We start from the raw sequence: 57,320 nt of genomic DNA on the forward strand, positions 1-57,320 counted from the left end.
ACATCAATCCCGGAAATCTGGTCCGTCGCGGTCGCAATCGTGCCGGAACCCGTCACCGAGCCGCCCCCGCCCGAGGAGGTGATCGCATAGTCGTAATCCACGCCGACCTCCGCACCCGCAAAGGTGAAGGAGACAGCATTGTCATTGGCCGCCGTCACCGGGTCCTGGTCCAGGGAGACCGAATAACCCGACGGCACCACCACGTCCTTGGAGACAGTGTCCGTCGCAGCCACGCCGGTATTGCCGCCGCTATCGGTCAGCGTCACAGACAGGGTCAGCGTACCGTCGACGAGGCTGAGCACGTCAATGCCGCCGATCTGGTCGGTTGCCGTCGCAATCGTGCCGGACCCGGTGACCGAGCCGCCACCATGCGACGAGGTGATCGTGTAATCGTAATCCGTCCCGACTTCAGCACCGGCGAAGGTGAAGGAAACACCATCGGCATTGCCGGCATTGACCGCAGCCTGGTCGAAAGAGGCACTGTAACCCGCCGGCGCGAGCGCATCCTTGGACGCCGTATCGGTTGCAGCGGCGCCGGTATTGCCCGCCGGATCGGTCAGCGTCACCGACAGGGTCAGCGTCCCGTCATTCAGACCGGACACATCGATCCCGGATATCTGATCGGTCGCGGTTGCAATCGTGCCGGAACCCGTCACCGATCCGCCACCGCCCGAGGAGGTGATCGCATAGTCGTAATCCGCGCCGACCTCCGCACCCGCAAAGGTGAAGGAGACGGCATTGGCATTGGCGGCCGTTACCGGGTCCTGGTCCAGCGCAACGCTGTAGCCCGCAGGCGCCACGGTTTCCTTGGTCGCCGTGTCCGTCGCCGCACCGCCGGTATTGCCGCCACCGTCCGTAAGGGTCACCGACAGGGTCAGCGTCCCGTCCGGCAGGCCCGAGACATCGATACCGGTGATCTGGTCGGTCGCCGTCGCAATCGTCCCGGACCCGGTCACTGAACCGGCCCCACCCGAAGAGCTGATCGTGTAATCGTAGTCCGCACCCACCTCGGCGCCCGCAAAGGTGAAGGACGCCGCCCCCGCATTGCCGCTATTCACCGGATCCTGGTCCAGCGTCACGGAATAGCCAGCGGGTGCGGCCGTGTCCTTGGCCGCGGTATCGGTCGCCGCACCGCCGGCATTGCCGGCTGTGTCTGTCAGCGTGGCCGACAGGGTGAGCGTCCCGTCCGGCAGGCCGGAAACATCGATGCCGGAGATCTGGTCGGTCGCTGTCGCAATCGTGCCGGAGCTGGTTACAGACCCGCCACCACCCGAGGACGTGATCGTATAATCGTAATCCGCGCCCACTTCCGCGCCGGCAAAGGTGAAGGACACCGCGCCCTGATTGCCCGTCGTGACCGGGTCCTGGTCCAGAGTTACGGTATAGCCCGCTGGCGCCGTCGCGTCCTTGGCGACCGTGTCGGTCGCAGCCCCGCCCGTATTGCCGGCAGCGTCTGTCAGGGTGACCGAGAATGTCAGCGTGCCATCCGGCAGGCCGGACACATCAAGTCCGGTAATCTGGTCCGTTGCCGTCGCAATCGTGCCCGATCCGGTGACGGACCCGCCCCCGCCTGAGGAGGTAATCGTATAATCGTAGTCCGCGCCCACCTCTGCCGACGCAAAGGTGAACGAGGCAGCGTTGTCATTGGCCGCATTCAGAGCGCCCTGGTCGATACCGATCGTGTAGCCGGAGGGCGCATCGCGATCGACTGTATGGGCGGAGCCCGAGGAATAGGCCGCCGGACCGGAATTGGCACTGTCATCGGCGATATTGGTACCGCCGTCCAGATCGAGCCGGATCGTACCGGTACCCGTGATGCTGTTCACCGTCACCGTGATCGGATCGCCGCTGGCTGCAGAAACACTGGCGATCGTGCCGCCGGCGGACCCGGTCGTCGTCAGGGAAAAATCGTCGGTCGAGACATTGTTGGCGTTCTCGTCGAAGTCGACGACGAAATCGATGCTGGCCGCATTCGCGCCCGGAGTGCCGGAAACCGTGATGCTTTGAACAGCCGGCGCGGTGGAATCGGCAGGCGGCGGATCGAACACGAAGCTGTCGATCTGCATCTCGATGCCGGCGGCGTCGGAGGTGAGAACAACCTCGTCGACATTGTCGAAGGCCGCGCCCATGGTCGCCGTCCCGGTGCCGGTCAGCGCCCCGCCGCTATAGGTGCCCTGGGATACACCGCCCAGGAAACCTTCCACCGTCACGATCTGGCGGCCCGGAATGATATCGTGCCAGAAGGACACGAAGTCGAACCGGGTGCCCGGCGTGGTGTGGGTGATGCGGATGGAACCCGCGCTGGGCGAAGCATCATTGTGCCGCGCCACGGCAACACCGGTATTTCCCTCGCCACCATTGGCGAAGCCGATCCATTCGGCGGGCGTGTTGGGCGTGTCGTATTCGAAGCTGTAATTGCCGTCCGTTATTGTCAGACCAGGATAAAAGATCGTCCCGCCGATACCGTTGAAATTGGCCTCTTCGCGAGCCACGATGGCTTGCAGGACACCGGCATAGCCCGACGCCGCAAACCCGGCCTGAACCGGGCTCCGGTCCAGTTCGCCACGTGTCCATTCCAGCGCCCAGTCACCGCCCAGCGAGCCGGCGCCGGTCAGGTTGGTCGATGCGGCCATGTCGGCGCCCAGCGCGTCCGCGAAGGCGCTGGCGAAACTCGCGCCCTCAGCGCCGGAGGCGACGTCACAGGCGTAGAGACGCACATCGGCATTATCCGCCAGCGCAGCGCGGATACGGGCCAGATAGTCGATTTCCACGTCCAGCGCGGCGCGATCGATGCGGCCGCCGGAGAATTGCAGCGCGCCTGGCGCGCCGTGGGAAATCAGGTGGACACTGCGGATGCCGTGCCGACCGTCCATATAACCGGCGATTTGTTCAAGCGGCGGTCGCCCGGCATCCAGGCGGACATACTCCGCGTCACCGGCTGCATGTTCGAACACGTCAGCGCCCGTGACCCCGGGATCGACGAACACCACCTCGTTCTGCGCCTGGGCCGGAGCCAGACAGGCCGCAGCCAGGATGGCGAAACCGGCCACGCAGTTGCGCGCAGCCTCGATCGAACCGAACAACGACTTGAACATCTTTCCCCCCGGGGCGCGTCGCCCCCGCACGAAACCGCGCACAATTTATGGTCATGATTTTACATGACACATCGCCTAGTCATACAGTTGCGCCCGGGACGGCTCAACGAAAATCTCTGAAGTGCCACCAGATCTGACTGATCGCGTTTTACGCGAATTTTCGATTTTGCAATCATACGAGGACCGAATGGCGGCATATTCCCCGATTTTTCAGGGATTTTATCAACCTTCAGAGATTATTTTCCATCACACACTTGTAAGTTATGCGTTTTCTGTCAGGCTCACCGCCGGCTTGCAGGGGAGAGACATATGGAAGCCTACATGAGCATGATTACGCCATATGGTTGTAATTTCGTCATTCGAAGCTGGGGGCAGTGCGCCGGCGGCCTTATCGCGATCAGCCAGAACGATGCCCTGTTCTCGCTGCTCGGAACCAATTTCGGCGGCGACGGCCGCACGACGTTCGGCCTGCCGGATCTGCGCGGCCGGGCGGCCATCAGCTGGGGCCAAGGTCCCGGCCTGAGCTTCCACAATATCGGCGCAAAAGGCGGCACCGAACAGGTGACCCTCACCCAGTCCCAGATGCCGGTGCACAATCATTCGGTCTTCATCACGGCGGCGACCCAGCCCGGTGCGACAAGCCTGCCGGTCACGACGGGCGGCGGGGACGCCTCCACGCCCGACGGCAATTACATGGCCGCAACCAGCAGCACCAACCGCATCTACGGCTCCACCCTGTCCAGCCCGCCGGGTGAGATGGGCCCGATCCCGCTGCCCTCGCAGCAGGTCAGTGTGCAAGGCACTACAATGAATTCCGGGGGCAGCCAGCCCGTCTACACAGAGTCGCCGTACCAGGCCGTGAACTACCAGATCTGCATGTACGGCATCTATCCGTCGCGCGCCTAACCGAGCCAGGAGCCTTGTCATGAAGAAAACAGATCAACTGACCGCACAGGACTTCCAGGCCCTGGTCGGCGCCACATTCCAGCTCGCCCACAAGCCGGTCTCGCTCGAAAGTGTCGAAGTCCGCGAAGCGCCCACGCCGGAACACCGTGCCCCGGCCAGCATCACCTTCATCGCCGACGAGGAGATCGATGTGGATCACGGCACCCACCTGCTCTCCCACCCGGAACTGGGGGATCACCTGCTGCACATTCACCGCGTGAATGGCGGCGAGAAGCCGACCTACGAACTCATCATCGGCTGATCGTCCGGACTGCCGCGGCGCCGCACTGCTCAAGGGAGATGGGCATGGAAGCCTATATCAGCATGATCTCAGCCTTCGGCTGCAATTTTGTAATCAGGAACTGGGGCGCCTGCTCGGGCGGCCTTCTGGCGATCAACCAGAACACGACCCTGTATTCGCTCATCCAGAATTTCTACGGTGGCGACGGCCGCACCTCGTTCGCGCTGCCGGACCTGCGCAGCCGGGTACCGATAAGCTATGGGCATGGCCCGGGCCTGAGCAGCAAGGCCCTCGGCCAGATCGGCGGCCGTGAAACCACCACGCTGACCATCATCGATCTGCCGATGCACCATCACGACATGTCGATCACCGGCCAGACCCAGCCTGGCGAGGCAAACCTGCCCGTGACAACGGGCGGTGGCGACGCCTCCACGCCGGACGGTAACTTCATGGCGGCAACCAGCAGCACCAACCGCATCTATGGCTCGACCCTGTCCAACCCGCCGGGGGAGATGGGCCCGATCACCATTCCGGCGCAACAGGTGACGGTGAACGGGATGACCGGTGCGTCCGGCAGCAGCCAGCCCGTCCACACACAGTCGCCCTACCAGGCGGTGAACTTCCAGATGTGCATGTTCGGCATCTACCCGTCACGCAGCTGATCAGGGGAGGAGCCCCATCGTGAAATCGCTTGAAGATCTCAAACCGGAAGACTTCGAAACTCTGGTCGGCAAGGCGTTCGAGCTGGACGGTCACACTGTCACGCTGAAGAAAGTCGAGACGCGCGAAGCGCCGGGCAAGAAATTCCGTGCGCCGATGAGCCTGGTTTTCTCCGGGCCGGAAGATACCGGCGTGATTGCCGGAACCCACACACTCTCGCATCCGGACATCGGCGAACATGCCCTGCTCGTTCACCGGGTCACCGATCCGGACGAACCGACCTACGAGATCGTCCTGGGTTGACCGGCTTCGGCCGTCCCGGTCTCACCCCCGGGGCGGCCTGACCGCCTTGCGTCGCAACCGAACCGCCCCGACATTTCCGGTAAGACCATGTATCAGCCGTCCCAGACATCCAGTGCCGCAGTCAATCCGCTCGACCTCAACCTGCGCCCCGCCCAGGCGAAGGACGAGGCTTTCCTGCGCGCCGTGCATGACGCCGGGCGCGCCTGGGAATTCGAGCCGCTCAAGGCGGCCGGCAAGGATGATTTGCTGGCGAAGATCTACAAGCAGCAATACGCCGCCCAGCACGACGTCTATTTCAACGCCTTCACCCTGGCCAAATATGCCGTGGTGGAATGGTGCGGCCAGCCCATCGGCCGGCTGTATGCCGACTTCCGCGATCACGAGATCCGTATTCTCGACCTCAACATCCTGCCCGCCTATCGCGGCCGGCGGATCGGCGAGATCATCGTGCGCAGCCTGTGCGCCCAGGCCGCGACCGAGCACAAGCCGGTGACGCTGCAGGTCCACCCGCTCAACAGGGCGCGGACCTTTTACCAGCGCCTCGGCTTTGTGATTGCCGGACAGCCCGCACCGCACTCGCCGGGTGCCGGCGCTTTTGTCGAGATGGCCTGGCACGATCCGGCCACCGCCGCCGCCCAGGCCTGAGCCCGAACCCGGGCCTGAACCTGCGACATTCCGGCCGTGCGCCCGTATGCCGCGGGGGCTCGCCGCCTGACTTCGACTACCCCTGAAGACCGGACAAAGACCGGACCGAGGGGGCTCCATGCATTCCACCACCACATCCGCACCGGCATCCTGGCGCCGTCCCGCCCGCCTGTTCGAAGGCGCGCCCTTCCCGCTGCCCGCAGCGCCGCCCTGGCCGTCGCCGCAGGCCGCGAGGATCGCCCTGGCACCGCTCGGCGCCATGCTGACCCTCAGCCTGCACCGGGTGCTGCGCCGCCATCCCGACCTCCACGACCGGCTCGACGCGGCCCGCAACACGGTGATCCGGATTGCGCCCGCCGAATACCCCGTCGCCTTCGAGATCGCGCTGAGCGATACCGGCGGCACCGTCACGGCCCTGCCGAAATCCGCATCCGGGCCCGCCAATGTGCGGGTGGAAGCACCGCTGGAGTGTCTTCTCACCATCTTCCAGGGCGAGGATGACGGTGACGCCGCTTTCTTCTCCTCCGAACTGGCGATCGAGGGCGAGATGGCGCCACTCGTCGCCCTGCGCAATGCGATCGAGGCCGCCGGTCTGGACTGGCGCGACCTTCTGCCCCTGCCGCTTCCACCCGGCCTCGATGCGCTGATCCGGAGGCTGGCCTGATGCTGGAACTCGTCTGCCCGGCCGGCACACCGGCCAGCCTGCGTGCGGCGGTGGAGAGCGGGGCCGACGCCGTCTATTGCGGCCTGCGCGACGCCACAAACGCCCGCAATTTCCCCGGCCTGAACTTCTCGCCCGACGAGCTGGCAGCCTCGGTCGAGTTCGCCCACGCCCGCGGCGCGAAAGTCCTGCTCGCCGTGAACACGTTCGCCACGGCCGGCGACACAGCGCCCTGGACCGGGGCCGTCGACACGGCCGCCGCCTGCGGCGCGGATGCGATTGTCGTCGCGGACCTGGCCGTGCTCGATCATGCGGCAAACCGGCATCCGCAATTGCGCCTGCACCTCTCCGTCCAGGCCGCCGCCGGAACGCCGGAGGCCATCGCTTTCTACGCCGAGCGCTTCGGTGTGAAACGGGTCGTCCTGCCGCGCATCCTGTCCATTCCCGAGATTGCCGCCCTGGCCAGGGAAATCCCCGTCGAGATCGAAGCCTTCGCCTTCGGCGGGCTGTGCGTGATGACCGAAGGCCGGTGCGACCTCTCCTCCTATGTCACCGGCCGCTCGCCCAACCTGTCCGGCGTCTGCTCGCCATCCGAATGCGTCAGCTATTCCAGCGAGAGTGGCCAGCGCTCGGCGAAGCTGTCCGGCCTCACCATCGACCGCAGCGCTGCCGGCCAGCCGGTCGGTTACCCGACAATCTGCAAGGGACGTTTCGTCGACAGGGGCGAGGCCAGCCACATCTTCGAGGACCCGGTGAGCCTCAACACGATCGACGTCCTGCCCGACCTCATCCGCGCCGGCGTCAGTGCGCTCAAGATCGAGGGGCGCCAGCGCGGCAAGGCCTATGTCCAGCAGGTCACGCGCGAATTCCGCACGGCCATCGATGCCGTACTCGCCGGTCAGGGCACCGGCACCGCAAACACACTGGCCGCTCTCACCGAGGGGCATCGCAGCACGACGGGGGCATACCGCAAGACATGGCGCTGACATCCACATCCATCGGCCTCACCCTGGGCCCGCTCTATTTCAACTGGCCCGCCGCCCGCCTGGCCGATTTCTATGCCCGTATCGCCGACGAGGCGCCGGTCGACCGTGTCCATCTCGGCGAGATCGTCTGCGGCAAGCGCTCACCGCTGACCATCGACTCGGTCGTGGCGGCGGCCGAGCGCCTGGAGCGCGGCGGCAAGACCGTCGTCTGGTCCGGCCTCATCTCGCCGGTCAACAAGCGCGAACGCCGGATGACCCGGGATCTGATGCAGGGCGACAGCCTCGTCGAGATCAATGATTTCGGCGCCCTGAAGGACCGGCAGGACCGGCCCTTCGCCGCAGGCCCCTTTCTCAACATCTACAATGAAGCCGCCCTCGCCCTCTTGGCCTCGATGGGCTGCGAGCGCTGGTGCCCGCGGGTCGAGCTTTCGCTCGACGCGATCTCGGCCATCGCCGCCGGCAATCCAGGCGTGGAGGTCGAGCTCTTCGCCTTCGGCCGCCTGCCGCTGGCCCATTCCGGCCGCTGCTATCACGCCCGCCAGGACGGGCTGACCAAGGACAGCTGCCAGTATGTCTGCGAGAAGGACCCCGACGGCGCCGGGGTCGAGACGCTCGATGGCATCCCCTTCCTCGCCTATAACGGCGTGCAGACCCTGTCCCACGCCCTGCATGTGTCGCCCTTTGCCTCCGCCGCCTTACGGCAGAGCGGCGTGAGCGCGTTGCGCCTGTCGCCGCACACGGGCGACATGGTCGCGATTGCAAAGGCCTGGCGCGGCTTTCTGGACGGCCGGAGCGATCTGGACGCCCTGCTCGCCGCCATCCGCGGTGAAATGCCGGGTTTCGACCTGGTCAGCGGTTATCTGGCCGGCAAGCCGGGGCGGGAATGGGCCGCCCCGTAGCGCAGGACGCCCGGGCCCGGCTTTGTCATCCCTCACTCTCGCACCAGGCCAGCGCCAGGGCGGACAGGGCGATATAGAGTACCACCAGGCCAAAGCCCGGCGTGTCCTGTTCGGCAAAATCGGCGATCACCGGCAGGGCGAAGCCGAGGCCGGCCAGCCAGGCCAGCAGGATCAGCGTCGAGACGATCGCCCGGCCGTGACGCACCAGCCGCAGCCGGATCGACAATATCGCGGCCCGCCGCCGGGCCCGGTCAGTCAGACTGCTCATCTCCGTCCTCCTCGTCTTGTGGAGCGAGCCGTGCTGCCAGCCGCTCCTTTGCGCGTTTGACCCGTGACTTCAGCGTCCCCAGCGGCACCTTGAGTGCCCGCGACGCCTCGACATGCGTCAGCCCGCCGATCTCGCACAGGATGGCGACATCGCGCTCTTCCGGCGCGAGCGCATCCAGCGCGGAGCGCACATCGATCGGCCAGTCCGGATCGCTGGTCAGCTGGGGCCGCACCTCGCCGCGCAGCCGGTCGAGAATGCGCCGGTGCGAGCGCTGGCGCCGGGCCAGCATCAACAGCTCGCGATAGCCGATGGCGAACAACCAGGTGCGGAAAGCCGACCGGCCGTCATAGCGGCGGATATGGATGAAGGCCTTGATCAGCGCCGACTGGGCGAGGTCCTCGGCATCCTGACGGTGGCGGATCGAGGCGGTGAGAAAATCGGTCAGGGCCGCCTGGTGCCGGCGCACCAGCTCCTCGAACGCATCCGCATCCCCCGCTGCCTGGCACAGCGGGATCAGCTTGCTGTCGCTGAGCTGACGGAGCGGCCGGCGGGTCATCGGCCGCTAGTGCTCGTCCCGGCCGGTCAGCAGGAAGTGAAAGGCCAGGTGGACCAGTCCCAGCGTGAAGGGCAGGCCGGCGATCGCCAGCACGAAGAGCTGGGCCCGCAGGCTTTCCATCAGGGCGGCCAGCACAAGACCGGGCAGGACCAGCGCCAGCAGGATCAGCCCGCGCCGCAGGTCGCGGAAACGCCGCCGCGTCCCGCCGGCGATCTGCGCCAGCGCGGCCTGGTCGACCGTCTCGCAGCGCTCGACCAGCAGCCGGATCGTGGCGAGGTCCGCCTTGCGTTTGCGGTAGGCAAAGAATTGCGCGCTGATCGGAATGGCCGCGAGGAAAGCCACCACCAGGATCGGGATGAGTTTGGCGACGATATCGTCTTCCACGGCGACCTCCAGCCTGCCTGTTTGCGCTTTGATGCAGGCACATGCTGCCACGGATGACGGGCAGGCGATCTTTTTTCGGCGTCATCCGGATCGGGCGATGCCCGCATCCAAGGGCTCAGACCCGCTGCGATTTCCGCAGCCTGAAAACGCCAAGGAGCCCTTGCCCATGACGCCATCCCGCCTCGCCGCCGCGACCCTCGCGCTGTGCCTGTCCACCGCTGCACACGCCCAGGACACGCTGCAGATCACCCATGTCACCGTGATCGATCCTGCCAGCCGCACGGTCCGGCCCGACATGACGGTCACCCTGTCCGGCGGCCTGATTGCCGCGGTGGAGCCTGCCGCGCTGGCGACCCTCCCCCAAGGCGCTCAGGAGATCGACGGCCGGGGCCGTTTTCTCATCCCCGGTCTGATGGACATGCATGTGCACACCAATGTCGCGCCGGTGACCGAGACCAGCCTCGCCCTCTTCCTCGCCCATGGCATCACCTCGGTGCGCGACATGGCAGGCGATTGCTGGGAGCCGCAGACCCCGCCCTTCCTGTGCCGGGACGATCTGGTGAACTACAATGCCCGCATCGATGCCGGAGCGCTGGCCGGGCCGGACCTGGTGCGCCTGTCGAGCGCTTTCGTTCAGAGCGACCGCACCGGCCATCTGCCGCCGGACGCCGATCCGATGTTCATGCCGCAAACGGAAGAGCAGGGCCGGGCCCTCGCCGACTATCTCGACGCGCGCGGCGTCGATCTGGTGAAAATGTATCACGCCATCTTCCCGGCCGCCTATGAAGGGCTGATGGACCGGGCCGGCGAGCTCGGCCTGGAAGTCTCCGGTCATATTCCGCTCGTCCTGTCCGCTGCGGAAGCCGCGGCGGCCGGCCAGCGCACGCTGGAGCACGCCAAGGACATCGTCACCGATTGCAGCGGGTTTGGCGCCGAATACCACGCCCGCATCCGCGCCGTGATCGGCGGCGACCGGACAGCACAATGGCCGGACGATGCGGAACGGCTTTCCCGCACCGTGGCCAGTTTCGACGAGAGCACCTGCCGCGCCCTGATGCGCGAACTGGCCGCCAATGGCACCTATTACGTTCCCACGCACGGCACGCGCGAGATGGATGTGCGGGCGGGCGACCCAGCCTATCGCGACCATCCAGCGCTTGCCTACATCCCGGGCTTCCAGCGCCAGCACTGGGATGCCGATCTCGACCGCACGGCCGCCGAACCTGCCGAAGTCCGCGATCACTATGCCCGCTTCTACGCCCTGGGACTGCAGGTCACAGCGCTGGCTCATGAAGAAGGCGTCGCGGTGATGGTGGGCACCGACGCCAATGACACGATGATCATTCCCGGCATCAGCGCCCATGAGGAACTGGCCCGCCTGGTCGAGGCCGGACTGGGTCCGATGGACGCGCTGCGCGCCGCGACCGCGACGCCGGCCCGGTATCTCGGCCGCGACGGCACGCTGGGTACTGTCCAGGCGGGTGCAGAAGCCGACCTCGTCCTGCTGGACGCCAATCCGCTGGACGAGATCGGAAACACGCAAGCCATCGCGGCCGTCATCGCCGATGGCCGGCTGCACGACCGGACCAGGCTCGATGCGTTGCTCGATAATGTCCGCCAGCGCGCAGCCGAAGGCACCCTGCCCGGCCAGTAACGAACCACGGGCTGCCGGAGCGGGTTGCCAGATACGCTACGTGCGTAGCACTATCGCTAGAATCGTAACATCCGGAGTTTTCTCATGTTCTGTCGCGCCATCACGGCGGCACTGACCGCCGGCCTGGCCAGCCTCGCGGTCAGTGCAGCCGGCACCGCCCAGCCTCCCAAAAGCCTGTCGGAATCGGTGACGCGCCATGTGCGGATCGACGCTCCGCGTCTGGCCCTGACCGGTCTGCAGCTGATCGACGGTTCGGGCGCTCCGGCGCGGCGGGACCAGACCATCCTGATCGAGAATGGCCGCATCCGGGCCGTGGGTGACAGCGGCGACGTGACGGTCCCCGAAGGGTTCGAAGTGGTGTCGCTCGACGGCCGGACGGCAATGCCGGGCATTGTCGGCCTGCACAATCACCTCCACCACCCGGGCGTTCCCGTCAGCCATTTTGCCGCGCCGCATCTCTACCTCGCCGGCGGCGTGACGACCCTGTTCTCCGCCGGCAGCGCCGCCCCGATGGCCGAGCTGAACATGGCGGAAGCGGTTGTGCGCGGGCTCGGCCCGGGCCCGGACATGCGGATCGCCGCGCCCTATGTAACAGGCCCCGAGGGCAATTGGGTGATGCCGCGCCCGGCCTCGCCGCAGGCCGCCCGCGACTTCGTCGACTACTGGGCCTCCGCCGGGGTTTCCGGGTTCAAGCTCTACCGCCACGTCACGCCGCCGATCGCAGCCGCGATCATCGACCAGGCGCACACGCACGGCCTCACCGTCACCGGGCATCTGTGCTCGCTGACCTTCCACGAGGCAGCGGAGATGGGGATCGACCGGATCGAGCACGGTCTGATTTCCATGTCCGACCTGGTCGAGAACAAACCCGAGGGCGAATGCGTCTCCACCCTGTCATCCCTGACCGAGGCCGACATTGACGGCCCGGCGGTCGGTGCGGTGATCGACACGCTCATCGCCCATGACGTGACGCTGACCTCCACGCTGGCCATCATTGAATCCCATTTCGCCCATCGGCCGCAGGGCGAGTCGCGCGCGCTGGACATGCTGTCACCGGTCGAGCGCGCCGCCTATGACGCCCGCCAGACCGCGCTTGCCGAACGTCGCGACACGACCCGTTTCACGCCTGCGCTTTTCAGCAGCATCCTCGCATTCGAGCGCCGCTTCGCCGAAGCCGGCGGCCGGCTCGTCGCCGGTCCGGACAATGGCCGCCACATCGTCGCCGGCTATGGCGATCAGCGGAATCTGGAACTCCTTGTGGAAGCCGGCTTCTCCGTCCCCGAAACCGTGCAGATCATGACCCATAACGGCGCCGTCGAACTCGGCCTGGGCGAGGACCGCGGTCTGGTACAGGCCGGCTACCGGGCGGACATCCTGATCCTCAATGGCGACCTCGCCGCCGACCCGGCCGCGATCCGCTCACTCGAATACGTGTTCCGCGACGGTCTGGCCTATGATCCCGCCAGCCTCGCCGAAACCGTGCGCGGCGAAGTCGGCCTGCGCTGATCCCGAACCCTCCATCCAGCCAAGCGGACCGGACACCATGTTTTTGCGTTACCTTCTGCCCCTGACACTCCTTGCCGCCCCGGCCGCTTCCGCACCGGGGGAGGCTCAGACCACGCCCGCCGCGCCGCGCGGCACGATCGCGATCACGTTCGACGACGCCCCCCGTGGCGACGGGGCCTTCTTCTCCGGTTCCGAACGGACCCGCGAACTGATCGATGCGCTCGAACGCGCCGATGTCGATGGGGCGATGATCTTCGTGCTGGGCCGCAATGCCGAGGCGGACACCGACGGGCTCGACCGGTTGCAGGCCTATGCCGCGGCCGGGCACAGCCTGGCCAACCACTCCTATTCCCATACCTGGCTGTGGCAGAGCGAACCGGCCGCCTATCTCGCCGATATCGACCGCACCACCGGCCTGCTGGAAAACCTGCCTGGCCATACGCCCTACTTCCGCTTCCCCTTCCTCGATGAAGGCCGCACGGTCGAGGGCCGCGACGCCCTGCGGCAAGGTCTCGCCGAACGCGGCCTGCGCAACGGCTATGTCACCGTCGACAATTATGACTGGTACATGGATGCACTGGTCCAGCGCGCGGTCGCAGCCGGGCGCGAGGTCGATATGGACGCGCTGCGTCAGGCCTATATCGACATCCTGCTGGAAGGCGTCGATTTCTACGATGCGCTGGCCCGCGAGACGCTGGACCGGTCTCCGGCCCATGTCCTGCTGCTGCACGAAAACGATCTCGCCGCGCTCTTCATCGACGATCTAGCCATTGCCCTGCGCGAGGCGGGCTGGCAGATCGTGCCGGCGGAAACTGCCTATGCCGACCCGATTGCGGACATGCTGCCCGACACGCTGTTCAACGGGCAGGGACGCGTCGCCGCCCTCGCCCACGCCGCCCGCCTGAAGCCCGCACGCGAAATGGTGCCGCCCTTCGAGGACGAAGCCTGGCTGGAAGCCGAATTCGCCCGCCGCGGCGTCTTCTCCAGCGCGGACTGAGGGGTCTTGGATTAGTCCCGATAAGGCTCGTGACTGATCAGGCGCATTGTGTAGGCGGCATCGCCCAGCCCGTTCATGTGCCGGTCCGAAGACAGCTCGCCCGTCACCCAGACCGGATCCCACAGCCGGTCGACCCGCAGCGGTTCGTCCAGCGTGACATAGACGATCTGGTTGGGTGGCGGCGGCGGGGTGTGAATGCAGGCGCCGAAATAGGGCACCAGCAGAAACTCGTCGATCTCGCCACCGGGCTGATAGTCCAGCGGCAGGATGAAGCCGGGCATGCGCACCGTCTGGCCGATCAGCGCCGGCTCGACATTGAACGTGCCGATCTGCTGCATCTGGCCGCCGAAATGATTGATCTCCATCGTCGCATAGGCCGAGTTGTAGAGCTGCTCGATCCGCTCCAGCTCACCTTCCGGCAGGAGATCGTCCCAGTTGATGGTGATCACGCCATTCTCGTCCGGCGGCGGAAAGTCCGGACCGGGCGGCGGCGGCGTTGCCCGCAGCGGCGCTTCATCGTCTGACGAGGCCGCCGCTTGCACATCGGGCCCGGCAGATTGCTCGGCCTCGACGGCCTGCTCTTCAGGCTGTGACGGTTCCGGTTGCGCGGCTTCCGCGGTCTGGGAACTGCCCGCCGCCGCGGCTTCGGTGCCGGGCGAGGAGTCGGCACCGCTGGGACTGGCGCCGCAGGCGGCGAGCAGAAGCACGGGAAGCAGGTAGATGCGGATCGAAGACATGATGGACCTCACAAACGGATGGACAGGCCGTCGGCCAGCGCATTGCGCTGTGCCCGCCAGGCCGGCCAGGCGCCCAGCAGCGCGCCGGCCAGGGTGACGGCCCCAAGGACAAGGATTTCGGTCACGCCCGGGCCGCCGGCCAGGTCGAGCCCGTAGCGCGTGGCAACCGAGCGGGCGATGATGGCAAAGCCGATCTGGGCCAGGAGGATGCCGATCACGGCACCGGCGGCCGCCAGCGAAGCGGCTTCCAGGATCAGCAGGGCGAAGATGTCGCGCGGCCGCGCACCGGTCGCCCGCAACACCGCCATCTCGCGGCGGCGCTCGTTCAGCCCGGCCGACAGGGCGGTGAGGATGCCGGTCATGCCGACCACGACGACCAGCAGCGAGATCGCCTTGAACGCCGTCTCGCCGGCCCCGATCACCTGCCAGAGCTGTGACAGCGCCACGCCCGGCATGATCGCGCTCAGCGCCTCGCCCTGATAGGTATTGATCTGCCTTTGCAGGCCCAGCACGCGGATCGGCGAGCTCACCCCGACCAGGACGGCCGTGATACTGTCGGGCTCGAGCGTGCCGGCATCGAGCGTCTCGCCTGCAGCCTGGCCGGACGGCGGCGCCCCACTCTCCCAGCCGACATGGATCGCCTCGATGCTTTCCAGCGAGACATGGACGGACCGGTCTACCGGTGTGCCCGTCGGCGCGAGAATGCCGACAATCTCGAAATCATGGCCTGAATGCTCGGCAAAGCTGACATCGCCGATGCCGTGCGACAGCCGGATAAACCCGCCCAGGCCATAGTCGAGCTGGCGGGCGACTTCCGCACCCAGGACCACTTCATGCGTTCCGTCGAAAGCCCGGCCATCGGCCAGCGCCAGCGGTTGGCGGCGGCCGTAGCGGTAATGATCGAAATAGGCCTGTGTCGTGCCCACGACCCGATAGCCGCGATGACTGTCGCCGAGCGAGATCGGCACGGCCCAGTCGACATCCGGCGCCGAGGCAATCAGCTGATAGGTGTCCCAGCCGATATTCGCGGTCGGATCGCCCAGGCGGAAGACCGAATAGAGCAGGAGATTGATCGCCCCGCCGCGTGCGCCGACGATCAGATCGGTGTCCGAAATGGTGGAGTCAAAGCTCGTCCGCACACCGGTGCGGATCTTCTCCACGCCCAGGAACAGCATCACCGCGAGCACGATGGACAGGATCGTCAGCGCCACCGAGACACCGCGATTGGCCAGGCTCTTCCAGGCCAGGGTCAGGAGAGACGTGCTCATGCCGCCTGCCTCGCGCGATTGATATCAGCGAGTTCGATCTGCCGGTCGAACCGGTCCGCCAGGGTGCGGTCGTGGCTGACGAACAGAAGCGCGGCGCCCGACTTGCGGCACTCCGTGGTCAGAAGGGAGAGGAAGGCGTCACGGGCATCCTGGTCGAGCGCCGAAGTCGGCTCGTCCGCGATCACCAGGCCCGGCCGGCCGATCAGCGCCCGGGCGGCCGCCACACGCTGCTGCTGGCCGACACTCAACGCCGTGACCCGGCGCGTCAGGCTATCGGCATCCAGCCCCAGCGCGTCGAGCAGGCGGCGCGCCTCGGTGTGCGGATCGGTCCCGTCCTGCTTCAACCGCGCAGCCCGCTCCGCCGAGAAGCGCAGCGGCAAGAGGACATTCTCCAGCGGGCTGAGATAGGGCACGAGATTGAACAGCTGGAAGACGATCCCCAGCTGCGCCGCGCGCAGGGCATCGCGCCGGGCGGGACGGGCCGGGTCCATGCGGGTTCCCAGGACGCAAATCTCACCCTCGCGGCAAGGCGTGATCCCGGCGATCAGGCCGAGCAGCGTGCTCTTGCCGCTGCCCGACGCCCCGGCGAGGAAAACCGCTTCTCCGGCAGCCATCTCGAACCGGTCGATCTCCAGCACCGACGGCCCGCCCGGCCAGGCAAAGACCAGGTCGCGGATGCGAACAGCCGGTATGGTCATGGCGCCAGACGATGGTCCGGAGCTGCCGGCGTCAGGTCGAAACCGGCCTGCCGGTCCGGCGACACCAGGACCGCCTCGATCGTCTCGAACCGTTCGAACACCTCGAAGACGCCCGTACCGATCCGGCGCAGACGCTGCGGTTGCGCGCAGTCGAAACGGTAGGTCACCCGGATATCGTGATACCCGGTATCGGCAATCTCGCCGCCCAGATAGGCACAGCCGGCATCGCGATCGAGTCGCAGCACCACGCCTTCGGCCAAGAGGCTGGACCGGGCCTCGCTGACAGCACGCACCTCATCCGCATCGCGCGGCTCGCGTTCGAAACCGAAGAGATTATAGCCCGGTGTCTCGAACTCGGCCTCGACCCGTCCGCCGGCTTCGATGGCGACGCCCAGATGGCCGACACCGTGGACATGCGCTTCGTGTTCCTCGTGCCCGTCATGATCCGCGTGATCATGGTGCGCATCGTGATCTTCATGTGCCGTCTGTGTGGCACCTGTGTCACCCGTATGTAGCCCGAATGAGGCCAATATGGTGCCGGCAAGCACCAGAATATTCGGTCCCACTGCACATCTCCCTGCGAATTCGCGACGAGCGTCGTTGATCGTTCAGGGATACGTTATTATGTAACACAACATCGGCTCAAGGGGGCCGCTCATGTCTTTTTTGTCACCCCGGAGGGAAATGCATGCGCCGCAGCCAGGACGCCGTCGGGATCGCCCTCTCAGGACTGTGCCTTGTGCACTGCCTGGCCCTGCCCTTTGTGATTTCTCTGGGACCGGCGCTGGTCTGGATGGAGGATGAGCGTATCCACCTCGCCCTGGCAGGCCTGGCGCTTCTGGTCAGCCTCAATGCCATGCGCAGCTGGCCGGGCGGTATGCGCGGCATCGCCCTGCGTGGCCTTGCGATCACGGGTCTGGCGCTGCTCTTCTTCGGCGCGCTGGCCGGGGTTTCCGAACTGGCCGAACGCGTCATCACTGTCGTCGGCGCCAGCGGCCTGGCCCTCTCGCACGGCGCCGCCTGGCTCACCTCAGCCGGCCGACCCGCACACCGGCACTAACCCTCTGTCACTGCGTACCGAAACGCACCCGCTCGATCCGCTGGAAGGGCTGCCAGGTTTCGCCGGCATCCCTGCTGGCATCGACATGAAGCGTGTTCCGGTCCGGACTTTCGATCGAGAATGTGAGCCGGAAATAGGTCCGCGACCCGTCCGCGCCGAGATAAGGTGTATCGGCCCGCAGGTCGTCGACCACCAGATCGCCCTCCCCGGTCATCACCCCCTCATAGACATCCATATTGCCCCAGGTATCGTCGAGCGCCACGAGCCGGAAGACATCGCGGTTCTGGTCATACTGGATGGTGGTCTCCAGGCGCCAGGGCTGCGCCGGCCGCTCCGGCGCCTCGATCCGCTGAGCCAGCCCGTCCAGCAGATAGCGTGTGGTCTCGCGATAAGCCGTTTCAGCTGCATGCCAGCTGCCATCGGGTTGCGGCATGTATTCCGTCACAACCCAGTCCCCGGCGAGCGGCGCCAGACGCGCCATCTCGGCTCGCGCCTCAGCGCCCCAGCTCCGGCGTGTGGCTTCGTCCTGGGCGAGTGCGGCGGCGGGCAGACCAAGCCCCGCTACAAGCGTGACCGTCGCGAAGGTGAAAGATCTCAACATGATATTCCCTTGCTTCTAGCGCCCGAAAGGAGGGCGAAAGGTGTGAAGTCTCAGCGCCCGCGGCGCCGCGCCTCCTCGGCCATGACGGCATCCATCGCCGGATCACGGCCGGCGATATAGGCAGGCCAGTCGAGCGGCGCCGGGATGTCGACATCGAGATCTTCGATCAGGATCGGGAAGATGTGCAGGCTGCCCCAGGCGCAGCGGAAAAGCCCGGTGCAGCCATTCTGGAGGTCGTAGAAGCCGGTCGAATAGCGCGCCCGGAAGCCGCTGTTCGGCAGTTCATACCCCCAGCCCTCGGCCCAGAACTGCAACCGGTCACCGATTGCCTCGCCAACCAGCAGGACACGCTCCGGCGCAACTTCCCTGGCCGAGGCCAGATTGACGATCGCGGCGGAAAACGTATTGCCGCTGGTCAGCAGGTACACCCGGCCATCCAGACCGACGAGGTCCGGCAAGGCCGCCATCATCGCGTGCGTGATGGTCAGGTCTCCGCCGCCGCTGAACCGCTGATCAACGACAACCGCGCGCGCCGGTTGTTCGGTCAGCGTCTGCACGACGCGGCTGGAGAAGGCCGCCAGGCTCTCTTCGCCGCCATCGTCGAGATTGGTGCGCAAAGCGATGTAGACGATCCCTGTATTTTCGATCCGCTCCATCCAGTAGCCGCGCCCCGGCTGCTGAAGATAAAGCGGGGACGCATCAGGCTCGGCCGCGACCCATCCCTCGGTGACATGGACCCAGGGCTGGGGAAGATCACCGGGAAAGGCCCGTTCAGCGTCCGGTGCGGCAGGTTCGGCATCCAGCAACACCTGTACGGTCTCGCCATCGGCCAGTGTCAGGTCAAGCCGGACCGGCATGTCCGCCTCGCCAGCGTCGACCGCTGCCAGAAAATCCGGAGCGTCGAGCAGCGCCGGAGCCTGGGTGAGGTAGAAGGCGTCATTACCGCCATAGGCATCGCGGAAGCGGGCGAGGAGTTCCTCAACCTCTACCCCGTTGATCCGCTCTACACGGGCACCGAGCAGCGGCTGCTGCTCCGGCCGGACCCGCAGGATACGGATTTCGCCGTCCATCTCCGCCATACGGACAGGCAAGCGGGGGAAGCGCGCCACCAGGCGCGTGGCCGGCGTATTGGAATGCCCGTTGTCGATCTCGGCCTGAGCCCGCGCCAGGCCCAGCATGAATTCGGCGTCGGTGAGCGAGCCCGCATTGGCCTCGAGATAGGCGACGCGGGCGTCAAAGCGCGCCCGCATCTCGTCGGTCATCGAGCGCTCATTGCGCCGGACATGGTGGAAATGCCGCAGATCCTGCAGGCGCGCCTCTGCGACGGTTTCAGGCTCGCCCTGGAAAAGCGGGGGAAGCGGGATCGGATGAAACGCGATGATGGTTGCAATGATCAGCAGGATCGAACGGCCGAACCAGGCTGCGACCGCAGCTGCAGCCAGCCACAGATACCAGGGGACCAGGCGAAAAGGCGCCGTGATCAAACGCCAGAACTTGCGAAACATGCCGGGTATCCTCGACCGCGTTCGAAACAATACATCGAACCTGCCGCGCGATGCACGCGGACGCGATAAGCTGGATGGAGGCTTTCATCGCCCGCCCCCGCATGGCGCGATAAGCTGCGCCGGACTTAACGCCCGCCCGGTATAAACGCGCAACCAGCGTCAAGCCCCGGAACGGGCCGGATGAAGCGCCGGAGATCCGCAATGCCGCACGCCGTACTCAGCACGCTCTACTTCATGGCGTTCAGCCACGCCTTGCTGCTGACGGTCATTCTCTGGCGGCGGGCACCGTCCGGTTCACCGGCACGGCTGCTGGCTATCGCGATGGCGCTGCTGGCTTACAAGCTGCTCGAAGGCGGTGCGGTCCATTCCCAGCTCTATCGCTACATGCCCCACCTGCTCGATCTGCTGCCCAACATTGTGATGGTGCTTGGGCCCGTGCTCTACGCCTATGTGCGCCGGATGACCGGGCAACGGGCCTTCACGGCCGGCAACTGGGTGCTGCATCTTTTGCCCGCATTTGCGGTCTGGCTGCTCAGCGCACCGGACGTGTTCCGCAGCGGCGACGCCAAGATTGCGATGTGGGCTGCGCTGCAGCAGGACCAGGCGCCCGGTGACATTTCAATGCTGCTGACGATCAAGCTGGTGGCGATGAAGGTGCATCTGGCGAGCTATCTCGCCCTGGCCTGGCTGCGCCTGGATGCGTTCGCGCCCGCGCTCGACCAGCTGCGAGCCGACAACAGCCGCAACGTGCTGCAGCGGCTGCGCCAGCTGATGATCGCCTTCATCCTGCTGGAAGCGCTGTGGGTCGGCCTGTTCCTGGTGCAGCAAACCACCGGGCTGATTACGCTGGGCACGGTGGGCCAGGCCTGGCTGCTTTTCCTCTCGGCCATCATTGTGCTGATCGCGTTGCAGGGTCTGCAGAAGCCGGACTTCCTGATCACCGAGGAAGAGCGCGCGCTCACAGGGACACCCGCCCCGCCGGCGGAAGACCCGGCAGGGTCCGGAACCGAGGCTGGTGCGACAATCAAATATCTCCATTCGGCCCTGCCGGACACAGCGGCTGCAGAAGTCGCGGCCCTGATCGAACAGCGGCTCGAGGAAGACGCCCTCTACCTCGATGAAAGCCTGTCTCTCACCAAGCTGGCCAAGGCGATCGGTCACAAGTCGCACACCGTCTCGCAGGTGATCAACCAGCACATGAAGAGCAATTTCTACCGGCTGATAAACAGCTATCGCGTCCAGTACGCGCTGACCCTGATCGAGGATCCCAAGCGGCACTGGTCCCTTGAACGGATCGCGATCGAATCCGGCTTCACCAATCGCGTCACCTTCAACAAGGCGTTCAAGGAGCAGCTGGACTGCACGCCATCGCAGTATCGCGCGGAACGCCGGCCCACGTCCGGACAGGTCTGAGCAGGCGGTTCCGGCGGGGGTATGCACCGGCGTTATGGCCCCTGCCCGAATATGAAGTGGCCGAAGACACGGCGCACTTTCTATGGTCAGGATATGCTTCAACCCCGTGCCGGAAAGAACCATGCACGCGTGCTCATGTCCTGACAGCCGGCCATCCGGACCGGCCCCTGCCCGCACAAGACAAGCGGGACCAAACGCGGCATGACGCGCACGCTGAAATCCGTGGCCATTATCGGTGCCGGCGTGGTCGGCGTGGCGACCGCCTATGCCCTGGCCAGGCGCGGGCTGGATGTCACGGTGATCGACGGCCGCGAGTCCGCCGGCCGCGGCGCGTCCTACGCCAACGGGGCTCAACTGAGCTACCTTTACACCGACGCCCTTGCCAATCCGCGCCTGTTCCGCGACATGCCCGGCCTGCTTCTCGGCCGCAGCGAAGCCTTCCGCATGCGATTGAGCCTCGATCCGGACTATCTGCGCTGGCTGCTGGCCTTTCTGCGCAACTGCACCGCCGGTCGGTTCAAGCGCAATACGCTGGCAGCCCTCGAACTGGGGCTGGAGTCCCGGCTGCAGATGGCCAGCCTGCTGGCCACGCACGATCTTGATTTCGGCTATGCGGTGCGCGGCAAGATGCACCTCTATCACACCGAAACCGCCTTCGCTGCGGCGCGCCGGGTGATGGGGATGAAGAATGTCGGGCCGGCGGCCCAGCAGGCTCTCAGCTTTGACGAAGCCCGCGCGATCGAACCGGCGCTCGATGCGGCGCCGGACCGGCCGGTCGGCATCATCTACACACCGGATGAAGCCGTCGGCGACTCGTTCCGGTTTTCCAGCAACATGCTTGAGCTGCTCCAGGCACGCTATGGCGTGCGGGTGATCTTCGACGCCACCGTCAGCGAGGTCAGTACGGTATCGGGTCAGGCGCTTCTGTGCACCGACGGCCAGGCTGTGAAGGCCGACATGGCCGTCGTGTGCGCCGGTGCCGATGCCCGCCGCCTGCTTCACCCCTTCGGCGTATCGATCCCGGTCATGCCCATGAAAGGCTACTCGCTGACCGCTCCGCCCGGTGACGCCGCGCCGACGGTCAGCCTGACAGACACGACCAGACGGCTTGTCTTCACCCGGCTCGCTGGCCGCATCCGCGTCGCGGGACTGGCCGATCTCGGCTGGCGCTCGGCCGATCCGGATCCGGCCCGGCTCAACACGCTGTTACAGCACGCAAGAGCCTCGCTGCCTCAGGCCGCCGCCTTTGACGATGCTTCAAGCTTCTGGGCCGGGCTGCGCCCCATGACGCCGAACTCATTGCCCTGCATCGGACAGGCCGGCCCGGCGCTCGCCTACAATGTCGGGCACGGCATGCTGGGCTGGACCCTGGCAATGGGGTCCGGCGAGCGGCTGGCCCGCCAGATTGCACCCGATTTCAACCCGGTATCAGAAGGACATGCCGCACATGACGTCAAAACCCTTGCCGCCACCCCTTAGCCCCACACGCGAAGCGGCGGGCCTGCTGTTCATATCCGGCCAGCTGCCGCGCGGCGATGACGGGAAAATGGTCGCCGGCGGGATAACCGAACAGGCGGGCCGGGCCATCGACAATCTGGCCGCGGTTCTCGCCCGGCACGACATGACGCTGGACAATGTCGTCAAGACCACGGTCTGGCTGACCGATGCCGCGCTGGCAGGTGAGTTCAACGCCGTTTATCGCGCGCGGTTCGCCGAACCCTTCCCGACCCGCTCGACGGTGGTGTCCGGCCTGCTGGCCGGCGACGCGCTGATCGAGATCGAAGCCATCGCCCACAAGGGCTGATCCCCGACCCTCCCGCCTGTCGGCGCCCTACCAGCGATAGCCTGGCAGGGTGCCGACATTTCTGACCCCGGCCGCCCGGGCATCGGGACGCCGCGGATCCGCCGCACCCTCGAACACACCGTCCGCGATGCGGATGCACTGGGCGCTGCCGATCGTGTCGGAGAACTCGATCTCGTGGCCCAGGCTGCCCAGCAGGCGCAGCGTGTCGATCGACAGGCCGGGCTCCACTTCCAGCTCGTCCGGATACCAGTTCTGATGAATGCGCGGCGCCTGCACGGCCTCGGCAATGTTCATGTCGTGATCGATCACGTTCAGGATCACCTGCAGCACGGTATTGATAATGGTGGAACCGCCCGGCGTGCCGACGACGAGATAGGGCTCGCCATCGCGGAACACGATGGTGGGCGTCATGCTGGACGTCATGCGCTTGCCGGGTTCCAGCCGGTTCGCGACATTCGACTGCATGCCGCGCACATCATTGAGATGCGAGCGCAGGGCGAAGTTCTTCATCTGGTTGTCCAGCAGAAAGCCGGCCCCTTCGACGAGGGCGCCCGAACCGAAGGACGAGCCCAGCGTATAGGTGTTAGAGACGACATTGCCGGCGGAATCGGCGACCGAGAAGTGCGTGGTATCCGGGCTCTCGAAGGCAAGCGGATCGCCCGGCGAGACGGCGCTGGCCGGCGATGCCGACGTGCGCGAGACGTGACTGACGCGTTCCTCGGCATAGGCCTTGGAGATCAACGTCTCGACCGGCACCTGCACATAGTCCGGATCGCCCAGATATTGCGTGCGATCGGCATAGGCGAGCTGCATCACTTCCGACAGCGTGTGCAGGGTCGCGGCACTGTTCGCGCCCATCGCCGAAAGATTGAAGTGCTCCAGCATGTTGAGCATCTGCAGCAGGGCGATCCCGCCCGAGCTCGACGGCGGCATGGTCACGACCTCATGGCCGCGATAGGTGGTGCGGATCGGCTCACGCCATTGCGCTTCATACGCGGCAAGATCCTCCATCGAGATCAGCCCGCCATTGCGCTCCATGTCCGCGACGATGCGCCGGGCGATCTCGCCTTCGTAGAAATCGCGCGGCCCCGCGGTCATCAGCCGTTGCAGCGTCCAGGCGAGATCGGGCTGCACCAGCCGTTCCCCGAACCGGTAGGGACTGCCATCGGGATGGAAGAAGGCGGCGCGGGCAGCATCGGAACTCGACAGGCGGCGCTCGCCCCATTGCAGGGCCTCGGAGAGATCCCTTGAGACGACAATACCGTCCTGTGCGAGTGACATAGCGGGTGCAATAAGGTCCGCCCAGGGTAACACCCCGTACCGTTCGTGCACCGCGGCGAAGCCGGCGACGGTTCCCGGAACGGCGGCGGCGCGATGGCCGTAATTGGCCTCATCATTGATCCGCCCGCGGCGGTCGAGGAACATTTCCGCCGTCGCAGCAGCCGGCGCGGCCGAGCGGTAGTCGAGTGCCAGGACCCGGTCTTCCTCGGCGATATAGACCAGCATGTAGCCGCTGCCGCCCAGATTGCCGGCGCGCGGCAGGGTGACGGCGAGCGCGAAACCGGTTGCGATGGCCGCATCGACGGCATTGCCGCCGGCCGCGAGGATTTCAGCACCGACACGGCTGGCGATCTCGTTCTGGCTGACCACCATCCCGTCCTCGTCGACGACCGGATGGACAATGCTGCCATAGTCGAGCAGCGAGGACTGGGCCGCCGACGGACCGGTCGCGGCCGGAAGGAGTGTCGCGGCACACAGGGTGGCGGTGCAGAGCGTGCGAAGAAACGGCATCATGGCGGTTGTCCCCTGGATTGTCGGTTTTGGTGCGCGGCTATTCGACCGGCTTGGCCCGGTAGACCTCTTCGTCGATCTCGCCTTCCCAGCGGCCGACGACGGTGGCGACGCAGAGGTCGCCGGTGACGTTGGTGACGGTGCGGGTCATGTCGAGAATGCGGTCGAAGGGCAGGATGAAGCCGACCACAAGGGCGATCTGCTCCGGCGTCATGCCGATCGTCTGCAGCACGGCGGCGATCAGGAAGAGCGAGGCGGAGGGCACCGACGCCGTGCCGATCGACACCAGCGTGGTGGTCAGCGCGATCAGCAGATAGTCCTGCAGCTCCAGCGGAATGCCGAAAGCCTGGGCCGCGAAGACCGCCACGATGGCCACATAGAGCGCGGTACCGTCCATGTTCACCGTCGCACCCAGCGGCAGGATGGACGAGGCGACGGCGGGCTTGATGCCCAGATTGTGCTCGGCCGCCGACAGGGTCGAGGGCAGGGTCGCCGAGCTCGACGAGGTCGAGAATGCGACCAGCTGGGCCTCGCGCACCCCGCCCAGGAAGGGAATGACCGGCAGGCGGGCGAGGAATTTCACGAACAGGGCGTGCGTGATGACGATGTGCAGGAGACAGCCCGCCACCACGGTCACGGCCAGGACGAAGAGATTGGCAAAGGCGCTGAGCCCGCTCGTGCCCATCACCCAGGCGACCAAGGCAAAGACGCCGAAAGGCGCGAATTCCATGACGATGCCGGTGACGTTCAGCATGGTCTCGGCGCCTGCGTCGAAGGCGGATTTGAGCGCTTTCGTCTTCTCGCCGCCGATCAGGATGCCGGTCCCGGTCATCAGCGCGAAGAAGATCACGGCCAGGAGATCGCCCTGGGCAAAGGCGGCGAAGGGGTTTTCCGGCACGATCGCCAGCAGGCGCTCGGTCAGTCCCATCGGCTCGGACAATTCCTGCGGCGTCGCCCCGGACAGGTCGATCCCGTCGCCCGGCCGCAGCCCGGCCGCCAGCGCCAGGCCCAGCAGGATCGCGAACAGGGTGGTGGCCAGATAGAGCGCGATCGCCTTGCCGCCGATCGAACCGAGCCGTTTGGGATCGCTCATCGCCGTCACGCCCGAGACCAGGGTGACGAAGACGAGCGGGATGATCAGCATCCGGATCAGCCGGATGAAGAGATCGCCCACCCAGCGCAGATGTTCGACGGCATCACCGGCGAAATAGCCGGCCACAGCGCCGAGCGCGAGGGCCAGGAGAATGCGTTTCCAGAGGACGATATTGAACCAGAAAGACAAGGTTTATTCCTCGCACAGATCGATATGGCTGGTGTCGCGCAGGACCGGCTGGCCGGCCAGCGCGCCGGTGGTCGCGCCATTCTCGATGGCCAGCGCGCCGTTGACGAGCAGATAGCGCACGCCCTCGGACAATTCTTCCGGCGCGGCATAGCCGGCGCGCGGCGCAAATGATTGCGGATCGAAGACGACGATATCGGCGATATAGCCTTCGCGCAGATAGCCGCGCCCGGTGAAGCCGAACGTGTCGGCGGTGAGGCCGGTGCTGCGCCGGACAAAGCGTTCCAGCGACATCATCCCGCCGTCCACGACGAGATCGCGATAGGCCTTGGGGAAGGTTGCAAAGCGGCGCGGGTGCCCGGTCGACCCGTCGGACGCCGTCATCACCCAGTCCTGACCGGCGAAGGCTTCGATATCGGCCCCGTCCATGACGAAGGACGCAACGCGGTAGCCGCCGGAGCGGATGATGGCGATCGCGGTTTCGACCGCGTCCTCGCCGCGCTGCTCGGCGATGGCCGCCAGCGTGTGACCGCCCAGTGCCGGGTCGGCCCCGCGCAATGGCCGGGTGAGCAGCAGGGCCTCCGCCCCGGCGCGGCGGCGCAGATTGTCGTGCATTTCGGCCACCAGGCGCGGCCGCACCTCCGGATCGTCCAGCCGGGCCAGCAGCCCCTCGCGGCCGCCATCCAGCGCCCAGCGCGGCACCAGCGCATTGGCCAGCCGCGTGCCCGAGGCGCGCCAGGGATACTGGTCGGCCGTGACACGCAGACCGTTTGCACGCGCCGCTTCGACCCGTGCGATCACGGCTTCGCTCTGTCCCCAGACATCGGGACCGAGCGCCTTGATATGGGCGATATGGACCGGCGCGCCGGAGCGTTGGCCGACCGTGATGGCTTCCTCAATCGAGGCCACAAGTCCCTGGGAATAGCTGCTCTCGTCGCGAATGTGGCTGTCATAGAGACCGCCGCGCTCGGCAGCCACGGTGGCCAGCGCCACCACTTCGTCCAGCGGCGCGAAATTCTGCGGCGTGTAGTGAAGCCCGGTGGAAAAACCGATGGCGCCCTCGCACATTCCCCCTGCCAGCATGGCTTGCATGCGGGCGAGTTCATCGGCGGTTGCCGTGCGGTTGTCTTCGCCGATCACGGCGGTCCGGATCGGCCCCAGACCAACCAGAAAGCCGACATTGGGACCGATGCCCCGCGCCCGCAGGTCTTCAGCCAGGCTGCCAACGGCCGGCTCGCCGCCGCCATCATTGCCAACGACGACCGTGGTCACACCCTGGAAGAGAATATTGTCGCTGCGGCGGCGGTCGGCTTCGGCGGCCGCCAGATCCGCGAGAGCATGCGTGTGCGGATCGATGAAGCCGGGCGCAACGACCAGCCCGTCCGCAGCGATGATCCGGTCGGGCGTCAGCCCGCTCTCATCGAGCGCGCCGACAAACACGATCCGTCCGTCTTGCGTGACGATGTCGGCGATCCGGCCAGGAGCGCCGCTTCCGTCGACAACGGTGCCGCCCGTGAAAGCAAGCGTTTGCATTGCCGCGGCCGGAGCAGCCGGGACCAGGGCGGCCAGTGCAAATGCACCGGCCGCCTGAAGCGTCTTTGCAAGCATGGTTCCTGCCCTAGAAGGACTTGCGGACCGAGGCGTAGAGGAAACGTCCCCGTGCCGAATGCAGCGTTCCCAGATAGTTGAACGTGCTGTCGGCCAGCGGCGGCGCCTCATTGGTGAAGTTGCGCGCCCCGACCCGGACCCGGGTATTGTCCAGCACGTCTTCACGGTCGAACGTGTACTGGACATAGACATTGCCGTAATACCACTCGTCGACCTCGAACTGGGTACCGTCGCCGAGCGTCGCCCCGGTGTCCAGCACGGAACTGGTGTAGCGGCCGAACAGGCCGGCGCCCCAATTGCCGTTGCGCCAGGTGATTGAGGTCGTTGCCCGCCATTCCGGATTGCCGTCCTGGCGCAGCAGACCCGCCGCCCCGTCGACCACGAAACCGCTGAAGATCTCGCCGGCATCCTGGGCATCGATGATGGCCTGAGCTTCCGGGGAGGGCTCCTGATCGAAGGTGATCAGATGAGCCGCCGTCACGGAGACCCGGAAGTCGCCGAGCGGCGTGTCGTCGATATCGTAGAGGACCGTGACGTCGACGCCTTCGATCTGCCGCGGCAGGAGGTTCTGATAGGTGTCCTGCACCTCGATCACCTCGCCGACCGCATCGAGACCGGTCCCGGCAAAGTCGGCGATATCGTCGGCGCTGGGCGCCTCGCGGATCACCGCCGGATTGAAGGAGCCCTGGGTGCGCAGCAGGTAGTCGTAGGCGAGGTGGTTGTCGTCGCCGAAGATACCGATGACGTTTTCCTGCTGGATGTTCCAGTAGTCGACCGTGACCGTCAGATCGCCAAAGCGGCGATCCCAGAGCTGCGGCTGGAAGACGAAGCCATAGCTGTAGGTCGTGTTGGTTTCCGGCTCCAGCGTGCTGGACCCTTCGCGCACACTGACCGTCGACTGCGAGCGCAGGCACTCGTCGACATTGGCGATGCGGCCGGCGCGCAGATCGGCCTCGCAGAAGACATAGTCGAGGCGCGTGTTCGAGCGTTCCACGCCGCGCTCGTGGATCTGCGGCAGGTTCGGTGCCCGGAAGCCTTCCGAGTAGGAGCCGCGCAGCATCAGCCAGTCGGTCACTTCCCAGCCAATCGCCGCCTTCGGCTTCAGCACGTCGCCGACATCGGAATAATTCTCGTAACGCGCGGCCAGCTGAACATCGATGGCCTGCATCAGCGGGATATTCATGTCGCGGCTGACCAGCGGCACCGAGAGTTCGGCGTAGGAGGAGAAGACCGAACGGTCACCGGAGGAGTCCGGCGTCGGGCTGGACCCGAGCACATCGGATCCGAAGAAGTCGCCACTGATCGGATTGGTAAAGGTGATCGTGCCGTCCAGGCGATCGTCCCGATCGTCCTCGAAGGCCTCATGCCGCAGCTCTACCCCGAGCGCGACACCGACACCGCCGCCCGGCAGCTGGAACAGGTCCGGCCGCGAGGTCTTGAAGTCCCACAGACCCAGTTCGGTGGAGTTTTCCCGCGTCACATCGACCATGAAGCTGTCGATCGTGGATTGCGGGTTGGGCGTCGAATCGCCGTTGGAGAAGTCGACCAGATTGCCGCCGTTGAACGGGTTGTAGGCATCCGGCGTTTCCAGCGCGAGCGACTCCTGGAGCAGCGTGTTGGAGATGCGGTTCGTACGGTCTTCCGTGCTGGCCTCTGACCACAGCATGGCCGACTCCCAGTCCCAGGCCCCGAACGAGCCGCGCAGGCCCGCCAGAAGGCGGTAGCTGGTATTGTCGACATTGATGACACGCGGTCCGGCATCGACGAAGCGGTAGTCATTGATGATATTGGCCACGCCCGCATCCGGAATGTTCAGGCCGGGCAGACGGTTCGGATTGGCACTGCCGTCCGAGAAGGTGACCGGACCGAAGGGATTCCAGTAATTGCTGGCCGGCACGATAATGTCGGCGGCGCTGAGCGGCGAAGCCTGCTCGCGATGGGTCATGTAGTCGGACAGGTAGAGCCCGGCTTCGGCGAAGAATTCCAGCCCGTTGCCGAAATCGTGGTTGAAGAAGGCAAAGGCGTTGAACCGCTCATTGTCGCCATAGATCCAGCGGTCGAAGTTGGAATTGTAGCGATAGACCCGGTCCGAAGTGGAATTCTGCGTGCTGTTATCGATGCAGAGCCCTGCGCCCAGATCGGCCAGGCAACCGGTCACACTGTCCGGCTGGATATGCCAGTAGTCACCCGACGAGGTCAGCGCCGTTCCGTTCTGCCGGATGGTGGGCGTGTAGTTCCAGGTCTGGAACTCGCCGAAGGGCGAGTTGGTCGAACGGTTGTCGAAATCGGTGTCGCCCTCGAACGGCGTGCCGATCACCTGGTCGCGTGCGTCATAGCTGGCCGCATAATCGCGATCGGAGGCCGGCATGCCGGCGCGGTCCATATAGTCGATGAAGACCGAGAGGTTCGACTGGCCATTGTTGAAGTCACGGCCGAAGGCGATGCTGCCCTCGAGCTCGCGCAGCGAGGTGCCCTCGGACCCGCCATACTCGATCTCGGCCGTCAGACCGTCGAAATTGTCGCGCAGGATCGTGTTCACCACGCCGCCCACAGCATCCGTGCCGTAGATCGCGGCAGCGCCGTCGCGCAGCACTTCGACCCGGCGGACGCCGTTATTGGGGATGGAATTCACGTTCACCGTCGTCACCGGCACCAGGTTCTCGGTCTGATAGCCCGGGTGCAGAACCAGGCGGCGCCCGTTCAGAAGGACCAGCGTATTGCCCGAACCGAGCGAGCGCAGATCGACCGAGGCGACATCGCCGCGTGCGTCATTGACGCCACCCGCCGTGCGGCCTTCCTGGAAGGCGACATCACCGGCTTGCGGGATGGAGCGGAAAAGCTCGTCCATCGACGAGGCGCCGATCGCATCGAGATCGTCCGAGCCGATGACGGTGACCGGCAGCGCGCCGGTGATCGGTGTGCCGGCAATGTTGGAACCAGTGACGACAATCACTTCTGTTTCGTCATCGTCCTGCGGCGGAGCCTCGGCTTCCTGGGCATTCGCCACCTGCGAAAACAGAACGGTTGAACTGAGCAAAATGAGTTTGGAAACCCGCCCGACGGTCATAGCAATCTCCCCTGCATGACGGCGCCGACCCGCTCGTCCCTGTGACGAGGCAGCGCCCTGATCGCAAAGGCTTTCAGATTATGACGCGCCCGTGAAGGCGCGCAGCCGTAGTCAGTTTTTGTGCGGCTATAGACGAAGGTTATGCCCGCAATGCGGGCGTCCGGGCGCTCAGTGCACTGAGTGAGTTCGCGAAATCACCGCGCGCAGCACATCAAGGAAGCCATCAACCAGTTCCGCCTGGTTTGTGCGTTCGCCCGTGCCCGTGTCGACGGAGTCCGCCGTAACGGCGTTCACCGAGTAGCGGATCGGGTCCTGGAAACGCAGGAGACGGATCTCGGGGTCCTCGTTGAAAGCCGCCGTGAAACTGTCGATCACGGCAACACCGACACCGTGCCGAACGAGCGACATCGCGACATAGTAGGTGCGTGCCGTCACCACTTCGCGCAGCGTCACCCCTGCGCGGGACAGCTGGTCGCTGAACAGGTCTCCGCAAGGCCCGCTGTCGCGCAGGCCGATGAATTCCACGCCGTCCAGATCGGCCAGGGAAACGCTGTCGCGTCCGGCGAACTGATCGTGCCGGGCCACGAGCAGCAGCTCGCTGCGGCCAAGCTCCTGCGTGACCAGCCGCGCATTCATCGGTGCCCCGTATCCGATGGCAATGTCGCACCCCTGCTGGAACAGGGCCTCGGCGATCTCGCTGGAATGCAACGTATTGATCTCGAAGCTGACCTCCGGCTGGACCCTGCGATAGGTTGCGATCGCCTCGGGTACGATGCTCAGCCCCAGCGACGGCAGCACGCCCAGGCGGACATGTCCGCCCCGGCGCTCGCGGATATTCTTGGCCAGCTGGTTGAGGGCCCGGACATCGCCATAGACATCCTTGGCCTTGTCGAACAGTTCGTGCGCCGCCGCGGTCGGGATCAGGCCGGAGCGGCCGCGCTCGAACAGGGGATAGCCCAGCTGGTCCTCGGCGTGGCGCAACACCTTGCTGACCGAGGGCTGGGACACATTCAGCTCGCGCGCGGCGGCACTGATCGATCCGCAGCGGTAGACGGCATGGAAAATCTCGATATGACGCAAGCGTAGCACGATGACGGTCCCGGAGGTTGGCAGGGCCCAATAGGACCGGGCTTTTCCGGGCCGGACAAGTCCGCCGCATGCAGATCGATCTATCCGACCGCGTCGAAGAAGCCCGCCAGCGCGGTCCGGCTGTCAGGTTCGGACAGGTCCGGCGTATGTCCTGCGCCCGGTATTTCGCGCGCGCTGACCGAGGACGAGCACGCGGCCATCCGGGCAAGTGTCCGGCGCGACAGGATGTCGGAATGTTCACCGCGCAGAACCAGCGCCGGGCGATGGCGCGCCAGGCGGCGAAAATTGCGCCACATGACGAAGCGCGCCAGCGGCATCAGCCAGGACGGGGCCTGTGCGGCCACGGCGGGATCGTAGGTCGGTTGCATACTCCCGTCAGGCGTCTCGATAAACATGCGGGCGGTGAAGCGCCGCCAGTCGCTATCCGTGTAGTGCGGAAAGACATCGCCGGCGATGTGCTGCGCATAGGCAACGGCGCCGGCCCAGTCGGTAACGGCCGGCGCGCTCGAGGCATATCCGGATATCCGGACGATTCCGGCCTTCTCGATCGTCGGACCGATATCGTTGAGCACCGCTCCGGCCAGCCGGTGCAGATCGGTCCGGGCCATCTGCATCGCCACCATGCCGCCCAGCGACGTGCCCAGAATGTGAAACCGTTCGATGCCCAGATGGTCGGCGAGCGCGACGATGTCGGCGGCATAGACCGGCAGCCGGTAGCGCGCCGGATCGCCGGACGCCGACCGGCCACGCCCGCGCAGATCGACCGCCAGCGTCCGCCGGCCCCGGGCTGCCAGCCAGGGCGCAACGTCTTCATAGTCCAGACTGTTGCGGGTGAGGCCGGGAATGCAGATCACCGGAGTGCCGGTGGCTGCGGCGGGACCGTAATCGCGCGCGAACAGGTCGAGCCCGTCTTCCGAGGTCCAGCGGATCCCGGCCGCTTCTGTTTGTGAAGTCATGATCAGTCCTGTAGCCGGTCCGGCCGCCGGGTTGGCATCGGCGGCCGGTCCTTGCGGGGGTCAGTAGCGGTATTCCAGCGAGGCAAAGACCGTGCGCGGCGGTCCGTAGAAGCCGATAATGCTGTCGCCATAGGCCAGGCCGGGGAAGTAGTAGCCGCCCGTGCGATAGCGCTCGTCGGTCAGGTTGCGGGCATGCAGTCCCGCCCGCCAGCGGCCGGAGCCGGACGTCCACACCGCGCTGGCGTCGACAAGCGAGTAGCCCGGCTGGTCGATCTCGGGCGCAGGCGTCTCGAACATCGAGCTGTCGCTTCGCCAGGACACCGCCGCCCGCAGATCGAGCATGCCGCCGATCACATCGTCGGAATGGTGGCTGAGCGCCAGCGATCCGTTCCAGTCCGGCGTGTTCTGGAACTGGCGTGCGTCGGAAACGTCGGCCAGCACATAGGCCGGCGGCGGCGATCCATTGGGCACATAGGCCAGATACTCGTCGAACGCAGCGTCGACATAGCCCAGCGCCAGATCGAGACTGAACCCGCCGCCCAGCCGGGCCTGCGCTTCCAGCTCGGCGCCGCGAATGGTCGAGGAACCGACATTGTCGATGAAACTCACCAGGCCCGTGCCGACCGTGTTGACCTGCTGGCTTGTCACCTGCTGACCGTCATAGGAGGCGTTGAACATGGCCGCCGAGAACCGCACCCGGTCGTCGAACAGATAGCCCTTCAGGCCGATCTCCAGCGAGTCGACGGTTTCCGGATCATAGCCGTCCATCGTCGCCGGCGTTGCCGCTGCGTCGCCGCGCATGTCGAACCCGCCCGACTTGAAGCCCCGGCCATAGCTGACATAGGCGTTCAGCGTATCGCTGATCCGGTAGCTCAGCCCGATACGCGGCGTGAACTCCTCGAAGGCGCGCTCTGCGGTGTAGTCGGTGAGGATCTGGATCGGCGTATTGGGCGTGCCGGAGACCGGCGATCCCAGACCCAGATAATTCGCCTTGAACACGCGGCCGGTCTTTTCGTCGCGCGTCCAGCGCCCGCCGAGCGTGAGGGTCCAGCGGTCTGCGAGATCGAAGTCGAACTCGCCGAACACCGCAAGCGATGTCGTATCGACATGCCCGCTCGTGCCCTGGGTGAAGTTCGGCGTCGGCGAACCGGGAATGGCGGCCGCGCCGATGCCCAGCACCGTGTCATAACCGCCGCTGGCATAGGCATCGAGATAGTAGACGCCCGCCACGCCGCGCCAGCGGTCATGATCGAACAGGAGCTGGAATTCCTGCGAGAACTGGTCGTCGTCATAGACGGTCTCGGGCGCGAGTACGTCGAGGATCGGCGCCGGCGTGCCATCGAAATCGATGCCCTCGCCATGGGTCTCGCCATCGCGCCAGGCCGTCACGGTCTTGAAGGTGAGGTGATCGCTGATGGTCCATTCACCGGTCAGCGAGACGCCCTGGTTGATGACTTCGTTGGTCTCGTCGACACCCGCCCAGCTGTCATAGACATCGTCCGTAACCGGGAAGGCGCCGGCCGGCACATCGATCCCGAAAGGCGTCGTGATGGGCGGCGCACCGAAGGCGGCGGGAACGGGCAGTTCGCGATGGCCGGGATTGGCATTGCTGTCATCGTCCAGCCGGTCGGCCGTGAGGCGGAAGAACCAGTCCGGTGCCGGTTCGAACTCGACGGTGAGGCGCGCGGAAAAGCTTTCCCGGTTCCCGATATCGGCACCGTTCCACAGATTGGTGCCATAGCCGTCGCGCCGGTAGACCCCCAGCGCACCGCCGACGCGCAATCCGTCAGACAGCGGTGCCGAGCCGGAGACGATCAGATCGCGCTGATTGTATTCGCCCAGATTGGTCCGCACGGAGAAGGTCGGCTGGTCGTCCAGCCGTGCGGTGACGAACTTGATCGCCCCGCCGATCGTGTTGCGGCCATAGAGCGTGCCCTGCGGACCGCGCAGGACCTCGACCCGCTCGATGTCCAGGATATCGAGGATCGCACCTTGCGGGCGGGCGACATAGACATCGTCGATGTAAAGACCGATCCCCGGCTCGAATCCCCACAGCGGATCCTGCTGGCCGATACCGCGGATGAAGGCTGTCAGCGTGGAATTCGTCGCCCGTGCGACCTGAAGCGTCAGGTTGGGCGTGTTGCGCTGGAGCGCGGTGATATCCGTTGCGCCGGACAGGTCGAGCGCTTCGGCGCTCTGCACCGTCATCGCGACCGGCACGTCGATCAGGCTTTCCTCACGGCGGCGGGCCGTGACGACGATGGTATCGACCGCGCGTTCACCTTCGCCGGCCGGCGCGCTCTCCTGGGCCTGCGCAGCCGCTGTCGCCAGCAATCCTGCCAGCGCCGCACACGACATCAAATTGGCCCGCAAACACGAGCCGGTCCCCTTTTTCATGCTCTCCTCCCTCGGCGCATTTTTGCGCTTGCCGGCACGTTGGCGCCGGTTCGGGAGACATACTCAATATATTTATTTATTGGTCAATAAATTTATTGAGATGCATGCTTGCGCCTTGGCGCAGCAGGAAAAACGGTGCAAGACGGGAGGCCATGAGCAAGAGCATGATCGCAAAACCGGACACAGGCCCTGCCAGCCCGGCCCGACGGCGCCGGCGCCAGGCGGACCGCCGCGAGGAATCGCGCGAACGCATTCTCGATGCCGCCGAAGCGCTCTTCGCCGGGGCCGGTTTCGAAGCTGTCTCCATGCGCCAGATCGCGACCGAGTCGGGCGTCGATACGGCTCTGATCCACTATTATTTCGGCACCAAGGCCGGTGTCATCGACGCCGTTCTCGAACGCCGCGCCGACATGGTGAACGCCCGCCGGACCGCATCGCTGGACGCCTATGCCCGCGAGCATGCCGGCAAGATGACCGGACCCGGCCTGGTACGCGCCTATCTGGAACCGACGTTCAGCTTCATTCTCGACGGCACACCCGGCCATCGTCACTACGGCTCGGTTATCGCGCGCCTCAACAGCGCTCCGATCCCCGCCGAGATCGGGCATGATTCCTCACCCTTCGATGCCGTAACCCAGCGTTTCGTGGAATTGCTGCGGGAGGTGCGGCCGGATTGCTCGCTGGCCGACCTCTACTGGTTCTACCACATGATGTCCGGCGCCATCACGCTGTCGCTGGCCCAGACCGGCCGCATCGATCACCTCTCCGGCGGGCTGTGCAACTCCGCCGATGCCGCTACGATCCTGGAACGGATGTGCGAGATCTTCGGCCAGGGGATCGAGGCTCTGCCACCCACGATGGCAGACGGTGAAAACCCCTGAAATACAATGCTTTGTATCATAGAAAATGACGAGCCTCGCGGGACACGGAAATATCCCGCATGGCGGCTCGCGATTGCTGTCCCGCAGCCCCGCCGGACGCGCTTGCACGGGCGACGCAATTAGGGGGCGGTTAACCCGCCGGACCTACCTCCGCCAATAGTCCATTCCAGCGGAGTTTCGCATGTTCAGCCTGAAGAAGATCGTGGCAATTCTTTGCGTGGTGAACCTGATTGCCAGTGCCTTTCTTGTGTTCAGCGTCGTGAAACTCAACGCCTCGCACACCGAGGTGAGCGCCGCATTCGAACAGCAATACAATTCCTACCTGCTTGCGGACGAACTGCGGCAGAGCTCGGACGATCTGACCCGGCTGGCGCGCACCTATGTGGTCACGGGCGACGAAGCTTTCCGGGACCAGTACAACGCCATTGTCGAAATTCGCGACGGCACCCGTCCGCGTCCCGAAGACTATCACCGCATCTACTGGGACTTCGTGGCGGCCGGCGCTTCGGCACCGCGGCCGGCGACCGGGTCGGCCTCCCTCACCGAGCTGATGGCGGACGCCGGCTTCACCGATGCCGAATTCGCCCTGCTCGACCAGGCCAAGGCCAACTCCGACGCGCTCATAGCGCTGGAAGTGCGGGCCATGAATCTCGTTGAAGCCGTGGCATCGGGTCGCTCGTCCGATCCGGAGGGCGATCTGCGCGAGGCCCGCGAGCTGATGCACTCGGCGGACTATCACCGCTACAAGGCCGAGATCATGCAGCCGGTCGACGATTTCTTCGTGATGCTGGAAAGCCGGACGGGCGACCGGATTGCTGAAGCGCGCTCTGTCTCGCACTTCTACGAAACGCTGACCAATGTCTCGGTCGGACTGCTCATCCTGACCCTGCTCGCCTTTGCAGGCTTCGTCCTGACGCGGGTCCTGCGCGGCCTGAACACGCTTCAGGGTGCCATGGTGCGGATTGCCGGGGGCGATCTGGATGCTGAGATCCCGGCGGCGGACCGCACGGACGAGATCGGCCAGATGGGCCGTGCCCTGGAGGCATTCCGCCAGAACGCCATCGAGGTGAAACGCCTGGAGGAGAATGAAGCCCGCTCGAAGGAGCAGGCCGCAGAGGAGGCGCGGGCCCTGCGCAATCAGCTTGCCGGCGAGTTCGAGGGCTCTGTGGGGTCGATCGTGTCGGCCATCGCATCGGCGGCCCAGCAGACCCGCGCTTCGGCAGAGACGTTGTCGCGCTCCTCGGCCGCGACATCCGAGCAATCGACCGCCGTCGCAACGGCTGCCGAACAGGCTTCCGGCAATGTCCAGACCGTCGCCAGCGCCGCAGAGGAAATGTCCAGCTCCATTGCCGAGATCACCCGTCAGGTCGGCCGCTGCAGCGAAGTGACCAGTATCGCCGTGGAAGACGTCAGCAATACCGACGAACGCGTCCGCCAGCTCACCCAGTCCGTGTCCGAGATCGACAAGGTTCTCTCGCTGATCACCGCCATTGCCGAACAGACCAACCTGCTGGCCCTCAACGCCACGATCGAGGCGGCCCGGGCCGGCGAGGCCGGCAAGGGCTTCGCCGTCGTCGCCTCCGAGGTCAAGGAACTGGCCGGCCAGACCGCACGCGCCACTCACGAGATCGCCGGCCAGATCCGCGGCATCCAGGACTCCACGGAAGGGACCGTCGGGGCGATCCGCACCATCGGCAAGACGATCACCGACGTTCAGGAAATCGCCGCTGCGATCGCGGCCGCCGTCGAGGAGCAGAGCGCAGCGACCAGCGAGATTGCACGCAATATCGAAGAGGCTGCCAAGGGCACGATCGAAGTGACCTCCAGCATCACCCATGTCGCCACGGCCGCGTCGGAGACGGGTCAGGCCGGCAACGACCTGCTGGATGCTGCCCAGGACCTGTCAGACCAGTCGTCTGCGCTCAGCCGGCAGGTTGACGGCTTCCTCGCGCAGATCCGCGCCTGATCCCGCGACGGCTCCGAGCGCTCGAGAACATGAGCTTGAACCGGCAGCGGCACAGGTCCCTACTGCCGGTTCAAGCTGCGCGATCAATAGTCGAAGACCAGGCTCAGCCAGATCTTGGTCCGGTCTGCCGGTCCGCCCGCATCGCCGTCGAAGACGGCGGCCTTGGCCTCCGCCGACAGACGCTCGCTCAGCGCCAGGCCGGCCACGAGATCGAGCTCGGATCCATAGTCGATATCGCCGTCATCGGATGCGAAATCATGCCAGGCAAAGCCCAGGCTGACCGGTCCCGGCGCAGCATCCGGGAAGCGCCAGCTGCCGCGCACATAGAGGTCGCGCAGACCGTCGGCCGGGGTCGACAGGAAGACATCCGCCGCGCCCTGGAATTTGTGCAGCGTGGCGAGCGGCGTCTGGAAGCCCTGCACTCCGTCGCCGCCCAGCACCTCGATCCCGCCGCCGATGGAGAGATTTCCGGACCGGTAGTCCGCTTCGGCCCGCAGATAGGTCAGGTCGAAATCGCCGGTACTGGCGCCGTAGTCGGACTGATTGGCCAGTTCGAACCGGTAGGCGATCGCCTCGTGCGTACCGGTCAGGCGCAGCCCCAGCGTCTGTGAGGACAGGGCCGGCGCATTGTCGAAATCGAGCAGGAGCGCGAAGGCAGCAACTTCGCCCAGCGGTGTGTCCACGCGCGCCTCGCCGGCGTGGGAGGCACTGTCCAGCTCGCCCAGCGGGTGGTCGTCGCCGAAAATGCGGTGGACGCGATCGATATAGGTGTAGTCCAGCGTCACCGGCCAGCTGTCGCCGCTGGTGATCCGTATCGCGTCGACCGACTGGCTGTTCTGGCGAAAGCCGACCGGCCCGGCAAAGCGCTGATCGCCCAGCACGAACCATTGCCGCCCCAGCGTGACGCCAACACCGGTCTCACTACGCCAGGATATCTGCGCCCGGTTCAGCTCGGTGATCTCCGGATCGGCGACGACCGGATAGCCCGGATTCGGGGTGACGGTATCGGCGAAATCGTCGATCAGGTGCGCGGTGTTTTCACCCTCCAGCAGAACGGAGAACCCGTTCCGGCGCGGTGTCTCGAAGCCGAAACGGGTCCGCAGGGTCAGCGCCGAAGCCGTCTCTGCCAGGCCGTCCTGGTCGACGTTTTCATAGCGCAGGCGCATGTTGAGAATGAGATTGTCGGCCAGACCGTCGTCTGCGAGCGCGGATGAGGACAACACGACCGGCGCGGCCAGCGCGGCGGTGGCAAGAAGCAGGGCTTTCATGATGGGAACTCCCGGGATTGTGACCCGTCCTCGATAGGCCCGTTGCCGCCACGTCCAATTGCGCCAGCGCAAGCGAGCGGCGCAAAGCCCTGGTTTGACCTGCGTCAAAAGGCCGGATGCCCGATCGTGCGAAAAAGCGCAGCCTGCACCGCCAAAAAAGGGACGATCCATGACTTCACGCGACGACGCCGTGGGCGCAAAGGCCTACTTCCCCGGTCCCAAGTCGGAGAACGAGGCCTGGGTCCGGGCCGAATTCCAGGCCATTCTCGATGACTGGTTCGACTGGCGCAAAAGCGACCGCACCGGCGATCCCGTCGCGATCAGCCGGGACGACCGCCTCTCCGCCGGTTTCCTCGCCGAGCGCGAGCGGATGAGCCAGGAGCTCGATACGCTCAAGACGCTGATGCGGCGTGAAACGCCGACCTACTCGCCGCGCTATGCCGGCCACATGGTGTCGGAGCTCACCCTGCCGGCCCTGTTCGGCCAGCTGACCGCCCTGCTGCACAATCCGAACAATACATCCAAGGAAGTCTCGCGCGTCGGCACCGTGATCGAAGCCGAAGCCATCGGCATGCTGGCGGAGATGATCGGCTATGACCCGGCCACGGCCCGGGGGCATTTCACCTCCGGCGGAACGGTGGCGAATTTCGAGGGGGTCTGGCGGGCCCGCTACCGGCTGGATCACTGGCTGTCACTGGCGCTGTGGATCGCCGAAAACACCGGCGAGCCCCTCAATGTTTTCGAGGCCGCACACATGGGCTGGACACGCTATGCCGCCCTCGTGAAGCAGCACGCCCCGGACCCTGATGCGCTGCGCAACTGCAGCGCCGTGGCGGGCAATCCGGCCGACGTGTTCCGCCGCCTCTCCAGGGCCGCCGGGCATCACTATCTCGGCCCGGTCGTGCTGGTTCCGGCGAGCAAGCATTTCTCCTGGCGCAAGGCTGCCAATGTGTTCGGGCTGGGTGAAGAGGCCTTCTGGGAAATCGGCCTGGACGCCGAGGGGCGTTTCGATCTTGCTGATCTGGAACGCCGGGTGACCGAGGCGGAAGCCGCGGCACGGCCGGTGCTCGCCGTCGTTTCGGTTGCCGGCACGACAGAGACCGGCGAGATCGATCCGATCGACCGCATCGCCGACCGGCTGGATCAGTGGCGGACCGAGCGCGGCTGGCGGATCTGGCACCATGTCGACGCCGCCTATGGCGGTTTCCTGTGCACGATTCCGGGCGGTCCGCATGAAACCGTCCTCCAGCCCGCGACGATCGCCGCACTGAAGGCCGTCTCGCGCGCCCATTCGGTGACGATCGACCCCCACAAGCTGGGCTTCGTGCCCTATGCCTGCGGCGCGTTTCTCGCCCGCGACGCCGACCACTACACGGTCTCGGTCTTCGACGCGCCCTATCTGGAGCGGCCGCAGATCTCCGACGATCCCTGGATATCGACGCTGGAGGGGTCGCGCTCGGCAGCCGGAGCGACGGCTGTCTGGCTGACCGGCCGCACGATCGGCTTTGCGCCCGACCGGTTCGGCGCCCTGCTGGCCGGCATGATCCGGTCGGGCGATGTCTTCCGCAACGAGGTCCTGGGCGATCTTGACGGTGTGCATGTACTCGAACCGGTCGATGCCAATATCGTGTGCTTCTCGCTCGGCACCCCCGGCGAAGCGCTGAGCGCGGCCAATCGCCGGACCCGGGCCCTCTACGACGCCCTGTGTGCCGCCGGCGATTTCGTCGTCACGACCACCACGCTGGGCAGCGTCAATCATCGCGGCCAGATCGGGCGTCACATCGCCAGGTTCGACGGCAAGGCGGACGAAGCCCGGCTGGTCCTGATCCGGTGCGTCTTCATGAACCCCTACTGGGCCAGCGAAGCCATACGCGACGCGATGGTGCCACAATTCGCCGCCACGATCCGGCAGGCTCTGGCCACGCTCGATTGAGATCGCGGCAAAGAAAAAGGGTCGCGATGTCCCGCATCGCGACCCTCCAGTTCCCCGGATTGCGCGGTCAGAAGGCCGCGCTGATCCGGGCGTAGGCGCCGCGCCCCTGACCTGGCAGGCGGTCACCCACGGCCACGTCGCCACCGGCGACGCGATTATAGCCGGACAGGTGTCTCTCATAGGTCTCGTCGAACAGGTTCTCTACGCCCAGCGTGACGAGGACATTGTCCCGGGCATACCAGTCGAGATTGGCACCGAAGACCGCATAGCCGTCGGTCGCCTGCTCCGAATTGGTGGCTGAAACACGATCCTGTTCGGCCACGAACTGGCTCTCCAGCGACACGCTCCAGTCCGCCTGCTCATAGGTCAGGTCGAGCAGGAGGCGCGCCGGGGCCATCCGGTAGAGCGGCTCGTCGATATCGCGGCGATCGCCCTTGACGAGGGATGCCACGCCATCGATGCGCCAGGCGCGGGACAGCCGCCAGCCGAAGTCGGCATCCACGCCGAAGAACTCGGCGTCGACATTGGCAAAGCGCAGCGGTGTGGCATCGCCATTCATCATCGAGACCATTTCCACCGGCGTATCGATCACGCCCGGCGTGGCGTCATAGGCAACGCCCTGGATGAAATCGTCGACCCGGCGGTAGAAGACGGTCGGGCGGACATAGACGCTGTCGCCGCGCCAGTCGAAGCCGGCCTCGATACTGTCGGCCGTCTCGGGCTCGAGATGCAGGTCGCCGACATAGGTATTGCCGTCGGCCAGGCCGCCGCTGGCGCCCGTGGGCAGCCAGGCATAGCGCTCCACATAGGACGGCATGCGCGTCTTGCGGGCCAGGGTGAGACGCCAGGTCAGCGGACCATCCGTGTGCCGCCAGAAGCGCGCCACCGCATCGACCGTCGTGTCGTCATGCGCACGATCGGCCATGTTGAACATGCCGGCCAGCATCTGCGCCCCGGCCGGAACTGCCGCGCCCGTACGGGCAGGGCCGGCATCGTCGGAATGCCAGTCGGCGCGGATACCCAGCTCGCTTTCCAGCGACAGGATCACGCCTTCCCACTGGGCGTAGGCGCCAGTGCGTTCGATCGTTATGTCCGGCAGCGAGCCGAGGAAGAAGGCGGCATTGTTCGGATTGGAGATCAGAACATCGTGTTCGGCCTCTTCCCGGTCGATACCCAGTTCCAGATCGCCGCCCAGGGCCGCAAATCCGAGGGACAGCTCGGCAGAAACCGTGTTGGCCGTTGCCACCGTATAGCGGTGCCGCATCGGATCGGGATTGGGGCGCTGGGAGAAATTGTCCATGCCATGGCTGACATCCGTCCAGCCAATGGCGGCGTCGATGGCGATGCCGCCGGCCACGCCTTCATAGGCCAGACGTGCAACATCGGTTTCGACATGCTCGATATCCATCGCCAGCGCCGCATTGCCCGTCGGCCCCGTATCGAGACGGCGATAGTCGAGCGACACGGCATGATCGCCGCTCGCCAGCCCGCCGCCCAGGCCATAGACCGTGCGCTCGTGATGGCTGTTGGGAATGTCACCACCGGAGAAGGCGATATCGCCGCCCTCCTCGCGCGAGAACAGAAGCTGGAAGCGCCGGCCTTCGCTGGCACCGCCCGCGACACCGCCCACGGCATAGGATCCGTCGACACTGCGCACGGAGGCCATGGTCTGCGTCTCGTATTCGATCTCGTGACCGGACGCGAAGTCGACGCCCTTGAGGATGACATTCATGCCGCCGCCCATGCCGGGCCCGCGGCTGACCGCGGCCACACCGCGATCGACCTCGATGCGCTCGACCAGCGGCATCGGCGCATAGTGAAGCGGGGGATCCATCAGGTTGGGGCCACCGGACATCACCGCAGCCCCGTCGATCGCGACGGGCGCACGCGAGCCGAACAGGCCGCGATACTGGACCTGGCCGGAGATCGAACCATTGTCGACAAGCGCCGCACCGGGCAGACGCGCCACCAGGCTGGCGGCATCAGGCCCCAGCAAGGGCGCCTGTTCGGGGGAGACGTGCTCTTCGATGGTCACGTTCGTGGTGATCCGGAAGCCGGTGACCACGATGACATCCTGGACAGCGGGCGCCGCCGGTTCTTCGGGGCGTTGATTGACGTGTTCGGACGCGCTGGCGGCACTTCCCAGGGAGATCGCCGCGGCGAGGGACGCGCTGGCGAGATAAAGCGATTTGCGTGACATGGCGGGACTCCACGCGGTGAATAAGGTCAGGGAGAAGAAGGGTGCGGACGGCAGCGCAAGAGAGGGAGGGAGGACGCGCCGCCGCCCGTGGAAGATCAGTCGTCGATCTGCTGGAAGAGGGCTTCCATGCGCTGGCGGGCACGGCCCGGCTGGCGCACACCGGCAGCCGCGTCCAGGTTCGGGGCGTCGCCCTCGCCGACCTTGATCAGGGCCACCATGCCCAGACCGTAGTGCGGCAGGCATTTCACGCCATAGACGCCATCGGCCGTGAAGGTGACGGAGACATCCTCATTCATGCGGCCACGGAAGGTTTCACCACCTTCGGGCACCATGCCGGGAATGGTTTCGGCATTGTGGGCCCGGTCCGTGGCGACGAAGGTCACCGTGTCGCCCGGGGCGACTTCCAGATAGGCCGGTTCGAAAACCATCGACTGGCCGTCGGCGCCGCGGTTGAGCATATGAATTTCATGGTCTTCCGCCAGAGCTGTGCCGGCCGGCAGGGCGGCGGCGAAGATGGCGGCGGCGAGGGGGAGGAGAGCGCGTTTCATTGGGGTCAGGCCTTCTTGGTTTGGGACAAGGTGATGAAGCGGGGCGGCATGGGGAGGGAGGCCCGCCCCGCTTCCTCGCGATCGGGCCTAGTGGCCCGAGTCTTCAGAGACGCCGCTGAGCGGCTCGAAGATTTCCGGGTTTTCCGGTCCTTCGACGTGGAGGATGCCGGCCAGGCCGCGTTCGACGCGCGACAGGGCGTGGTCGACCAGGATGTAATTGCCCGGCACTTCGAGCGCGAAGTCGACGGCGACGGCACCACCCGGTGCGACCGTCACGGTCTGTACGTCGCTGATGGTCTCCGAGGTGAAGGAACCGAAGGGATAGATCTCGTCAAAGATCTCGCCGATCACGTGGAAGGACGACGTCTTGTTCGGGCCGCCCACGCCGAAGAAGATGCGGACGGTCTCGCCGACCCGGGCCTGCAGCGGGTTGTCCCGCAGGGCACCGGCTGCGCCGTTGAAGACGTAGTATTCCGGCTCTTCGTCGAGCAGCTTGTCGATGCTTTCGGTGAGGTGACCCGGCGTGCCGAACTCCTCTTCCGTGTAGATCTCGCCCTGCATGACGTAGAATTCGCGATCGACGGCCGGCAGGCCGTCTTCCGGCTCGACGACGATCAGGCCGTACATGCCATTGGCGATGTGGCTGGCGACCATCGGCGTGGCGCAGTGATAGACATAGACGCCGGGGTTGAGTGCCTGGAAGACGAAGGAGCGGGTCTCGCCGGGGCCGGCCAGCGTCGCGGGAGCGCCACCGCCGGGGCCCGTTACCGCGTGGAAGTCCACATTGTGCGGCATCAGGCTGTCTTCGTGATTGGTCAGGCGGACTTCCACCGTGTCACCGACGCGGACGCGGATCATCGGTCCGGGGACCTGATGGTTGAAGGTCCAGTAGGTGTAGGTCGAGCCGTCGGCCAGCTGGCCTTCCAATTCCACCGTTTCCAGTTCCACCAGGTGGCGCTGCGGCTCACGGGCGGTGATCGGAGCCGGCACTTCCGTGGGGTCGCGGACGATATTGGCCGCCGGGGCCGCATCGTCCTGGCCATAGGCCAGCGGCTGGAAGATGAAAGCCGCCGCAGCGGCCACCAGTGCGGTCGCGGTGCCAGCGATGAGGACGTTTTTCAGGCTGCGGGTTTTCATGTCTTGCACTCCGTTTGAGCAGCGTTGTGATGATTGGGGTTTAGGCGTTCCGGGCGGTTCACGACTTGCGCTTGAACAAAAGAAACGGGAATTCCGCACCCGGACTGGGGAGAAAGGTCAGGCGGCCAGAGCGCCTTCGATGCGGTAGGTTCGCTTGCCGGTCACGACGAGGCGGCGTTCGCGCATCCAGCGGGAAAACAGGCGCGAAACCGTCTCGATGGTCAGGCCGGTATAATCTGCGATTTCCTGCCGGGTCATCGGCAGTTCGATATCGCCGATCGGGGTGGACAGCCGGTCCGACACGATGATCAGGAATTCCGCCAAGCGTTCCGCCGCCGATTTCTGGGCCAGCAGGGTGACATGGCGGCGGTCACGGTCGAGCCGTCCGCGCATCTGCTGGAAGATGTATTCGGCCCAGACCGGATCCGACAGGGCGGCATCGCTCGGCGCCGAGACCAGTTCGACCTCGGTGATCGCCTCGGCATAGTGATCCAGCTCACCGTCGAACTGGAAATGGAGGAGTTCGCCAGCCGTGACGAAGTCGACGATCTGGCGACGGCCGTCCTCGAACAGGTTGAACACCATCACGACGCCGCGCTCGACCCGGAAAAGATCGGTGGCGCGGTCACCGGCGAAATAGACCGGGGTGTGGCTGGCCAGTGTGCGGCGGGTTTCCTGGATCATGGTTCGGGCTCCGGCGTGGTGCGTTCGTGAGCCCTTGTTTGTCAGACCGGCCGCCGCGAAAAAATTCGCATCACCGCGTACGGGATTTCCCCTATGCGCTGCCCCGGCCGTCGGTGGCGGCCCTCAAGGCGTCCAGGATTTCGGTCGCGGCGAGCGGCTTGCGCAGGATCTGCACATCGCGCGTTCCAGCCAGCCGGCCGCGGAGCAGTGCAGGGGATTGCGCCGTCAGCAGGATGATTGCCGGACAGACGCTCAGCGTGCCGCGCCAAGTCAGCAAACGGCGGATGTCCGCGTCGGTGGCCAGGTCGGCAATAATGATGCCGGTTCCCGGTGGTCTCGCGCCAGCAATAGCCGCATCAACGGTCTCGAAGACCGTGAGCGCAAAGCCCAGCGCCTGTGCGAACGCCTGGAAGGCATCGCTCACGGACGGGTCGGCTTCGACGAGTATGATGGCCAGCGGGGTCATGACCCGACAGGCTCTAGCGCAGAGACACGTCGCGTGCTTTGCGCGAAATCAATCGCGGGCGGTCAGCGCGACATCAGGCGGACAAGCTCCGCCACATTGCGCACACTCAGCTTGGCAAAGACACGTGCGCGGTGGATCTCGACCGTGCGCGGACTGATGTCCAGCTCGCGCGCGACCTCCTTGTTGGTCAGCCCCCGATTGAGGGCATCGGCAATGTCACGCTCGCGATCGGTCAGGCCCGACAACAGGGCATCCGCATCACCGGACGGCTGGCGTCCGGCATCCAGAGCATGCGCCATCGCCGCCTCGATCGAGGCCGGCTTGAAAGGTTTCTCGACAAAGTCGTGCGCCCCGAGACGGATCGCCTCGACCGCCGTTGCGATATCGCCATGCGCACTGATCATGATCACCGGAAAGGATACGGGCGTCAGGCGTCTCAGAACGTCGAGACCGGAGAGCTGGGGCATTTTCAGATCGAGGAAAGCGATGTCGGGCGGTGCATCGCCGACCTGTTCGATAAAGGACAGGCCGTGCGCATGCAGCGTCAGGCGACGGCCGGGACCATCGAGTACCGCCGCCAGCCCTTCGCGGACGGCATCATCGTCATCGGTGATGGCGATCGAGATTTCGCCTGCGGGCATACGGCTACTCCATGGGAAGATTGAGACGGAAGCAGGCGCCGGACAAACGATCCCGGCGTGCCGGTTCGACGAGTTCGAGGCTGCCGCCATGCGATTCGGCGATCGTCCGGCAGATGGACAGGCCGATCCCCAGCCCGTCCTTCTTGCTTGTCACAAAGGGGGAGAACAGGTTTGGAGCGAGGTCGTCGGCGATGCCGGGACCGTTGTCCTCGACCTCGATCGCGGCCAAGCCGTCATCGCCGGCCGACACGCGGACACGGATGAGACGTACGTCCTGCTCGCTCGTTGCATCGATCGCATTCTTGACCAGATTGACCAGGACCTGGCGGATCTGGGTCGGATCGGCGAAGACTTCCAGTGTCTCGTCGACGCCGGACAGATCGATCCGCGCCCGCCCGCCATCATCGACGACGCTGCAAAGTTCCGCGGCATCGACGACGATATCGGCAAGCCGCACCTCACGGCGCTCGTCATCGCCGGGCTCGACCATCTGGCGAATGCGGCGCACGATCTCGCCGGCGCGCAAGGCCTCGTCCTGGGCCCGGGCGAACAATTCCCGTGCCTTCGCGGGATCAGCCTCCAGCGAACGTTCCGACGCCGTCAGGAAAAGCGAGATGGCCGTCAATGGCTGATTGAGCTCGTGGGCGAGGGCCGAACCCATCTCCGCTACGGCCCCGACCCGGCCCATATGCGTCAGCTGGGCCTGCAGGTCGCGCAGACGCCGTTCGGCTGCAACGCGCTGGGTGAGATCACGGACAATGCCGACAAAGCAGCTTTCCCCGCCGGTCTCGAACTCTCCGACGGAGAGGTCCATCGGGAACTCGCTGCCATCCTTGCGCAAGCCTTCGACCTCACGGCCGATGCCGATAATCCGCGGCGTTCCGGTGGTGAGATAATTGGTGATGAAGCCGTCATGCCGCTCGGCATAGCGCGGCGGCATCAGCATCGAGACATTCCGGCCAAGCACCTCGTCCGCCGTCCAGCCGAAAATGCGCTCGCATGCAGGATTGTACAGGCTGACATGGCCCGCACGGTCGATGCAAAGAATTCCATCGACCGCGGTGTGGATCAGCGCTTCAAGCTGGCCTTCCGCAAAGGTCTTTTCTGCCATGGCGCGAGAAACCCTGCCGAGCGTGTCCGGCACGCCAGACTGCGCCAACGTGCCCGCTCTTGCAAGTCAATCGCCGCAAGAATTGCCATATTCTCTCGTAAATTCAGGTAAATAATACCATATTAGCTGGCCGCGTCCGGCCTCTCACCGGCGCCAATCGCCTGCGCCAGCTCGCCCGCAAGGACCTCGGGATCGAGTCCGTATTCGTGGGCCGCCTCGCGGACGGTCATGAAGGGCGCCATGACACATCCCGGACAGGCCATGCGGTGACGGATGAAGACCGGAACCGCGTCCGGCCACTGGGTCATCAGCTCGCCGACGACCATGGTTTCGATCCGATCATTCATGGCAATCTCCTTCCAGACACGGCTGCAGTATGGCCGCCATGCCGGAAGGGGATTTGTCACGCCGCAAATCACGGGCGATCTGTTTCAGGCCTGTTCGGAAATCTCCACCAGGCGGTGCGGCCTGCAGATCACCAGGTGGCTGGACCGGCGGCCTTCGAGAATGCCTTCATCGATCCATCCGGACAGTGTCCGGCTGACGGTGTGGAGCGTCGTGCCCGTCATCTCGGCCAAGTCCTGGCGCGACAGGGCGAAGGGTATCTCCACGCCGGCCTCGGTCTTGCGGCCCGACTGGCCGGCGATCTTGAGGATGGTCGCGGCGATCCGCCGCTCGACCTGCTGGGTGGCGACCTGTTGCAGGCGTTCCTGCAACTCCTCGATCCGCCCGCCCATCATGTTCATGGCCTTCATCGCAAGCGGCGGATGCGCCTGCATCAGCTCCATCATGCGCACCTCGCTCCAGACCAGCAGCCGCGTCTCCTCGACCGCGAGCGGCGTGGCCGGATAGGGCACCTTGCGCCAGACCGCGACCGAGCCGACGAGATCGCCGGGTCCCATGAAACGCAGCACGATATTCTTACCGTCGGGCGTCGTCTGATCCAGCCGCAACCGCCCCCAGGCAACAATGAAATGGTGACCGGCTTCATCGCCCTGCCGGAAGACGACATCGCCCTTGTCGACCACACGCACCTGGGCGGTCTCGGCCGCCTCCGACAATGTTTCCAGCGGCAGGCCGGCAAACAGTTTGGCGCGTTCGACAATGGCGATCCTGGCAGTCTTGTCCATGATGCGGCCCCATCTGCAGAAGGTTTGCGTTACCTCAAATCGTGCCCGGCGCCAAACGGCTATCCAGCGCACATGAGAACCGACACGATCCTGAAATACGCCGGCGAGCGGATACCGCGCTATACCAGCTATCCGACTGCGCCCCACTTCACGCCCGATATCGGTGCCGTCAGCTTTGCTCGCTGGCTGGGCGAGCTGGACCCGGCCGAGCCGGTCTCGCTTTACCTGCACATCCCCTTCTGCCGGACCATGTGCTGGTATTGCGGTTGTCACACCAAGGCGACCCGCCGGCTCGCACCGGTCGAGGCCTATGCCGAGGTTCTGCTCAAGGAGATCGACACGATCGCCAACCGCACCCCCGGACGGCTGAAAGTCAGTCATATCCATTGGGGCGGTGGCAGTCCGACCTACCTGCCCGCGCCTTATTTTACCGCGCTCATGGACCGGCTGCGTCACCGTTTCGATGTACTGGGCGATGCGGAAGTGGCGGTCGAGGTCGATCCCCGCATCTTCTCGCCGGAAATGGCCGCAGCCTTTGGCGAGACCGGCGTCAACCGGGCCAGCCTCGGCGTGCAGACTTTCGACGAAGAGGTGCAACGGGCGGTCAACCGGGTCCAGGACCGCGATTGCATCGAGGCCTGTGTGAACCTGCTGCGGACCAGCGGCGTTGAGGGCCTCAATTTCGACCTGCTCTACGGCCTGCCCCTTCAGACGGTCGAGAAATGTGTGGCCAGCGCCGAAACCGCGCTGGAGTTTGCGCCGGACCGATTCTCGGTGTTCGGTTACGCGCACGTGCCGCACATGAAACCGCACCAGAAGATGATCCGCGACGAAACGTTGCCGGGCGCGGCCGACCGCCTCGCCCAGGCCGACGCCATCGCCGAGACCCTGACGCGGAGCGGCCATGTGCAGATCGGGCTGGATCACTTCGCCTATCGCACCGATCCGATGGCGATCGCGCTGGAGACCGGAAACCTGCACCGCAATTTCCAGGGCTATACCACCGATGCTGCAACGGCGATCATCGGCATGGGCGCTTCGGCGATCAGCTGGATGCCGCAAGGCTATATCCAGAACACAACGAACAATCATGAGTGGGAAAGACGCGTGGAGGCCGGCGATCTGCCCGTTGCCCGCGGCTACGCGCTGACACCGGACGACCGGCTGCGCCGGGCCATCATCGAACGCCTGATGTGCCACCTCGATGTGGATGTCGATGCGATCGCGGCTGCAGCCGGTACCGCGTTCGACATGCCCGACCTGTCGGCGTTCGAACACGCCGGCATCCTCTCGCGCCAGGGCAACCGGCTGGCGATAGACCCCGAATACCGGCCGCTGGTGCGCAGTGTCGCGGCGGCGTTCGACGCCTATCTGCCGACATCGACCGCGCGCCACGCCGTCGCTGTCTGACAGGAGATTCCGGCCAATTGCGCGAGCGCAAATCGCGCCCGGACCCTTTCGGCTATCGAGGTTGCATCATCGCTCCCGGCATGCGGGAGCGCGGCCTTACGCTCAAGCCGAGGGAGAAAACCATGCAGGAGCGCTCCATGAGAAAGATGTGGGCGGTCCTGGCGTTGATACTGATCGTGTCGTTCAGCTGGCTTGGCCTGCTGGGCAACGAGATCCACCGCCAGGCCCCGCCCATCCCGTCCGCCGTTGTTACGCGGTCGGGCGAAACCGTATTTACCCGCGACGACATCCAGACCGGCCGTCAGGTCTACCAGTCCATGGGTGGCCAGCAGGTCGGCTCGATCTGGGGCCATGGCGGCTATCTCGCGCCGGACTGGTCGGCAGACTGGCTGCACCGGGAATCCCTCGTGATCCTGGATGGCTGGGCCGAGGCCGAGTACGGCCGGGCCTATGGTGCGCTGGCGACGGAAGACCAGGCGCGCCTGCAGACGCGCCTGCAGGCCGCGCAACGCGAGAACACCTATGATCCCACGACCGGCCATATCGTCATCAGCGACGACCGCGCCGCGGCCATCGCAGCGGTATCGCGTCACTATGTCGACCTGTTCGGCGATGCGCACGCGCTGGAAGGCCTGCGTGAAGACTATGCGATCGCGAACAATGCAATCCCGGATGCCGCGCGCCGCGAAGCCATGATGGCCTTCTTCTTCTGGTCCGCCTGGGCGACCACGACACAGCGTCCGGACGGCGACGTCACCTACACGAATAACTGGCCGCACGAACCGCTGGTCGGCAACGCGCCGTCCGGTCCGAACATCATGTGGTCCATCGCCTCGGTGATCCTGCTGATCGCGGGCATCGCCGCGCTGGTCTGGTGGCATGCCGGCCGCAAGGAAGAAGAAGCGCCGGTGCCGCCGAAGGAAGATCCCTTCACGGGTCTCAAGCCGACCGCCTCGATGAAAGCGACCCGGAAGTATTTCTGGACCGTCATCGCCCTCTTCCTGGCGCAGATCTTCCTGGGTGCCGTCACCGCGCACTATGCGGTGGAGGGCCATGACTTCTACGGCATTCCGATCTCCGACATCATCCCCTACGCGGTCACCCGCACCTGGCACACCCAGCTGGCGATCTTCTGGATCGCGACCGCCTGGCTTGCCACCGGTCTCTACCTGGCGCCCGTACTGGGCGGCAAGGAGCCGAAATTCCAGGCGCTGGGCGTCAACGTGCTCTACGTTGCCCTGCTGGTCGTCGTTGTCGGCTCGATGGCCGGCGAATGGCTCGGCGTGCAACAGGTCTTCGATCTGGACATGAATTTCTGGTTCGGACACCAGGGCTGGGAATATGTCGATCTGGGCCGCTTCTGGCAGCTGCTGCTGTTCGCGGGCCTGATGATCTGGCTGTCGCTTGTCGGCCGCGCCCTCTGGCCGGCCCTGAAACAGCCGGGCGAGGGCCGTCCGCTGACGGTGATCCTCTTCCTGTCGACCATCGCCATCGGCCTGTTCTATGGCGCCGGCCTGACCTGGGGCAAGCACACCCACCTGTCGATGATCGAGTACTGGCGCTGGTGGGTTGTCCACCTGTGGGTGGAGGGCTTCTTCGAGGTCTTCGCAACAGCCGCGATCGCGCTCCTGCTGGTCAAGCTGGGTCTCGTGCGCGCCCGCACCGCCAATCATGGCGTGCTGTTTGCCACGATCATCTTCCTGACCGGCGGCGTGCTGGGCACGCTCCACCACCTCTATTTCACGGGTGCGACCACCTCGGTCATCGCCGTGGGTGCCGTCTTCTCGGCACTGGAAGTGGTGCCGCTGGCCCTGATCGGTCACGAGGCGCTGGAAAACTATCGCATGACGAAGGCGGCCAAGTGGGTCCAGAACTATAAATGGCCCCTCTATTTCTTCGTCGGCGTATGCTTCTGGAATCTCGTGGGCGCAGGCCTGCTGGGCTTCCTGATCAATCCGCCGATCTCCCTCTACTATGTGCAGGGTCTCAACCTGACCGCCACGCACGGCCACGCCGCCCTGTTCGGGGTGTACGGCCTGCTGGGTATCGGCCTGATGCTGTTCTGCTTCCGCGGCCTGTTCGCGAAGCAGGCCTGGTCGGACAAGATGCTCGCCTGGTCGTTCTGGCTCCTCAACGGGGGCCTGGCGATGATGGTCTTCATGAGCCTCTTCCCGGTCGGCGTCCTGCAGGCCCATGCCTCGATCACCGAAGGGCTCTGGTACGCCCGCTCGGCCGAGTTCCTGCAGCAGGAGATCATTCACGTCCTCGTCTGGATGCGGGTGCCCGGAGACATCGTCTTCAGCGCCGGCGCCTTCGTCCTGGCGGCCTTTGCGGCCCGCCTGGTCTGGGCCGGCTTCCGCGGCCAGCGCGAGGAACCCGCACCGGTGGCGACACCGGCGGAATAACCCGCCAACCGGCTGCCGGGGCCTCCCCAGGAGTTCCGGCAGTTCCATCCGCCCCCCGGTCACCCTCTGGCCGGGGGGCTTTTTTTACCCTCACCTCCGGGTGCGACAGGGCGTCCCTGTGACCATCTGTCAGCTCGACGAAACACTACATATAGAGCTCACTTCCACCGCAAACACCAAATATTGATTCGCGAAGGGAGTTTCCGATGCTCGACTCAACCCCGGCCCTGGACGGCGAACCCGCCGTCCAGGGCACTCAGATCGATGTGGCCCACGCCGTTGAGGAATATCTCGGCGGCGCCGACTGGCGCATCAAGGCCAATGCCAATCAGGGCTATTCCCTGGGCGGCCTCATTCTCAACGTTTCCGGCAAGGTGATCGCCAATTACTGGCTCGACCAGGTCTATCCCGCCGCGATCGGCCGGGCCCACCGCGAGGCCGACATCCACGTCCACGATCTCGACATGCTGTCGGGCTATTGCGCCGGCTGGTCGCTGCGCACCCTGCTCAATGAAGGCCTCAACGGCGTCTCCGAAAAGGCCGAAGCCGGACCGCCGCGGCACTTCTCTGTCGCCCTCGGCCAGGCCGTGAACTTCCTCGGCGCCCTGCAGAACGAGTGGGCCGGCGCCCAGGCCTTCTCCTCTTTCGACACCTATATGGCGCCCTTCGTGCGCGTCGACGGGCTGGACTATGAGGCCGTGCGCCAGGGACTGCAGGAATTCGTCCATTCGCTGAACGTGCCCTCGCGCTGGGGCACGCAAACGCCCTTCACCAATCTCACCTTCGACTGGGTCTGCCCGGAGGATCTGCGCGAGCAGACCCCGCTGATCGGCGGCGAGGAGGCCGATTTCACCTATGGCGATCTGCAGGCCGAAATGGACCTGATCAATCGCGCCTTCATCGATGTGATGACGGCCGGAGACGCCAAGGGCCGCGTCTTCACCTTCCCCATCCCCACCTACAACATCACCGAAGATTTCCCCTGGGAGAGCGAGAACGCCCAGGCCCTGTTCGCGATGACGGCAAAATACGGCCTGCCCTACTTCCAGAACTTCATCAATTCCGACATGAAGCCGGGCCAGGTCCGCTCCATGTGCTGCCGCCTGCAGCTCGATCTTCGCGAGCTCTTGAAGCGCGGCAACGGCCTGTTCGGCTCTGCCGAGCAGACCGGATCGATCGGCGTGGTGACGGTGAATTGCGCCCGGCTGGGCCATCGCTTCCAGGGCGACTGGGACGGGTTGATCGCCGAGCTGGACCGGTTGCTGGAGCTGGGACGCGACAGCCTGGAGATCAAGCGTGAATACGTGCAGGCGCTGATGGACAAGGGGCTCTTCCCCTACACCAAGCGCTATCTGGGCACGCTGCGCAATCACTTCTCGACGCTGGGCGTGAACGGGCTCAACGAGATGGTGCGCAATTTCACCGGCGACACGGACGACATCACGACCGAAAACGGCGCATCCATGGTGCTGGACCTGCTCGATCATGTCCGCGCGCGCATGCTGGAATTCCAGGACGCCACCGGTCACATGTACAATCTGGAAGCCACGCCGGCGGAAGGCACGACCTACCGCTTCGCCAAGGAAGACCGCAAACGCTTCCCCGGCATCCTGCAGGCCGGCACCGACGCCAATCCCTACTACACGAATTCCTCGCAATTGCCGGTCGGCTTCACCGACGACCCGTTCGAGGCGCTTTCCCGCCAGGACGAGATGCAGACGAAATATACCGGCGGCACCGTGCTTCATCTCTATATGAGCGAGCGGATCTCCTCGGCCGAGGCCTGCCGCCGCCTGGTGCAGCGCTCGTTGTCGAATTTCCGCCTGCCCTACATCACCATCACGCCGACCTTCTCGATCTGCCCGACCCACGGCTATCTGGCCGGCGAGCATCATCACTGTCCCAAATGCGATGCCGAGAAACAGGCCGCCCTGCCGGACGGCAGCGTGCTGGCCGAGGAAGACCGGCAGCCCTGCGAGATCTGGACCCGGGTGATGGGCTATCACCGGCCGGTCGCCGCCTTCAATCCCGGCAAGCGTGGCGAACACGAGGAGCGCACGCATTTCGAGGAGCGGCGGGCCCGCCTGACCGCCGCCTGACATGGCGAACCGACCGCTCCGCATCGGGGGAGTCGAACCGTTTTCGACGGTCGACTTCCCCGGTCACCTTGCTGCCGTGGTCTTCTGCCAGGGCTGTCCGCTGGCCTGCGGCTATTGCCACAATCCGGATCTCATCCCGGCCACGGCCGAGCGGATGCTGGATTTCGAGGAGGTGCTGTCGGCGATCGCGGCGCGGCGCGGCTTCATCGACGGCGTTGTCTTCTCCGGGGGGGAACCCCTGGCGCAGGCGGCACTCACAGAGGCTGTCGACCGCGTGCGTGCAATGGGGCTGGCCGTGGCGCTGCACACGGCCGGTACGGCACCTGCCCTGCTGCAGACGCTCCTGTCCCGGCTGGACTGGGTCGGCTTCGATGTGAAGGCTCCGTTCGCCGACTATGCCGGCGTAACCAGCGTTGCACCGGCCGGAGCCAAGGCCTTGCGGTCGCTGGAAATCCTTGCCGCCTCGGGCGTGCCCTACGAAGTCCGCACCACGGTCTGGCCGGAAAAGCTTGATGCCGCAGCACTCAGATCCATCGCATTTGCGCTGGATCAAATCGGCGTGTCGCGCTTCGTGCTCCAAGAGTGCAGAACCCCGGACCGCGTGGCCTGGCCGGGAAAGACCGCGCTCGACGATACGGCCCTGATGGCCGAGCTGGGCGCCCAATTCCAAGACTTCGAGGTTCGCCGTGCCCAGCATTGACAAATCCGCCCTCCGACGCGCCATGCCGCAGGATCCGATCCGTGCCCGCCGCGAGTATGCCGGCCCCGCCCTGTTCAGTTTCGGCTTCCGCCCCTTCTTCCTGTTCGGCGCGATCTGGGGTGCCCTGGCAGCCCCTCTTTGGATCTGGAGCTATCTGTCCGGCAACGCGATGATCGGCGCGGCCCCGGCGCTGGCTTGGCATGTCCATGAAATGCTGTTCGGTTTCATCGGCGCCATCGTCGCCGGCTTCCTGCTGACCGCCGTGCCCAACTGGACCGGACGGCTGCCCGTAAGGGGGCTGCCCCTGATCACGCTGTTCGGCCTGTGGGCCGCCGGCCGTGCAGCCATGCTGGCCTATGATGCGCTGGGCCCGATTGCGGCCGTGATCGACAGCACTTTCCTGATCGTGCTCGCCGCGGTCCTCGCCCGCGAAGTCATCACCGGCGGCAATACGCGCAATCTGCCGGTCTGCGTGCTGGCGGCGCTTTTGGCTCTCGCGAATGCCGGCTTCCACCTGGCTCTGGCGACCGGTTCCGGCTGGCGCCCGGCGCAGGGCATCGCGATTGCCGTCATCACCCTTCTGATCGCCCTGATCGGCGGCCGGATCGTGCCCAGCTTCACCCGCAACTGGCTGGTGCAGACGGGCCGCGGCGACAGCCTGCCCGCACCGATGGACCGGTTCGACGGGGCGACCCTCTTCTTTGCCGGTCTCGGTCTTCTGGCCTGGGTCCTGGCCCCTCAGGACTGGTTTTCCGGCGCCCTGCTGTTGGCTGCCGGCGCTCTGCACACGCTCCGGCTGGCGCGCTGGAAGGGCTGGCGGACGGGTGCCGAGCCGCTCGTCCTCGTCCTGCACGCCGGCTACGCCTGGGTACCGGTCGCGCTTTTGCTGATGGGCCTGGGCGTCCTGTTGCCGGCGATCGTGCCGGCTTCCGCCGCGCTGCACGCCCTCACGGCCGGCGCCATGGGCACGATGACTCTCGCCGTGATGACCCGCGCCAGTCTCGGCCATACCGGCCGCGCGCGGACCGCCGACGGATGGACCAGCCTGATCTATCTTCTGGTTATCGCCGGTGCGCTTGTGCGCACGTTCGCACCGATCCTGCTCGGCACGCTCCAGTATCCGGCCCTGGGCATGGCTGCCGCCCTGTGGAGCGGCGCTTTCGCCCTGTTCGCGATCCGCTACGGCAATATGCTTTGGACGCGAAGCCGGCAAGGTTTCACCCGGCCGACAATTCCTGCGACCGGCAGACAGGACGAGAGTGCCGTGTTTGACGGCACTCTCGTCGCCCGTCTGTCTAGAAGACCTTGCGGATGTCGAAATAGACCTGGCGGCCACGGATGCTGTGATAGGCAGCATCATAGCCATTGGTCTCATCGGCAAGCGGCGGGTCCTCATCGAAGATATTGTTGGCACCGACGCGGATACGCAGACCGTCGAGCGCGCCCTGACGGTCGAACTCGTACTCCACATAGGCGTTGGTCTGGGTCCAGGATTCCACGATGAACGGATCGCCGTCCGGGTTCAGACCGGCCCCGGTGTCGATGAACTCGCTCGTGTAGTCGGCACGGATGCCTGCTCCCAGACCGTTCGGATGCGACCAGCTCAGGCTGGCACCGACCCGCCATTCCGGCTGGCCGTCCTGCATGATGATGTCGCCTTCCTGGGAG

50 protein-coding genes and 1 pseudogene (1 of these 51 running past the window's edge) are annotated in these 57,320 nt (G+C 65.6%); 23 read left to right on the forward strand and 28 right to left on the reverse strand.

The features are described 5' to 3' along the window. On the reverse strand, window positions 1-3,095 hold a 3,095-nt coding region (locus ABJO18_RS06720; protein ID WP_348515806.1), incomplete at its 3' end, for a DUF4347 domain-containing protein. 309 nt (window positions 3,096-3,404) lie between these two features. Between ABJO18_RS06720 and ABJO18_RS06725 the strand changes: the two genes are divergently transcribed. From ABJO18_RS06725 to ABJO18_RS06760, 8 genes are all read left to right on the forward strand, one after another. Further along, window positions 3,405-4,001 (forward strand): tail fiber protein, encoded by a 597-nt coding sequence (locus ABJO18_RS06725; RefSeq protein ID WP_348515807.1) that lies wholly within the window; start codon window positions 3,405-3,407, stop codon window positions 3,999-4,001. Between the two features lie 19 nt (window positions 4,002-4,020). Further along, a complete protein-coding gene (locus ABJO18_RS06730) occupies window positions 4,021-4,302 on the forward strand; it encodes a hypothetical protein (protein WP_348508222.1) in 282 nt (93 codons plus the stop codon). A gap of 44 nt (window positions 4,303-4,346) precedes the next feature. After that, window positions 4,347-4,943 carry a tail fiber protein gene (locus ABJO18_RS06735; protein ID WP_348508223.1) on the forward strand — a complete coding sequence of 199 codons (597 nt, stop codon included), beginning with the start codon at window positions 4,347-4,349 and terminating at the stop codon, window positions 4,941-4,943. 19 nt (window positions 4,944-4,962) lie between these two features. Next, on the forward strand, window positions 4,963-5,244 hold the full coding sequence (locus ABJO18_RS06740; RefSeq protein ID WP_348508224.1) for a hypothetical protein: 282 nt from the start codon (window positions 4,963-4,965) through the stop codon (window positions 5,242-5,244). An 87-nt stretch (window positions 5,245-5,331) separates the two neighbouring features. Continuing rightward, window positions 5,332-5,889: a GNAT family N-acetyltransferase gene (locus ABJO18_RS06745; protein ID WP_348508225.1), complete on the forward strand. Its 558-nt coding sequence runs from the start codon at window positions 5,332-5,334 to the stop codon at window positions 5,887-5,889. 118 nt (window positions 5,890-6,007) lie between these two features. Continuing rightward, window positions 6,008-6,553, forward strand: coding sequence for an SCP2 sterol-binding domain-containing protein (locus tag ABJO18_RS06750; RefSeq protein WP_348508226.1), 546 nt, complete (start codon window positions 6,008-6,010; stop codon window positions 6,551-6,553). Next, entirely contained in the window at window positions 6,553-7,536 is a 984-nt protein-coding gene (locus tag ABJO18_RS06755; protein WP_348508227.1) for a peptidase U32 family protein, read from the forward strand. The genes ABJO18_RS06750 and ABJO18_RS06755 overlap by 1 nt, the downstream gene beginning before the upstream one ends. Next, entirely contained in the window at window positions 7,527-8,435 is a 909-nt protein-coding gene (locus tag ABJO18_RS06760; protein WP_348508228.1) for a U32 family peptidase, read from the forward strand. Before ABJO18_RS06755 ends, ABJO18_RS06760 begins: the two co-directional genes overlap by 10 nt. A 25-nt stretch (window positions 8,436-8,460) precedes the next feature. Here ABJO18_RS06760 and ABJO18_RS06765 read toward each other — a convergent pair whose 3' ends face one another. From ABJO18_RS06765 to ABJO18_RS06775, 3 genes are read right to left on the reverse strand one after another with little or no spacing between them, the layout of a single operon-like run. Further along, window positions 8,461-8,703, reverse strand: a complete 243-nt coding sequence (locus ABJO18_RS06765) for a hypothetical protein (RefSeq protein WP_348508229.1) — start codon at window positions 8,701-8,703, stop codon at window positions 8,461-8,463. Beyond that, window positions 8,687-9,259 (reverse strand): sigma-70 family RNA polymerase sigma factor, encoded by a 573-nt coding sequence (locus tag ABJO18_RS06770; protein WP_348508230.1) that lies wholly within the window; start codon window positions 9,257-9,259, stop codon window positions 8,687-8,689. The genes ABJO18_RS06765 and ABJO18_RS06770 overlap by 17 nt, the downstream gene beginning before the upstream one ends. 6 nt (window positions 9,260-9,265) lie before the next feature. Next, entirely contained in the window at window positions 9,266-9,643 is a 378-nt protein-coding gene (locus ABJO18_RS06775) for a hypothetical protein (RefSeq protein WP_348508231.1), read from the reverse strand. Window positions 9,644-9,809: 166 nt separating this feature from the next. Between ABJO18_RS06775 and ABJO18_RS06780 the strand changes: the two genes are divergently transcribed. From ABJO18_RS06780 to ABJO18_RS06790, 3 genes are all read left to right on the forward strand, one after another. Further along, entirely contained in the window at window positions 9,810-11,297 is a 1,488-nt protein-coding gene (locus ABJO18_RS06780) for an amidohydrolase family protein (protein ID WP_348508232.1), read from the forward strand. An 84-nt stretch (window positions 11,298-11,381) separates the two neighbouring features. Continuing rightward, complete coding sequence (locus ABJO18_RS06785) at window positions 11,382-12,803, forward strand: amidohydrolase family protein (protein WP_348508233.1); 1,422 nt, start codon at window positions 11,382-11,384, stop codon at window positions 12,801-12,803. A gap of 37 nt (window positions 12,804-12,840) precedes the next feature. Next, on the forward strand, window positions 12,841-13,800 hold the full coding sequence (locus ABJO18_RS06790; protein ID WP_348508234.1) for a polysaccharide deacetylase family protein: 960 nt from the start codon (window positions 12,841-12,843) through the stop codon (window positions 13,798-13,800). An 11-nt stretch (window positions 13,801-13,811) separates the two neighbouring features. On the opposite strand, the gene ABJO18_RS06795 is transcribed toward ABJO18_RS06790, so the two are convergent. The 4 genes from ABJO18_RS06795 to ABJO18_RS06810 are packed head-to-tail and all read right to left on the reverse strand — an operon-like array spanning window position 13,812 to window position 17,069. Further along, on the reverse strand, window positions 13,812-14,537 hold the full coding sequence (locus ABJO18_RS06795; RefSeq protein WP_348508235.1) for a DUF3299 domain-containing protein: 726 nt from the start codon (window positions 14,535-14,537) through the stop codon (window positions 13,812-13,814). A gap of 8 nt (window positions 14,538-14,545) precedes the next feature. Beyond that, window positions 14,546-15,805, reverse strand: coding sequence for an ABC transporter permease (locus tag ABJO18_RS06800; protein WP_348508236.1), 1,260 nt, complete (start codon window positions 15,803-15,805; stop codon window positions 14,546-14,548). Then, window positions 15,802-16,503: an ATP-binding cassette domain-containing protein gene (locus tag ABJO18_RS06805; RefSeq protein ID WP_348508237.1), complete on the reverse strand. Its 702-nt coding sequence runs from the start codon at window positions 16,501-16,503 to the stop codon at window positions 15,802-15,804. The genes ABJO18_RS06800 and ABJO18_RS06805 overlap by 4 nt, the downstream gene beginning before the upstream one ends. Continuing rightward, entirely contained in the window at window positions 16,500-17,069 is a 570-nt protein-coding gene (locus ABJO18_RS06810; RefSeq protein ID WP_348508238.1) for a DUF2796 domain-containing protein, read from the reverse strand. The genes ABJO18_RS06805 and ABJO18_RS06810 overlap by 4 nt, the downstream gene beginning before the upstream one ends. Before the next feature lie 122 nt (window positions 17,070-17,191). Here ABJO18_RS06810 and ABJO18_RS06815 point away from each other — a divergent pair, with 122 nt between their 5' ends. Continuing rightward, window positions 17,192-17,563 (forward strand): MerC domain-containing protein, encoded by a 372-nt coding sequence (locus ABJO18_RS06815; protein ID WP_348508239.1) that lies wholly within the window; start codon window positions 17,192-17,194, stop codon window positions 17,561-17,563. Between the two features lie 7 nt (window positions 17,564-17,570). On the opposite strand, the gene ABJO18_RS06820 is transcribed toward ABJO18_RS06815, so the two are convergent. Then, on the reverse strand, window positions 17,571-18,164 hold the full coding sequence (locus ABJO18_RS06820) for a DUF1579 family protein (protein WP_348508240.1): 594 nt from the start codon (window positions 18,162-18,164) through the stop codon (window positions 17,571-17,573). 50 nt (window positions 18,165-18,214) lie between these two features. After that, window positions 18,215-19,669 (reverse strand): hypothetical protein, encoded by a 1,455-nt coding sequence (locus ABJO18_RS06825; protein ID WP_348508241.1) that lies wholly within the window; start codon window positions 19,667-19,669, stop codon window positions 18,215-18,217. Between the two features lie 201 nt (window positions 19,670-19,870). Here ABJO18_RS06825 and ABJO18_RS06830 point away from each other — a divergent pair, with 201 nt between their 5' ends. From ABJO18_RS06830 to ABJO18_RS06840, 3 genes are all read left to right on the forward strand, one after another. Next, window positions 19,871-21,082 (forward strand): helix-turn-helix domain-containing protein, encoded by a 1,212-nt coding sequence (locus ABJO18_RS06830; protein WP_348508242.1) that lies wholly within the window; start codon window positions 19,871-19,873, stop codon window positions 21,080-21,082. 201 nt (window positions 21,083-21,283) lie between these two features. Next, the gene (locus ABJO18_RS06835; RefSeq protein WP_348508243.1) at window positions 21,284-22,561 is read left to right on the forward strand and encodes an FAD-dependent oxidoreductase; all 1,278 of its coding nucleotides are present in this window, start codon (window positions 21,284-21,286) and stop codon (window positions 22,559-22,561) included. Beyond that, on the forward strand, window positions 22,530-22,886 hold the full coding sequence (locus ABJO18_RS06840) for a RidA family protein (RefSeq protein ID WP_348508244.1): 357 nt from the start codon (window positions 22,530-22,532) through the stop codon (window positions 22,884-22,886). Before ABJO18_RS06835 ends, ABJO18_RS06840 begins: the two co-directional genes overlap by 32 nt. A 27-nt stretch (window positions 22,887-22,913) precedes the next feature. Here ABJO18_RS06840 and ggt read toward each other — a convergent pair whose 3' ends face one another. From ggt to ABJO18_RS06875, 7 genes are all read right to left on the reverse strand, one after another. Then, the gene (gene ggt / locus ABJO18_RS06845) at window positions 22,914-24,680 is read right to left on the reverse strand and encodes a gamma-glutamyltransferase (RefSeq protein WP_348508245.1); all 1,767 of its coding nucleotides are present in this window, start codon (window positions 24,678-24,680) and stop codon (window positions 22,914-22,916) included. Window positions 24,681-24,717: 37 nt separating this feature from the next. Then, complete coding sequence (locus tag ABJO18_RS06850) at window positions 24,718-25,959, reverse strand: dicarboxylate/amino acid:cation symporter (protein WP_291888707.1); 1,242 nt, start codon at window positions 25,957-25,959, stop codon at window positions 24,718-24,720. A gap of 3 nt (window positions 25,960-25,962) precedes the next feature. Next, window positions 25,963-27,564 carry an amidohydrolase family protein gene (locus ABJO18_RS06855; protein ID WP_348515808.1) on the reverse strand — a complete coding sequence of 534 codons (1,602 nt, stop codon included), beginning with the start codon at window positions 27,562-27,564 and terminating at the stop codon, window positions 25,963-25,965. 10 nt (window positions 27,565-27,574) lie between these two features. Then, complete coding sequence (locus ABJO18_RS06860) at window positions 27,575-30,631, reverse strand: TonB-dependent receptor (RefSeq protein WP_348515809.1); 3,057 nt, start codon at window positions 30,629-30,631, stop codon at window positions 27,575-27,577. Between the two features lie 168 nt (window positions 30,632-30,799). Further along, a complete protein-coding gene (locus tag ABJO18_RS06865) occupies window positions 30,800-31,720 on the reverse strand; it encodes a LysR family transcriptional regulator (RefSeq protein ID WP_348507210.1) in 921 nt (306 codons plus the stop codon). 80 nt (window positions 31,721-31,800) lie between these two features. Next, window positions 31,801-32,676: an alpha/beta hydrolase gene (locus tag ABJO18_RS06870; RefSeq protein WP_348507209.1), complete on the reverse strand. Its 876-nt coding sequence runs from the start codon at window positions 32,674-32,676 to the stop codon at window positions 31,801-31,803. Window positions 32,677-32,736: 60 nt separating this feature from the next. Continuing rightward, window positions 32,737-35,073, reverse strand: coding sequence for a TonB-dependent receptor (locus tag ABJO18_RS06875; RefSeq protein ID WP_348507208.1), 2,337 nt, complete (start codon window positions 35,071-35,073; stop codon window positions 32,737-32,739). 152 nt (window positions 35,074-35,225) lie between these two features. Here ABJO18_RS06875 and ABJO18_RS06880 point away from each other — a divergent pair, with 152 nt between their 5' ends. After that, window positions 35,226-35,954 (forward strand): TetR/AcrR family transcriptional regulator, encoded by a 729-nt coding sequence (locus ABJO18_RS06880; protein WP_348507207.1) that lies wholly within the window; start codon window positions 35,226-35,228, stop codon window positions 35,952-35,954. Window positions 35,955-36,135: 181 nt separating this feature from the next. Beyond that, a complete protein-coding gene (locus ABJO18_RS06885) occupies window positions 36,136-37,920 on the forward strand; it encodes a methyl-accepting chemotaxis protein (RefSeq protein WP_348507206.1) in 1,785 nt (594 codons plus the stop codon). 83 nt (window positions 37,921-38,003) lie between these two features. Here ABJO18_RS06885 and ABJO18_RS06890 read toward each other — a convergent pair whose 3' ends face one another. Beyond that, a complete protein-coding gene (locus ABJO18_RS06890; protein ID WP_348507205.1) occupies window positions 38,004-39,188 on the reverse strand; it encodes a hypothetical protein in 1,185 nt (394 codons plus the stop codon). Window positions 39,189-39,357: 169 nt separating this feature from the next. On the opposite strand from ABJO18_RS06890, the gene ABJO18_RS06895 reads away from it, so the two are divergent. Continuing rightward, complete coding sequence (locus tag ABJO18_RS06895; RefSeq protein ID WP_348507204.1) at window positions 39,358-41,121, forward strand: pyridoxal-dependent decarboxylase; 1,764 nt, start codon at window positions 39,358-39,360, stop codon at window positions 41,119-41,121. A 67-nt stretch (window positions 41,122-41,188) separates the two neighbouring features. On the opposite strand, the gene ABJO18_RS06900 is transcribed toward ABJO18_RS06895, so the two are convergent. The 9 genes from ABJO18_RS06900 to ABJO18_RS06940 all read right to left on the reverse strand — a co-directional run bounded on the left by ABJO18_RS06900 (window position 41,189) and on the right by ABJO18_RS06940 (window position 49,038). Next, window positions 41,189-43,321 (reverse strand): TonB-dependent receptor, encoded by a 2,133-nt coding sequence (locus ABJO18_RS06900; RefSeq protein ID WP_348515810.1) that lies wholly within the window; start codon window positions 43,319-43,321, stop codon window positions 41,189-41,191. Window positions 43,322-43,416: 95 nt separating this feature from the next. Beyond that, on the reverse strand, window positions 43,417-43,869 hold the full coding sequence (locus ABJO18_RS06905) for a pseudoazurin (RefSeq protein WP_348509136.1): 453 nt from the start codon (window positions 43,867-43,869) through the stop codon (window positions 43,417-43,419). An 87-nt stretch (window positions 43,870-43,956) separates the two neighbouring features. Next, window positions 43,957-45,006, reverse strand: a complete 1,050-nt coding sequence (nirK, locus tag ABJO18_RS06910; RefSeq protein WP_348509137.1) for a copper-containing nitrite reductase — start codon at window positions 45,004-45,006, stop codon at window positions 43,957-43,959. Window positions 45,007-45,123: 117 nt separating this feature from the next. After that, window positions 45,124-45,690, reverse strand: coding sequence for a Crp/Fnr family transcriptional regulator (locus ABJO18_RS06915; protein ID WP_348509138.1), 567 nt, complete (start codon window positions 45,688-45,690; stop codon window positions 45,124-45,126). A gap of 91 nt (window positions 45,691-45,781) precedes the next feature. After that, complete coding sequence (locus ABJO18_RS06920; RefSeq protein WP_348509139.1) at window positions 45,782-46,156, reverse strand: hypothetical protein; 375 nt, start codon at window positions 46,154-46,156, stop codon at window positions 45,782-45,784. Window positions 46,157-46,218: 62 nt separating this feature from the next. Continuing rightward, the gene (locus tag ABJO18_RS06925; RefSeq protein WP_348509140.1) at window positions 46,219-46,797 is read right to left on the reverse strand and encodes a response regulator; all 579 of its coding nucleotides are present in this window, start codon (window positions 46,795-46,797) and stop codon (window positions 46,219-46,221) included. A 4-nt stretch (window positions 46,798-46,801) separates the two neighbouring features. Beyond that, window positions 46,802-47,908, reverse strand: a complete 1,107-nt coding sequence (locus ABJO18_RS06930; RefSeq protein ID WP_348509141.1) for a PAS domain S-box protein — start codon at window positions 47,906-47,908, stop codon at window positions 46,802-46,804. Window positions 47,909-48,030: 122 nt separating this feature from the next. Beyond that, entirely contained in the window at window positions 48,031-48,255 is a 225-nt protein-coding gene (locus ABJO18_RS06935) for a DUF1858 domain-containing protein (protein WP_348509142.1), read from the reverse strand. 84 nt (window positions 48,256-48,339) lie between these two features. Continuing rightward, window positions 48,340-49,038 carry a Crp/Fnr family transcriptional regulator gene (locus tag ABJO18_RS06940; protein WP_348509143.1) on the reverse strand — a complete coding sequence of 233 codons (699 nt, stop codon included), beginning with the start codon at window positions 49,036-49,038 and terminating at the stop codon, window positions 48,340-48,342. Window positions 49,039-49,110: 72 nt separating this feature from the next. On the opposite strand from ABJO18_RS06940, the gene hemN reads away from it, so the two are divergent. From hemN to ABJO18_RS06965, 5 genes and pseudogenes are all read left to right on the forward strand, one after another. Next, on the forward strand, window positions 49,111-50,448 hold the full coding sequence (hemN, locus tag ABJO18_RS06945) for an oxygen-independent coproporphyrinogen III oxidase (RefSeq protein ID WP_348509144.1): 1,338 nt from the start codon (window positions 49,111-49,113) through the stop codon (window positions 50,446-50,448). Between the two features lie 137 nt (window positions 50,449-50,585). After that, complete coding sequence (locus ABJO18_RS06950; RefSeq protein WP_348509145.1) at window positions 50,586-52,853, forward strand: nitric-oxide reductase large subunit; 2,268 nt, start codon at window positions 50,586-50,588, stop codon at window positions 52,851-52,853. A gap of 206 nt (window positions 52,854-53,059) precedes the next feature. Continuing rightward, window positions 53,060-54,952 carry a ribonucleoside triphosphate reductase gene (locus ABJO18_RS06955; RefSeq protein WP_348509146.1) on the forward strand — a complete coding sequence of 631 codons (1,893 nt, stop codon included), beginning with the start codon at window positions 53,060-53,062 and terminating at the stop codon, window positions 54,950-54,952. 1 nt (window position 54,953) lies between these two features. Next, the gene (locus ABJO18_RS06960) at window positions 54,954-55,652 is read left to right on the forward strand and encodes an anaerobic ribonucleoside-triphosphate reductase activating protein (protein ID WP_348509147.1); all 699 of its coding nucleotides are present in this window, start codon (window positions 54,954-54,956) and stop codon (window positions 55,650-55,652) included. A 22-nt stretch (window positions 55,653-55,674) separates the two neighbouring features. Then, window positions 55,675-56,841: pseudogene (locus ABJO18_RS06965) on the forward strand (NnrS family protein); the annotation flags it as partial. Between the two features lie 106 nt (window positions 56,842-56,947). On the opposite strand, the gene ABJO18_RS06970 reads toward ABJO18_RS06965, so the two are convergent. After that, window positions 56,948-57,320, reverse strand: the end of a protein-coding gene (locus tag ABJO18_RS06970; RefSeq protein WP_348508869.1) for a TonB-dependent receptor. It continues 2,711 nt past the right edge of the window; 373 of the gene's 3,084 nt are visible here — the last part of the coding sequence; the start codon falls outside the window, past its right edge; its stop codon occupies window positions 56,948-56,950.

Origin of the sequence: Maricaulis sp. (assembly GCF_039978735.1) — a bacterium.
GTDB lineage: Bacteria > Pseudomonadota > Alphaproteobacteria > Caulobacterales > Maricaulaceae > Maricaulis.

What these genes read in the sequence shown, in the direction of transcription:
- ABJO18_RS06725 (WP_348515807.1), top strand. Translation starts at nt 3,405, where the DNA reads ATGGAAGCCTACATGAGCATGATTACGCCATATGGTTGTAATTTCGTC.
- ABJO18_RS06730 (WP_348508222.1), top strand. Translation starts at nt 4,021, where the DNA reads ATGAAGAAAACAGATCAACTGACCGCACAGGACTTCCAGGCCCTGGTC.
- ABJO18_RS06735 (WP_348508223.1), top strand. Translation starts at nt 4,347, where the DNA reads ATGGAAGCCTATATCAGCATGATCTCAGCCTTCGGCTGCAATTTTGTA.
- ABJO18_RS06745 (WP_348508225.1), top strand. Translation starts at nt 5,332, where the DNA reads ATGTATCAGCCGTCCCAGACATCCAGTGCCGCAGTCAATCCGCTCGAC.
- ABJO18_RS06750 (WP_348508226.1), top strand. Translation starts at nt 6,008, where the DNA reads ATGCATTCCACCACCACATCCGCACCGGCATCCTGGCGCCGTCCCGCC.
- ABJO18_RS06755 (WP_348508227.1), top strand. Translation starts at nt 6,553, where the DNA reads ATGCTGGAACTCGTCTGCCCGGCCGGCACACCGGCCAGCCTGCGTGCG.
- ABJO18_RS06760 (WP_348508228.1), top strand. Translation starts at nt 7,527, where the DNA reads ATGGCGCTGACATCCACATCCATCGGCCTCACCCTGGGCCCGCTCTAT.
- ABJO18_RS06765 (WP_348508229.1), bottom strand. Translation starts at nt 8,703, where the DNA reads ATGAGCAGTCTGACTGACCGGGCCCGGCGGCGGGCCGCGATATTGTCG.
- ABJO18_RS06770 (WP_348508230.1), bottom strand. Translation starts at nt 9,259, where the DNA reads ATGACCCGCCGGCCGCTCCGTCAGCTCAGCGACAGCAAGCTGATCCCG.
- ABJO18_RS06780 (WP_348508232.1), top strand. Translation starts at nt 9,810, where the DNA reads ATGACGCCATCCCGCCTCGCCGCCGCGACCCTCGCGCTGTGCCTGTCC.
- ABJO18_RS06785 (WP_348508233.1), top strand. Translation starts at nt 11,382, where the DNA reads ATGTTCTGTCGCGCCATCACGGCGGCACTGACCGCCGGCCTGGCCAGC.
- ABJO18_RS06790 (WP_348508234.1), top strand. Translation starts at nt 12,841, where the DNA reads ATGTTTTTGCGTTACCTTCTGCCCCTGACACTCCTTGCCGCCCCGGCC.
- ABJO18_RS06795 (WP_348508235.1), bottom strand. Translation starts at nt 14,537, where the DNA reads ATGTCTTCGATCCGCATCTACCTGCTTCCCGTGCTTCTGCTCGCCGCC.
- ABJO18_RS06800 (WP_348508236.1), bottom strand. Translation starts at nt 15,805, where the DNA reads ATGAGCACGTCTCTCCTGACCCTGGCCTGGAAGAGCCTGGCCAATCGC.
- ABJO18_RS06805 (WP_348508237.1), bottom strand. Translation starts at nt 16,503, where the DNA reads ATGACCATACCGGCTGTTCGCATCCGCGACCTGGTCTTTGCCTGGCCG.
- ABJO18_RS06815 (WP_348508239.1), top strand. Translation starts at nt 17,192, where the DNA reads ATGCGCCGCAGCCAGGACGCCGTCGGGATCGCCCTCTCAGGACTGTGC.
- ABJO18_RS06820 (WP_348508240.1), bottom strand. Translation starts at nt 18,164, where the DNA reads ATGTTGAGATCTTTCACCTTCGCGACGGTCACGCTTGTAGCGGGGCTT.
- ABJO18_RS06825 (WP_348508241.1), bottom strand. Translation starts at nt 19,669, where the DNA reads ATGTTTCGCAAGTTCTGGCGTTTGATCACGGCGCCTTTTCGCCTGGTC.
- ABJO18_RS06830 (WP_348508242.1), top strand. Translation starts at nt 19,871, where the DNA reads ATGCCGCACGCCGTACTCAGCACGCTCTACTTCATGGCGTTCAGCCAC.
- ABJO18_RS06835 (WP_348508243.1), top strand. Translation starts at nt 21,284, where the DNA reads ATGACGCGCACGCTGAAATCCGTGGCCATTATCGGTGCCGGCGTGGTC.
- ABJO18_RS06840 (WP_348508244.1), top strand. Translation starts at nt 22,530, where the DNA reads ATGACGTCAAAACCCTTGCCGCCACCCCTTAGCCCCACACGCGAAGCG.
- ggt (WP_348508245.1), bottom strand. Translation starts at nt 24,680, where the DNA reads ATGATGCCGTTTCTTCGCACGCTCTGCACCGCCACCCTGTGTGCCGCG.
- ABJO18_RS06855 (WP_348515808.1), bottom strand. Translation starts at nt 27,564, where the DNA reads ATGCTTGCAAAGACGCTTCAGGCGGCCGGTGCATTTGCACTGGCCGCC.
- ABJO18_RS06860 (WP_348515809.1), bottom strand. Translation starts at nt 30,631, where the DNA reads ATGACCGTCGGGCGGGTTTCCAAACTCATTTTGCTCAGTTCAACCGTT.
- ABJO18_RS06870 (WP_348507209.1), bottom strand. Translation starts at nt 32,676, where the DNA reads ATGACTTCACAAACAGAAGCGGCCGGGATCCGCTGGACCTCGGAAGAC.
- ABJO18_RS06875 (WP_348507208.1), bottom strand. Translation starts at nt 35,073, where the DNA reads ATGAAAAAGGGGACCGGCTCGTGTTTGCGGGCCAATTTGATGTCGTGT.
- ABJO18_RS06880 (WP_348507207.1), top strand. Translation starts at nt 35,226, where the DNA reads ATGAGCAAGAGCATGATCGCAAAACCGGACACAGGCCCTGCCAGCCCG.
- ABJO18_RS06885 (WP_348507206.1), top strand. Translation starts at nt 36,136, where the DNA reads ATGTTCAGCCTGAAGAAGATCGTGGCAATTCTTTGCGTGGTGAACCTG.
- ABJO18_RS06890 (WP_348507205.1), bottom strand. Translation starts at nt 39,188, where the DNA reads ATGAAAGCCCTGCTTCTTGCCACCGCCGCGCTGGCCGCGCCGGTCGTG.
- ABJO18_RS06895 (WP_348507204.1), top strand. Translation starts at nt 39,358, where the DNA reads ATGACTTCACGCGACGACGCCGTGGGCGCAAAGGCCTACTTCCCCGGT.
- ABJO18_RS06900 (WP_348515810.1), bottom strand. Translation starts at nt 43,321, where the DNA reads ATGTCACGCAAATCGCTTTATCTCGCCAGCGCGTCCCTCGCCGCGGCG.
- ABJO18_RS06905 (WP_348509136.1), bottom strand. Translation starts at nt 43,869, where the DNA reads ATGAAACGCGCTCTCCTCCCCCTCGCCGCCGCCATCTTCGCCGCCGCC.
- nirK (WP_348509137.1), bottom strand. Translation starts at nt 45,006, where the DNA reads ATGAAAACCCGCAGCCTGAAAAACGTCCTCATCGCTGGCACCGCGACC.
- ABJO18_RS06915 (WP_348509138.1), bottom strand. Translation starts at nt 45,690, where the DNA reads ATGATCCAGGAAACCCGCCGCACACTGGCCAGCCACACCCCGGTCTAT.
- ABJO18_RS06920 (WP_348509139.1), bottom strand. Translation starts at nt 46,156, where the DNA reads ATGACCCCGCTGGCCATCATACTCGTCGAAGCCGACCCGTCCGTGAGC.
- ABJO18_RS06925 (WP_348509140.1), bottom strand. Translation starts at nt 46,797, where the DNA reads ATGCCCGCAGGCGAAATCTCGATCGCCATCACCGATGACGATGATGCC.
- ABJO18_RS06930 (WP_348509141.1), bottom strand. Translation starts at nt 47,908, where the DNA reads ATGGCAGAAAAGACCTTTGCGGAAGGCCAGCTTGAAGCGCTGATCCAC.
- ABJO18_RS06935 (WP_348509142.1), bottom strand. Translation starts at nt 48,255, where the DNA reads ATGAATGATCGGATCGAAACCATGGTCGTCGGCGAGCTGATGACCCAG.
- ABJO18_RS06940 (WP_348509143.1), bottom strand. Translation starts at nt 49,038, where the DNA reads ATGGACAAGACTGCCAGGATCGCCATTGTCGAACGCGCCAAACTGTTT.
- hemN (WP_348509144.1), top strand. Translation starts at nt 49,111, where the DNA reads ATGAGAACCGACACGATCCTGAAATACGCCGGCGAGCGGATACCGCGC.
- ABJO18_RS06950 (WP_348509145.1), top strand. Translation starts at nt 50,586, where the DNA reads ATGAGAAAGATGTGGGCGGTCCTGGCGTTGATACTGATCGTGTCGTTC.
- ABJO18_RS06955 (WP_348509146.1), top strand. Translation starts at nt 53,060, where the DNA reads ATGCTCGACTCAACCCCGGCCCTGGACGGCGAACCCGCCGTCCAGGGC.
- ABJO18_RS06960 (WP_348509147.1), top strand. Translation starts at nt 54,954, where the DNA reads ATGGCGAACCGACCGCTCCGCATCGGGGGAGTCGAACCGTTTTCGACG.